51 protein-coding genes (1 of these 51 running past the window's edge) are annotated in these 57,671 nt (G+C 30.9%); 33 read left to right on the top strand and 18 right to left on the bottom strand.

The annotated features are described in order from the left end of the window. Nucleotides 1–494, bottom strand: the beginning of a protein-coding gene (gene metG, locus DPIF8902391_RS07755) for a methionine--tRNA ligase (RefSeq protein ID WP_172505492.1). It extends 1,561 nt beyond the left edge of the window; only the first 494 of its 2,055 coding nucleotides appear in the window; the start codon lies at nucleotides 492–494; the stop codon falls past the left edge of the window. Between the two features lie 455 nt (nucleotides 495–949). Between metG and DPIF8902391_RS07750 the strand changes: the two genes are divergently transcribed. The 4 genes from DPIF8902391_RS07750 to DPIF8902391_RS07735 all read left to right on the top strand — a co-directional run bounded on the left by DPIF8902391_RS07750 (nucleotide 950) and on the right by DPIF8902391_RS07735 (nucleotide 5,716). Beyond that, the gene (locus DPIF8902391_RS07750; RefSeq protein WP_172505491.1) at nucleotides 950–3,397 is read left to right on the top strand and encodes a TonB-dependent receptor; all 2,448 of its coding nucleotides are present in this window, start codon (nucleotides 950–952) and stop codon (nucleotides 3,395–3,397) included. Between the two features lie 66 nt (nucleotides 3,398–3,463). Next, nucleotides 3,464–4,243 carry a hypothetical protein gene (locus DPIF8902391_RS07745; protein WP_172505490.1) on the top strand — a complete coding sequence of 260 codons (780 nt, stop codon included), beginning with the start codon at nucleotides 3,464–3,466 and terminating at the stop codon, nucleotides 4,241–4,243. 187 nt (nucleotides 4,244–4,430) lie between these two features. Continuing rightward, nucleotides 4,431–5,357 carry a S66 peptidase family protein gene (locus tag DPIF8902391_RS07740; RefSeq protein WP_232128237.1) on the top strand — a complete coding sequence of 309 codons (927 nt, stop codon included), beginning with the start codon at nucleotides 4,431–4,433 and terminating at the stop codon, nucleotides 5,355–5,357. Next, a complete protein-coding gene (locus DPIF8902391_RS07735) occupies nucleotides 5,357–5,716 on the top strand; it encodes a YraN family protein (RefSeq protein WP_058885921.1) in 360 nt (119 codons plus the stop codon). The genes DPIF8902391_RS07740 and DPIF8902391_RS07735 overlap by 1 nt, the downstream gene beginning before the upstream one ends. 67 nt (nucleotides 5,717–5,783) lie before the next feature. On the opposite strand, the gene DPIF8902391_RS07730 is transcribed toward DPIF8902391_RS07735, so the two are convergent. Together DPIF8902391_RS07730 and DPIF8902391_RS07725 are read right to left on the bottom strand one after the other, a co-directional pair. Then, on the bottom strand, nucleotides 5,784–7,166 hold the full coding sequence (locus DPIF8902391_RS07730) for a TlpA disulfide reductase family protein (protein ID WP_058885920.1): 1,383 nt from the start codon (nucleotides 7,164–7,166) through the stop codon (nucleotides 5,784–5,786). A gap of 145 nt (nucleotides 7,167–7,311) precedes the next feature. Continuing rightward, nucleotides 7,312–7,668 carry a hypothetical protein gene (locus tag DPIF8902391_RS07725; RefSeq protein WP_058885919.1) on the bottom strand — a complete coding sequence of 119 codons (357 nt, stop codon included), beginning with the start codon at nucleotides 7,666–7,668 and terminating at the stop codon, nucleotides 7,312–7,314. Between the two features lie 126 nt (nucleotides 7,669–7,794). Between DPIF8902391_RS07725 and DPIF8902391_RS07720 the strand changes: the two genes are divergently transcribed. Further along, nucleotides 7,795–8,280, top strand: coding sequence for a CvpA family protein (locus DPIF8902391_RS07720; RefSeq protein WP_101955527.1), 486 nt, complete (start codon nucleotides 7,795–7,797; stop codon nucleotides 8,278–8,280). Nucleotides 8,281–8,295: 15 nt separating this feature from the next. Here the strand turns inward: DPIF8902391_RS07720 and DPIF8902391_RS07715 are convergent, their stop codons facing one another. Further along, nucleotides 8,296–8,652 carry a hypothetical protein gene (locus tag DPIF8902391_RS07715; RefSeq protein WP_172505489.1) on the bottom strand — a complete coding sequence of 119 codons (357 nt, stop codon included), beginning with the start codon at nucleotides 8,650–8,652 and terminating at the stop codon, nucleotides 8,296–8,298. 3 nt (nucleotides 8,653–8,655) lie between these two features. Next, nucleotides 8,656–13,029, bottom strand: coding sequence for a DNA polymerase III subunit alpha (dnaE, locus tag DPIF8902391_RS07710; RefSeq protein ID WP_172505488.1), 4,374 nt, complete (start codon nucleotides 13,027–13,029; stop codon nucleotides 8,656–8,658). 257 nt (nucleotides 13,030–13,286) lie between these two features. Here dnaE and DPIF8902391_RS07705 point away from each other — a divergent pair, with 257 nt between their 5' ends. The 4 genes from DPIF8902391_RS07705 to DPIF8902391_RS07690 all read left to right on the top strand — a co-directional run bounded on the left by DPIF8902391_RS07705 (nucleotide 13,287) and on the right by DPIF8902391_RS07690 (nucleotide 15,875). Then, nucleotides 13,287–13,478 carry a cold-shock protein gene (locus tag DPIF8902391_RS07705; protein ID WP_058885915.1) on the top strand — a complete coding sequence of 64 codons (192 nt, stop codon included), beginning with the start codon at nucleotides 13,287–13,289 and terminating at the stop codon, nucleotides 13,476–13,478. A 171-nt stretch (nucleotides 13,479–13,649) separates the two neighbouring features. Next, a complete protein-coding gene (locus tag DPIF8902391_RS07700; RefSeq protein ID WP_058885914.1) occupies nucleotides 13,650–14,147 on the top strand; it encodes a 30S ribosomal protein S16 in 498 nt (165 codons plus the stop codon). Nucleotides 14,148–14,168: 21 nt separating this feature from the next. After that, on the top strand, nucleotides 14,169–14,696 hold the full coding sequence (gene rimM, locus DPIF8902391_RS07695; RefSeq protein WP_058886315.1) for a ribosome maturation factor RimM: 528 nt from the start codon (nucleotides 14,169–14,171) through the stop codon (nucleotides 14,694–14,696). Between the two features lie 588 nt (nucleotides 14,697–15,284). Continuing rightward, nucleotides 15,285–15,875, top strand: coding sequence for a PhnA domain-containing protein (locus DPIF8902391_RS07690; protein WP_172505487.1), 591 nt, complete (start codon nucleotides 15,285–15,287; stop codon nucleotides 15,873–15,875). A gap of 91 nt (nucleotides 15,876–15,966) precedes the next feature. Here the strand turns inward: DPIF8902391_RS07690 and DPIF8902391_RS07685 are convergent, their stop codons facing one another. Together DPIF8902391_RS07685 and DPIF8902391_RS07680 are read right to left on the bottom strand one after the other, a co-directional pair. Beyond that, nucleotides 15,967–17,016 (bottom strand): nucleoid-associated protein, encoded by a 1,050-nt coding sequence (locus DPIF8902391_RS07685; protein ID WP_058885912.1) that lies wholly within the window; start codon nucleotides 17,014–17,016, stop codon nucleotides 15,967–15,969. Nucleotides 17,017–17,061: 45 nt separating this feature from the next. Further along, nucleotides 17,062–17,661, bottom strand: a complete 600-nt coding sequence (locus DPIF8902391_RS07680) for a ribonuclease HII (RefSeq protein WP_058885911.1) — start codon at nucleotides 17,659–17,661, stop codon at nucleotides 17,062–17,064. Between the two features lie 70 nt (nucleotides 17,662–17,731). On the opposite strand from DPIF8902391_RS07680, the gene DPIF8902391_RS07675 reads away from it, so the two are divergent. Together DPIF8902391_RS07675 and nhaC are read left to right on the top strand one after the other, a co-directional pair. Then, nucleotides 17,732–19,696, top strand: coding sequence for a putative porin (locus DPIF8902391_RS07675; RefSeq protein ID WP_058885910.1), 1,965 nt, complete (start codon nucleotides 17,732–17,734; stop codon nucleotides 19,694–19,696). Between the two features lie 162 nt (nucleotides 19,697–19,858). Further along, nucleotides 19,859–21,364: a Na+/H+ antiporter NhaC gene (gene nhaC, locus DPIF8902391_RS07670; RefSeq protein ID WP_172505486.1), complete on the top strand. Its 1,506-nt coding sequence runs from the start codon at nucleotides 19,859–19,861 to the stop codon at nucleotides 21,362–21,364. Nucleotides 21,365–21,447: 83 nt separating this feature from the next. Here the strand turns inward: nhaC and DPIF8902391_RS07665 are convergent, their stop codons facing one another. Then, nucleotides 21,448–21,906, bottom strand: coding sequence for an Lrp/AsnC family transcriptional regulator (locus tag DPIF8902391_RS07665; RefSeq protein WP_058885908.1), 459 nt, complete (start codon nucleotides 21,904–21,906; stop codon nucleotides 21,448–21,450). 284 nt (nucleotides 21,907–22,190) lie between these two features. Between DPIF8902391_RS07665 and DPIF8902391_RS07660 the strand changes: the two genes are divergently transcribed. From DPIF8902391_RS07660 to DPIF8902391_RS07650, 3 genes are all read left to right on the top strand, one after another. After that, nucleotides 22,191–23,321 carry a DegT/DnrJ/EryC1/StrS family aminotransferase gene (locus tag DPIF8902391_RS07660; RefSeq protein WP_058885907.1) on the top strand — a complete coding sequence of 377 codons (1,131 nt, stop codon included), beginning with the start codon at nucleotides 22,191–22,193 and terminating at the stop codon, nucleotides 23,319–23,321. 31 nt (nucleotides 23,322–23,352) lie between these two features. Continuing rightward, nucleotides 23,353–24,360 carry a UDP-glucose 4-epimerase GalE gene (galE, locus tag DPIF8902391_RS07655; protein WP_172505485.1) on the top strand — a complete coding sequence of 336 codons (1,008 nt, stop codon included), beginning with the start codon at nucleotides 23,353–23,355 and terminating at the stop codon, nucleotides 24,358–24,360. A 630-nt stretch (nucleotides 24,361–24,990) separates the two neighbouring features. Next, nucleotides 24,991–26,502 (top strand): choice-of-anchor I family protein, encoded by a 1,512-nt coding sequence (locus tag DPIF8902391_RS07650; protein WP_172505484.1) that lies wholly within the window; start codon nucleotides 24,991–24,993, stop codon nucleotides 26,500–26,502. A 109-nt stretch (nucleotides 26,503–26,611) separates the two neighbouring features. On the opposite strand, the gene fabD is transcribed toward DPIF8902391_RS07650, so the two are convergent. After that, nucleotides 26,612–27,514 (bottom strand): ACP S-malonyltransferase, encoded by a 903-nt coding sequence (gene fabD, locus DPIF8902391_RS07645; protein WP_172505483.1) that lies wholly within the window; start codon nucleotides 27,512–27,514, stop codon nucleotides 26,612–26,614. A 268-nt stretch (nucleotides 27,515–27,782) separates the two neighbouring features. On the opposite strand from fabD, the gene DPIF8902391_RS07640 reads away from it, so the two are divergent. The 7 genes from DPIF8902391_RS07640 to DPIF8902391_RS07610 all read left to right on the top strand — a co-directional run bounded on the left by DPIF8902391_RS07640 (nucleotide 27,783) and on the right by DPIF8902391_RS07610 (nucleotide 37,698). Beyond that, a complete protein-coding gene (locus DPIF8902391_RS07640; RefSeq protein ID WP_172505482.1) occupies nucleotides 27,783–29,033 on the top strand; it encodes a mechanosensitive ion channel family protein in 1,251 nt (416 codons plus the stop codon). A gap of 12 nt (nucleotides 29,034–29,045) precedes the next feature. After that, nucleotides 29,046–30,131: an ABC transporter permease gene (locus DPIF8902391_RS07635; protein WP_172505481.1), complete on the top strand. Its 1,086-nt coding sequence runs from the start codon at nucleotides 29,046–29,048 to the stop codon at nucleotides 30,129–30,131. Nucleotides 30,132–30,213: 82 nt separating this feature from the next. Then, entirely contained in the window at nucleotides 30,214–32,604 is a 2,391-nt protein-coding gene (locus DPIF8902391_RS07630) for a TonB-dependent receptor (protein WP_172505480.1), read from the top strand. 80 nt (nucleotides 32,605–32,684) lie between these two features. Further along, entirely contained in the window at nucleotides 32,685–33,758 is a 1,074-nt protein-coding gene (locus tag DPIF8902391_RS07625; RefSeq protein WP_058885900.1) for a PepSY-associated TM helix domain-containing protein, read from the top strand. 88 nt (nucleotides 33,759–33,846) lie between these two features. After that, nucleotides 33,847–34,287 (top strand): acyl-CoA thioesterase, encoded by a 441-nt coding sequence (locus DPIF8902391_RS07620; RefSeq protein WP_172505479.1) that lies wholly within the window; start codon nucleotides 33,847–33,849, stop codon nucleotides 34,285–34,287. A gap of 16 nt (nucleotides 34,288–34,303) precedes the next feature. After that, nucleotides 34,304–35,098, top strand: a complete 795-nt coding sequence (locus DPIF8902391_RS07615) for a DNA/RNA non-specific endonuclease (protein WP_172505478.1) — start codon at nucleotides 34,304–34,306, stop codon at nucleotides 35,096–35,098. A gap of 161 nt (nucleotides 35,099–35,259) precedes the next feature. Beyond that, entirely contained in the window at nucleotides 35,260–37,698 is a 2,439-nt protein-coding gene (locus tag DPIF8902391_RS07610) for a helix-turn-helix domain-containing protein (RefSeq protein WP_058885898.1), read from the top strand. Between the two features lie 123 nt (nucleotides 37,699–37,821). On the opposite strand, the gene sufD is transcribed toward DPIF8902391_RS07610, so the two are convergent. The 5 genes from sufD to DPIF8902391_RS12570 all read right to left on the bottom strand — a co-directional run bounded on the left by sufD (nucleotide 37,822) and on the right by DPIF8902391_RS12570 (nucleotide 42,517). Continuing rightward, on the bottom strand, nucleotides 37,822–39,129 hold the full coding sequence (gene sufD / locus DPIF8902391_RS07605) for a Fe-S cluster assembly protein SufD (protein WP_172505477.1): 1,308 nt from the start codon (nucleotides 39,127–39,129) through the stop codon (nucleotides 37,822–37,824). A gap of 7 nt (nucleotides 39,130–39,136) precedes the next feature. Beyond that, a complete protein-coding gene (gene sufC, locus DPIF8902391_RS07600) occupies nucleotides 39,137–39,889 on the bottom strand; it encodes a Fe-S cluster assembly ATPase SufC (RefSeq protein ID WP_058885896.1) in 753 nt (250 codons plus the stop codon). A 25-nt stretch (nucleotides 39,890–39,914) separates the two neighbouring features. Next, the gene (sufB, locus tag DPIF8902391_RS07595; RefSeq protein ID WP_058885895.1) at nucleotides 39,915–41,363 is read right to left on the bottom strand and encodes a Fe-S cluster assembly protein SufB; all 1,449 of its coding nucleotides are present in this window, start codon (nucleotides 41,361–41,363) and stop codon (nucleotides 39,915–39,917) included. 15 nt (nucleotides 41,364–41,378) lie between these two features. Further along, the gene (locus tag DPIF8902391_RS07590; RefSeq protein ID WP_058885894.1) at nucleotides 41,379–41,708 is read right to left on the bottom strand and encodes a HesB/IscA family protein; all 330 of its coding nucleotides are present in this window, start codon (nucleotides 41,706–41,708) and stop codon (nucleotides 41,379–41,381) included. A 140-nt stretch (nucleotides 41,709–41,848) separates the two neighbouring features. Next, entirely contained in the window at nucleotides 41,849–42,517 is a 669-nt protein-coding gene (locus DPIF8902391_RS12570; RefSeq protein ID WP_317165668.1) for an MbnP family protein, read from the bottom strand. Between the two features lie 183 nt (nucleotides 42,518–42,700). Between DPIF8902391_RS12570 and thiL the strand changes: the two genes are divergently transcribed. From thiL to DPIF8902391_RS07535, 10 genes are all read left to right on the top strand, one after another. Beyond that, nucleotides 42,701–43,759: a thiamine-phosphate kinase gene (gene thiL, locus DPIF8902391_RS07580; protein ID WP_172505475.1), complete on the top strand. Its 1,059-nt coding sequence runs from the start codon at nucleotides 42,701–42,703 to the stop codon at nucleotides 43,757–43,759. Nucleotides 43,760–44,156: 397 nt separating this feature from the next. Continuing rightward, nucleotides 44,157–44,645 carry a peptidoglycan-binding protein LysM gene (lysM, locus tag DPIF8902391_RS07575; protein ID WP_172505474.1) on the top strand — a complete coding sequence of 163 codons (489 nt, stop codon included), beginning with the start codon at nucleotides 44,157–44,159 and terminating at the stop codon, nucleotides 44,643–44,645. 123 nt (nucleotides 44,646–44,768) lie between these two features. Next, a complete protein-coding gene (locus DPIF8902391_RS07570; RefSeq protein WP_172505473.1) occupies nucleotides 44,769–45,671 on the top strand; it encodes a DMT family transporter in 903 nt (300 codons plus the stop codon). A gap of 32 nt (nucleotides 45,672–45,703) precedes the next feature. Further along, nucleotides 45,704–46,570, top strand: coding sequence for a YicC/YloC family endoribonuclease (locus tag DPIF8902391_RS07565; RefSeq protein ID WP_172505472.1), 867 nt, complete (start codon nucleotides 45,704–45,706; stop codon nucleotides 46,568–46,570). A gap of 1 nt (nucleotide 46,571) precedes the next feature. Further along, nucleotides 46,572–47,171, top strand: coding sequence for a guanylate kinase (gene gmk / locus DPIF8902391_RS07560; RefSeq protein ID WP_058885888.1), 600 nt, complete (start codon nucleotides 46,572–46,574; stop codon nucleotides 47,169–47,171). Between the two features lie 45 nt (nucleotides 47,172–47,216). Beyond that, the gene (gene nadD, locus DPIF8902391_RS07555; RefSeq protein ID WP_058885887.1) at nucleotides 47,217–47,813 is read left to right on the top strand and encodes a nicotinate (nicotinamide) nucleotide adenylyltransferase; all 597 of its coding nucleotides are present in this window, start codon (nucleotides 47,217–47,219) and stop codon (nucleotides 47,811–47,813) included. Between the two features lie 269 nt (nucleotides 47,814–48,082). After that, nucleotides 48,083–48,946, top strand: coding sequence for a M23 family metallopeptidase (locus DPIF8902391_RS07550; protein WP_058885886.1), 864 nt, complete (start codon nucleotides 48,083–48,085; stop codon nucleotides 48,944–48,946). Between the two features lie 15 nt (nucleotides 48,947–48,961). Then, nucleotides 48,962–50,455: a GH3 auxin-responsive promoter family protein gene (locus DPIF8902391_RS07545; RefSeq protein ID WP_172505471.1), complete on the top strand. Its 1,494-nt coding sequence runs from the start codon at nucleotides 48,962–48,964 to the stop codon at nucleotides 50,453–50,455. An 85-nt stretch (nucleotides 50,456–50,540) separates the two neighbouring features. After that, nucleotides 50,541–52,247, top strand: a complete 1,707-nt coding sequence (locus DPIF8902391_RS07540; protein WP_172505470.1) for a tetratricopeptide repeat-containing sensor histidine kinase — start codon at nucleotides 50,541–50,543, stop codon at nucleotides 52,245–52,247. Between the two features lie 90 nt (nucleotides 52,248–52,337). Further along, nucleotides 52,338–53,084: a LytR/AlgR family response regulator transcription factor gene (locus tag DPIF8902391_RS07535; protein WP_058885883.1), complete on the top strand. Its 747-nt coding sequence runs from the start codon at nucleotides 52,338–52,340 to the stop codon at nucleotides 53,082–53,084. A 399-nt stretch (nucleotides 53,085–53,483) separates the two neighbouring features. Here the strand turns inward: DPIF8902391_RS07535 and DPIF8902391_RS07530 are convergent, their stop codons facing one another. The 4 genes from DPIF8902391_RS07530 to DPIF8902391_RS07515 form a co-directional block, all read right to left on the bottom strand. Further along, complete coding sequence (locus tag DPIF8902391_RS07530) at nucleotides 53,484–55,046, bottom strand: S41 family peptidase (RefSeq protein WP_172505469.1); 1,563 nt, start codon at nucleotides 55,044–55,046, stop codon at nucleotides 53,484–53,486. Further along, entirely contained in the window at nucleotides 55,033–55,464 is a 432-nt protein-coding gene (locus tag DPIF8902391_RS07525; protein WP_083501097.1) for a deoxycytidylate deaminase, read from the bottom strand. Before DPIF8902391_RS07525 ends, DPIF8902391_RS07530 begins: the two co-directional genes overlap by 14 nt. A 70-nt stretch (nucleotides 55,465–55,534) precedes the next feature. After that, nucleotides 55,535–56,116 (bottom strand): HupE/UreJ family protein, encoded by a 582-nt coding sequence (locus DPIF8902391_RS07520; protein ID WP_058885881.1) that lies wholly within the window; start codon nucleotides 56,114–56,116, stop codon nucleotides 55,535–55,537. A 65-nt stretch (nucleotides 56,117–56,181) separates the two neighbouring features. After that, a complete protein-coding gene (locus DPIF8902391_RS07515; protein WP_058885880.1) occupies nucleotides 56,182–56,643 on the bottom strand; it encodes an Lrp/AsnC ligand binding domain-containing protein in 462 nt (153 codons plus the stop codon). Between the two features lie 98 nt (nucleotides 56,644–56,741). Here DPIF8902391_RS07515 and DPIF8902391_RS07510 point away from each other — a divergent pair, with 98 nt between their 5' ends. Together DPIF8902391_RS07510 and DPIF8902391_RS07505 are read left to right on the top strand one after the other, a co-directional pair. Then, nucleotides 56,742–57,218, top strand: coding sequence for a DUF2975 domain-containing protein (locus DPIF8902391_RS07510; RefSeq protein ID WP_058885879.1), 477 nt, complete (start codon nucleotides 56,742–56,744; stop codon nucleotides 57,216–57,218). Between the two features lie 2 nt (nucleotides 57,219–57,220). Next, on the top strand, nucleotides 57,221–57,427 hold the full coding sequence (locus tag DPIF8902391_RS07505) for a helix-turn-helix domain-containing protein (RefSeq protein WP_058885878.1): 207 nt from the start codon (nucleotides 57,221–57,223) through the stop codon (nucleotides 57,425–57,427). Nucleotides 57,428–57,671: the final 244 nt, after the last annotated feature.

Below are 57,671 nucleotides of genomic sequence, written 5' to 3'. Positions count from 1 at the left end.
CTTGTTCCACATTTTTCACATTGATCTCCGTAGCTTTCTTCGTTACCACATTTTGGGCAAGTTCCAACTACAAAACGATCTGCTAAATATTGATTTGCTTCTGCATCGTATAATTGCTCAGTAACTTCTTCAATAAATTCGCCATCATTATACATTTTAACGAAAAATTCCGAAGCTGTTTCATGATGAATCTTAGAAGAGGTACGAGAATAATTATCAAAAGAAATACCAAAATCAACAAATGATTTTTTAATAATTCCGTGGTATTTATCAATAATATGCTGCGGGGTAACGCCTTCTTTTTTTGCACGCATTGGTATTGCTACACCGTGCTCATCAGATCCGCAAATAAAAGCAACATCTTTTGCTTTTCCACGTAAAAAACGTGCGTAAATATCTCCAGGAACATAAACACCTGCTAAATGCCCAATGTGTATAGGACCGTTTGTGTAAGGTAATGCTGCTGTAATGGTATATCTTTTTGGTGTAGTCATTTTAAGAATCAATTTTGATAGGCAAAAATACTTAAAATTAAATTGCTTTTTAGAGCCTGTTTAAAAATTAAATAAACTGTCCGTTCGAGTGATTTTTTTCCTTTAAAAAAATGGTGTCCAGAACTTTTTAGCATAAAATTCATCAAGCTAAAAGAATTCAAATTTTCGATACAGTTTTAATTTCTTTTAGTCTTTAAAGTGATTTGAATTGATAAAAATCATCAAAAAAAAAGCTGAAAATTAGGGGGAATTAGGATGCGAACCTGAACTAAATTCCCTTTGATATATTCGATTTCTTATTTTTTAGTTACAAAATTTTTTTAGAGGAAGTTTAAACAGCTTTTTAAAATTTAGAAAATATCTTTTAAAATAGTTATTTTTATTTTGTCTAAATAAGAATAGTAATGTATTTTTGCCTTCGTTTAAAAAAAATATAAATAAAACATATAAATAAGATGAATAATAAAGGACTATTACTACTAATGATGTTTGTAACATCCGTCATTTTTTCTCAAGATTTAAAAACAATACAAGGGAAAATCACAGATAAAAATGGAACTCCAATTGAAAATGTAACAATCATAGTATCTGATATTAATAAAGGGGTGTATTCTAACAGTAAAGGAGCGTTTATTTTAGATAAGATAAAGTCGAATAAAATATGTTTGAAAATTTCAAAAATGGGCTATGGAAGTATTACAAAAAACATGACTTTATCGGCTGAAAATAATTTTGTAAGCCTGGTAATGTCGTCTAAAATGGAGGCGTTAAAAGAGGTTATTGTAAACTGTAGTTTAGATAAAATAAATAAATCGAAAGTATCGACCAATAGGTTAGGGGCAAAAGCGATTGACATGCCTAACTCGTCTGATGTTGTAAGTAAATCATTAATTGAGCAACAACAAGCCTTAACTTTAGGAGAGGTAATGACCAATGTTTCGGGGGTTTTTCAATTTAATAAAGGATACGGAGGAGTTTCAGAAACCTTTGGAGCAAGAGGTTTAAGTTCGCGTTATTTAGGTTTTATGTTTAGAGATGGAACTCGTTTTGGAACCAATCAATATTTAGCAACTCCTGAATTAGAATCATTTGAAAAAGTGGAGGTTTTAAAAGGTGGAGCGGCTATTAATTTTGGATATGTTTCGCCAGGGGCAACCATAAATTATGTAACTAAAAAGCCGTTTTTTGAAAATAAAGGAAGTATTTCTTTTAGATATGGAAGCTACGATTTTATCAAGCCAACCTTAGATTATAATTTTAAATTATCAGAAAAATTAGCCTTCCGATTTGTTTCAACAACCGATATGGCAAACAGTTTTAGAGAAACTGTAAAAACCAGTCGTCATTTTAATTATGGAGCTTTTAGGTATTTAGCATCAGAGAATACTACCATTGATTTGAACCTAGAATACTTACAGGACAAGCGTCCGTTTGATTTCGGATTGCCAATTTTTGAAGATAAAATTATCACAGGATATACCACCGATGCTAAGGGAGCTAAAAAACCTGTTTATCTGCAGCAAAAAGGACAGCAACGTTTGTATTCTAAAGTAACAAAAGATCTAAGAAAAAGGTTTATTGGAAGCCCTTTTAATAACAGAAATTCAAATCAATTTAATGCTAATTTAAAATTAGATTCTCAATTAGATGAGCAATGGAATTTAAGCATTGCCTTAGGAACATCAATTTCTGATTATGATTATATTAGAACAGGAAGTGGTTTTTCGAATCAGTATTTTTTAGAAGGAAATGATCTTAGAATTAGTAGAACTTTAGAAAAGCAATCTTGGATTGAAAATGGTTTTGGGGCACAAATTAATTTAACAGGTAAATATGCTGTTTTAGGAATGAAAAATCGTACTAGTTTTAGTATTGATTACGATAATAGAAATCAAAAAACAGTAAACTACAATTCGATAAGAGGTTTTGACGATGTTTATTTATTCAATAAAAACACAACTCAAAAAGCTGCCGTAGCAATGGATAAATCTTATTTAGGCGATACTAAATTTGCAGGTGTAGGTATTTCGTTTCAAAATTTATTAAGTATTACTGATTATTTAAACGTGTTAGCATCTGTAAGAATGGATGTTGTTGATGGTAGTTCAGAAAATGTTTATTTAATCGATTACAGCGGTAATAAACCAGGAGATATTGTATTCAAAGAATATGATGATGTCGCTTTTACACCGAGTATCGGTTTAACGTATAAACTTAGCCAAAACAATTCAATTTTTGCAAGTTTTACAAATACTTTTAATCCTAATAACAGATTCAGATTAAATGATGATGATGAAATTTTACCATCATTTTACACAAATCAATTTGAATTAGGAACAAAAAATAGTTTTTACGACGGAAAATTTAATGTAAATGCGACCTATTATATGATTAATAGCGATGGTTATGTAACAAGCCCTAACAGACCAGAAAGACATGCTATTGCTTCAGGAACAAAATATAAAGGACTAGAATTTGACCTTTCTGCAAAACCTTTAGAAGGAGTAACTTTAAGTGCAAATTATTCTTATATAGCTGCCGAATATGGCGAAGGCGGGTTTTTTAAAGCAGGAACCAGACCACAGCAAACCCCAGAACATCAGTTAGCATTTTGGGCTGATTATAAATTTAATAGTGGTGCTTTAAAAAATTTCTCACTTAATTTTGGCGGTCAATATACAGGTGAACGTCTTGGAAATGATTTTTATAGAGGAAATAATCCATATATCCAAAAGGCATATACCTTGTTAAATGCGGGTATTGGTTATCAGCAAAAAAACTTTGATGTAAATTTAAAAGTAACCAATATTTTAGATGAATTTACCTTTTTTGCCTATCGATATGGTAGTGTAAATCCGATAGACCCAACACAATTTAGTGTAACAACACGATACAGATTTTAATCCCCCTAGATAAACCGATACAATTTTACAGTTTTAAACATTGTATCGGTTTAAAAAAAATAGATCATGAAAAAAATAAATTTTTTACTAATTTTAATAATATTGCCAATATTCATGTCACATAGTGTTTGGATGCAAATAAAAAATAAAGGAAAAGTAGGCGATAAGGCTAAGGTAAATTTATACTTTGGTGAAATCAGAGAAAATGTTATAGAAAAAGGCTTAAAATGGTACGATGGTGAAATTTTTAAAGAATTTAAAGGCTATGTAAAACTGCCTAATTCTGATAAGAAAGAAGCATTGGTTTTAACGCCGTCTGAAGTATCGGTATCAGGAACTTTTACCCCAAAAACACCAGGAATTTATCAAATAGTAGCCTTTAATGAAACCGGTAGTATTAAAGATTATACCAAACATGGCTTGGGTTTATTAAAAGATGCCGCTTATTTACGTACCACTTTTGAAGCTACTTCATGGCGGGTAAAACAAGAAGGAATGCCTAATTTAAAGCCGATGATGAAATATGATATTGTTCCTTTTCCTGCTAAAAATGGCTACGGAAGTTACAACAGTCATAAAGCAACTTGGCGGGTAAAAGAAAAAGTATATGCACGGTTTTATATTGATGGGGAAATTGCTACTGATAAAGAAATAAAAGTATATAGCCCCGATGGTTGGACATCTATTAAAAAAACAGATAAAAATGGAATGTTCTATTTTATACCTTATAAAAAAGGAACATATCAGGCTATTTATCAATTAAAAAAGCAAGAAAATGGTGTTTATAAAGGTCAAAAATACAATACCACACGCATAAAAGTAATTAGTAATTTAAACATTGAATAATTTATGTAGTAAAAAAAAAGTTAAAAACTAGTTGCATACTATTCGTTTTATTATTTTGAGCGTAAATTAACTTAAAGCATCATTATTTATGAGATTTACGAAACAAAAAAAGCTTGTTTTTTCATTGTTATTATCGCTATTATTGTCAATATTGTTGTCAGAATCAATGAACGCTCAAAATAATTTTATGAATTTAATAACGCCGCCATCTTTACAAAAAGGCGATACTATTGTAATTCTAGCGCCTGCTGGAATTTTAAAAAACAGAAAACATATTATTGATAAAGCCAAAAAACTTGCCCAAAGTTGGGGTTTAAAAGTGGTGTATGGAAAACATATGTTTAATCAATCTGATCATTTTGCAGGAACCGATCAGCAGCGTTGTCAAGATTTTCAAGATGCTTTAGATAATAAAAATATTAAAGCTATTTGGTCGGCTCGTGGCGGGTATGGTTCTGTTAGAATATTAGATAAATTAGATTTTTCGAAATTTATAAAAAATCCTAAATGGGTAATTGGTTATTCTGATATTACCGCGTTTCATAATCATATTCATAATTTGGGCGTAGAAACGATTCACGGAATTATGGGAACAAGCATGCAAGATAAACCCGAAGTGATTGCAAAAAGTATTGCATCGCTTAAAAAAGTACTGTTTGGTGAAAAATTATCATATCAAATTACAGCATCAAAATATAATAGAAGTACTAAAAATAATCAAAAATTTTCAGGGGAATTAATCGGCGGGAATATTGCTATTTTAACATCGATGTTAGGCTCGGAAAGTCAACTATCAACAGAAAATAAAATTTTATTTATTGAAGAAATAGGCGAATACAAATATTCGATTGACAGAATGTTACAAAGCTTAAAACGTGCCAATTATTTTACAAAAGTAAATGCCGTTATTGTTGGTGATATGACCAAAATTAAAAAAAACTCAACACCTTGGGGAAGCGCTATCGAGCAATTAATTTTAGAGGTAATTCCTGAAAGTATTCCTGTGATATTTAATTTCCCGGCAGGGCATGAACCTGATAACAGGGCTTTAATAATGGGAAGAAAGATTATGATAACTACTCAAAATAGAATAGTAAGCTTAAAATTTGAATAATGGCAGAGCATAACGAACTTGGTGAAAAAGGTGAGCAATTAGCTATTGAATATTTAGAGGGAAACGGCTATAAAATCCTTGAAAAAAACTATCGATATAAAAAAGCAGAGGTAGATATTATTGCTCAAAAAGACGGCTTTTTAGTAGTTGTTGAGGTAAAAACACGGTCGAGTACTTATTTTGGAAATCCACAAGATTTTGTAAATCCGAAGAAAATAAAATTATTGGTTTTTGCGATTAATAATTATGTGAATCAAAAAGATTTAGACCTCGAGGTACGCTTTGATATTATTGCTATTGTAAAAAATAAAGAACAGTATGATATACAGCATTTAACAGATGCTTTTTTACATTTTTAAAACAGCAAACCCAACATATAATTGTTGGGTTTGTTATTTTAATCAACGTATTTATAAAATAAATGTGTTATTCTGATTGTTTTGCGAAATACTTTTTAACATCTTCTAAGTCGTTTGGTATCGCAATTATTTTTTTGTCTTTATCTAAAACAAAATAAGAAGGCGTTCCTGTTAAATTGTATTTAACGATGGTTTCGTTGTCAAATTTATAGGTAGGATGCGTTCCCATAGCATTGTGCCAATAAGGTAGGTTTTTTTGAAATTCATTCCAATCTGTTGATTTGTAGTTTTCAACAGCAAATGATACAACCGATACTTCATTGTATTTTTGCATTTCGGTATGTAATTCAGGAATGTCTCTAGTACAGTGTGGGCAAGAGGTACTCCAAAAAATTAATAAATATTTTTCACCATCAGCTAAGGTTGATAATCTAAGTTCTTTACCTGCTTCTTTCCATGAAAAATCAGGTGCTATTCTACCAACGGTAGCATTTAAAAACTGTAAGGTTTCTTTTCTAAAGACAGGATCAATTTCTTCTTCAGGTAACTCGTCATAGTAGTTTTCAAACATCCAATCTACTATTGGACCGTTGCGTTTTTCAGCTAAAGAAGTAATTAAAAATACGGTTACTGATTTTTTTAACTGAACACCAGAAAGTTTGTCCATTACCTTTGTAATAGATTCTTTAAGTAGTTTTTGTTGTAATTCTTTATTATCAGAATAATTTAAGTAAAAAACATAATCAGCAATACGATCTACTAAAAAAGAAGAGTTGTATAAGGCTTCATTATTAAAGTCAATATATTTGAAAAAATGATTAACTGTAGAAGAAAGATATTCGTCCATATTATCAATAGGACTAGACGGGTTATAACGCTGTGAGGCTTCAATAAAATTATGCACCAACATACCGTCTGATTTATTTTCATAAATATCTTGCACATCTTCTAATTCTTTTACGGCTACTTTATATGCTTTTTTAGTCTCTTTATTTCCATTTTTAATATAATCAACCTGATTTTCGTCAATTTTATTTTGGATTAAAGCATAAGATTGTAAATATTCGGTATATAGTTTATTTTCTCTAGATGCTGTAAAAACAACAGATTGCCCAGGGTATTTAGGATTGAATATAAATTCAATATTTTCTTTATTGAAATAGAAATCTACAAACCCGGCACCTTTATTTCGGTAGGTAGCTCTGTAGGCTCCAACAGGTGCATCTTCAGGTAGGGTAAATTCAAATTTACCTAAGGTTTGCTTTTCTCCACCAACAACAATGGTGTTCGATTTTATAGTTGTATTGCTGATAAATTTCGGCTTAGCTCCTTGTAATTTATGCAGGTAAACCCAGTCACTTTTTTCAGGAGGCGTCATTGTTCCTTTAATTGTATATTGGGCGCTAACCATTGAAGTAGCAAGTATTAATAGCGACAGTAATTTTTTCATTAGTATATTTTATAAGAGTTGAATTAATATTTAAAACTAGTCATTTACGAACTTCTTTCCAAGAAGTGTACCACTTTTATTTTTTTATCATTTTATTAAAATAATAGTGCTATTTATGCTTTTAAATAAACATTTAACAGTGTTTTTATTTAAAAAAGTCTACTAGTTCAAAATAATGAATAATAGCTTCCTTTATTAAAACCGCTTGTTCTCCTGGTTTTAAACTCGGTAATTCGGTGATGGTTTTATAGTGTGGCCAACCGTCAGGATCAAAGAAATCAAATTCATAATATCCGTAAGGCTCTAAAAGTTTACAAATAGCAATGTGCATTAAGTTTACCTTTTCATCTTTTTTAAACGGTCGTTGTCCTTGTCCAAGCTCTTGCACCCCAATTAAATAGATAACAGCATCGACATTTAAGGTATCACCATCGGCAAATTGTTCTGATAAATTTTTTATCAGAAAATCCCATTTTTCTTTTAAGTTAACTTCTTTTGACATCTGTGTTTTTTGAATAGACAAAGATACAACTGAGTTATGTATATTTGGTGTACAATTTAAAGGCATAACATTTTAATTGAGATGCTATTTTTTAAACGATATTTTATAACCCTTATTTTTATACTTATGAATATTTTTGATATTATAATAGCTGTTCTTTTAATTTTTGGTTTTGTACGAGGAATTCTCAAAGGATTATTTGTTGAGGTAGCCTCTTTGGTCGCTTTAATTGCAGGAGTTTATGGTGCGATGCATTTTTCTTATTTTATTTCAGATTGGTTAGCAAGCAGTGTTTCTTGGGATGAAAAATACATTTCTTTAACCGCTTTTGCAGGAACATTTATTGTTATTATTATCGTAATATCTTTACTGGGAAAAGTGCTAACTAAAGTTGCTGATTTTGCTTCTTTAGGAATTTTAAACAAAATATTGGGCGGTGTTTTTGGTGCTTTAAAAATTGGATTAATACTAAGTGTCGCTTTTATTTTCTTCGGAAAAATGAACGATACCATTCCTTTTGTAACCAAAGAAAACTTAGCAGAATCTATTTTATACAGCCCTGTTAAAAAAATTGCCCCGATGATTTTTCCATCAATAATTAAAGAAGATTAAATAATAAAAATCTAATTAACGGGAATAATTGGCGCTAAACCAGATTTTTTTCCAAACTCTTTTTAAGATTAAAAAAACAACAGTTTCGGTATAGTTATCAATATTTGAAGTGTCAATTTTATAAAGCATATTTTCAGGAACATCAACAATATATAAAAGACTTTGAAAGGTTTTTGAATCGGTTAAAATTAAGTTTTTTAGGGTGTTATTTAGTGTTTTTGTTAAAACATCAGGCGTGGTATTTTCTGGTATTTCAAAAGTAGAATTTGCCAAACTAAAATCTTTAGTAAGCTGTATAATCAGCTTACTATAAAGATTATTTTTAGTTACATTTACGAGTAAATCAGTGCTATTGTTATAAGTTGGTAGCATTTTTTAATTCAATTTATAATTAATATGTTGTTGATCTAAAGTATTTAAAAACTCGTTGGTTATTTTAACTTTGGTATTTCTACTAGGTGCTTCTAATTTTATTTTTTCTTCTTCATCCCAAATAGTAAAGTGCAGGTTCTGAGAACCTTTATTGGTGGTACATAAATGCTGTAAATTTTTAATTCGGTTTTCAGTCACTTCTTTTAAAGGCATCCTTATGGTTACTTTTTTACAGAGTTTATCCATAATATCGTGTAAAATAGAAAAATCAGTAAAGCTAATTCTTGGTTCTCCTTTTATGCCTTCTCTATTTGTCCAACCTGGTTTTACCATCGTCTTTACAAATAAAAATGAATTAATATCTAAAAAGTGTTTGAATTTTAAATACTCTTCGCCAAAAATTCTGAATTCATAATTTTCAGTATAATCTTCAATAAAAAATGTTGCCCATCCTTTTCCTGCTTTCGAAATTCGATGTTGTACATCGGTAACAATTCCGCCAAAAGTCAATGCCATTCCTTCATATTTAGGCAAATCATTGTAGTAAGAAAGCTTGGCGTTACAAAACTTCATTTCATTTTTAAAATCATCTAGCGGATGCGCAGAAATATAAATACCAACGACTTCTTTTTCTCTTCCTAATAGTTCCATAGTTCCCCAAGTATCACAAAGTGGAATAATTGGTTCTGGCATTTCTTCCTCAGAACCACCTCCAAATAATGATACCTGCGCCGAGTTTAAATTTTCTTGATGCTTGTTTCCAAAACGCAATATTTTCTCTATAAATTTTTGATTTTTTTCATCTTCTACAAAATATTGTGCTCTGTGTGCAGTTCCAAAAGAATCAAAACCACCCGCTAAAATTAAACCTTCAAATGCTTTTTTATTTGCTACACGTAAATCTACTCGTTTAGCAACATCAAAAACAGAATTAAAAGTACCATTTTCTTCTCGTTCGTTAATAATTGCTTTTACTGCAAGTCCTCCAACACCTTTAATAGCTGCCATTCCAAAACGAATAGCACCTTCTTTATTTACTGAAAATTTAGAAAATGATTCATTAACATCAGGCCCTAAAACGGTAATTCCTGCACGTTTACATTCCTCCATAAAAAATGAAACAGATTTAATATCATTCATGTTATTTGAAAGCACTGCTGCCATATATTCGGCAGGATAATGTGCTTTTAAATAAGCTGTTTGATACGCAATCCAAGCATAACAAGTAGAGTGTGATTTGTTAAAGGCATACGATGCGAAGGCTTCCCAATCCGTCCAAATTTTTTCTAATTTTTTAGCATCATGCCCGTTTGCTATGGATTGTTTTACAAATTTAGGTTTCATTTTATCGAGTACCGCAATTTGTTTTTTACCCATTGCCTTACGTAAAACATCGGCTTCACCTTTTGTAAAATCGGCTAATTTTTGTGATAATAACATTACTTGCTCTTGATAAACCGTAATTCCGTAGGTTTCCGATAAATATTCTTCCATTGCTGGTAAATCATATTCGATTTCTTCATCTCCGTGTTTTCTTCGGATAAAAGAAGGAATATATTCCATCGGACCTGGACGATACAAGGCATTCATGGCAATTAAATCTTCAAAAACAGTCGGCTTTAAAGAACGCATATGTTTTTGCATTCCTGGAGATTCATATTGAAAAATACCAACAGTTTCTCCTCTTTGGAAAAGTTCGTAGGTTTTTACATCATCTAAAGGAAAAGTTTCGGGGTCTAAAAGTACATCGTGACGTGCTTTTACAATTTTAACGGTATCCTTAATTAAGGTTAGCGTTTTTAATCCCAAGAAATCCATTTTTAATAAACCAGCATCTTCTACAACCGAGTTATCAAACTGGGTTACATACATGTCGGAATCTTTTGCCAAGGCAACAGGTACGAATTTTGTAATATCGTCAGGCGTAATAATAACACCACAGGCATGGATTCCTGTATTTCGAACAGAACCTTCTAAAATTCGCGCTTTATTAATGGTTTCCGACATTAAATCAGAACCATTAGAAAGTCTTTTTAGTTCGTTTACTAATTCAATTTCTTCGGTTCTAAGTTTTTCACTTAGTTGTTTATCATCTAAAGAAAATATTTTCTTCAGCTTCATTCCCGGAATTAACTTGGCAATTCTATCTGCTTCAAAAAGCGGTAAATCTAAAACACGAGCGGTATCTCTAATAGAAGATTTTGCCGCCATAGTTCCGTAAGTAATAATTTGCGCTACCTGATTTGCACCATATTTATCAATTACATAATCCATTACACGTCCACGTCCTTCATCATCAAAATCAATATCAATATCGGGCATTGATACACGTTCAGGATTTAAGAAACGCTCAAAAAGTAAATCGTATTTAATTGGGTCAATATTTGTAATCCATAAGCAAAAAGCAACTACCGAACCTGCCGCAGAACCACGCCCAGGACCTACAGCAACATCCATATTTCTTGCTTCTCGAATAAAATCTTCAACAATTAAAAAGTATCCTGGATACCCTGTTTTTTCAATTACTTCCAATTCAAAATCTAAACGTTCACGAATACTTTCTGTAATTTCTCCGTATCGTTTTTTTGCACCTACATAGGTTAAATGACGTAAAAAATTATTTTCACCACGTTTTCCTTTGTCTTCATTATCTTTTTCATCTTTAAATTCATCAGGAATATCGAAGGCAGGTAATAAAACGTCACGAGCTAGGGTGTAGGGCGTTATTTTATCAACAATTTCTTGAATATTTATAATTGCTTCAGGAAGATCTGCAAACAATTTTTTCATTTCTTCGGATGATTTGAAGTAATATTCATCGTTTGGTAAACCGTAGCGATAACCTCGTCCTCGTCCTTTTGGAGTAGCTTGTTTTTCTCCGTCTTTTACACACAATAAAATATCATGAGCATTGGCATCTTTTTTATCTAAATAAAAAGTATTGTTAGAGGCAACTGTTTTTACATTGTGTTTTTTTGAAAATTTTAAAAGTGTTTCGTTAACAACTCTTTCATCGTCTTGATTATGACGCATTAATTCGATGTATAAATCATCACCAAATTGTGCTTTCCACCAAAGAAGTGCTTCTTCGGCTTGTGCCTCACCAACATTTAATATTTTACTAGGAACTTCACCATAGATACTACCTGTAAGCACAATGATGTCTTCTTTATATTGTTCAACTACTTTTCTGTCGATTCTTGGGATATAATAAAATCCATCGACAAAAGCGATAGATGACATTTTTGCTAAATTGTGATATCCTTTTTTATTTTTTGCTAATAAAACAACTTGATAACCGTTGTCTTTTTGACTTTTATTGGTATGATCTCCACAAATATTAAATTCACAACCAACAATAGGTTTCAACGGTTTTTGCGTTGGCGTTTCTCCTTTTTCAATGGCTTCAATATTTGCTGTTTCTACGGATTTATTATGATTTAAAACCGCTTGTACAAAATGAAAAGCCGCCATCATATTACCAGTATCGGTCATTGCTACTGCCGACATATTATCTTTAGCAGCTGCTTTTACAAGGTTTCCTATTTGAATAGTCGATTGTAAAACAGAATATTGTGTATGATTGTGTAAGTGTGCAAAGCTGGCGTTTTCTAATTTTGCTAAACCTTCATTAGTACTGATGGTTTTTGTAACACCTTTTGCTTTTTCAATTCTTGCACGAATTTTTTCACTTTCTTTCTTTAAGTTTAAGTGATTTAATCCGATTACTTGAATAGGAGTAGGGTTGGTCTTGTTGAAATTATCAAAGAAATCATCAGAAACATCTAATTGTTCTTTGGTAAATTGACGCAAACGAACCAATTCTAAAAAACAACGTGTTGTTGCTTCTACATCGGCAGTTGCGTTGTGAGCATCACCAAAACCAAAACCAAATAAATGTTTGTGTAATTCTGTTAGCGTAGGTAATTTAAATTTACCGCCACGACCACCAGGAATTTGACACATTTTAGCGGTTTGCTCTGTACAAGTATCTAAAATAGGGAGGTCATTTAAAATGGTATCGACACCTAAACGATGAAATTCACAACCCATAATATTTAAATCAAAACCTACATTCTGACCTACCACAAATTTGGTTTTACTTAATGCTTCGTTAAATAAAGCCAAACCTTCAGGAAGTTCAATTCCTTGTTCTTGGGCTAAATCAGTAGAAATACCATGAATTTGCTCCGCATCATAAGGAATATTAAATCCTTCAGGTTTGATAAGGAAATCATGATGTTCAATTAAGTTTCCTAATTCATCATGCAATTGCCATGCAATTTGGGTTGCTCTTGGCCAATTATCAGTATCTGTAAAAGGTGCGTTCCAGTTTTTTGGTAATCCGGTAGTTTCAGTATCAAAAATTAAATACATCGAGAGTGGTGTGAGGTGTTTAGATAAAAGTAAAATGTAAAAATACAAAGAATTTGCGGTGTTTACCACACAAGTTATTAACCTGCTTTTACGATACAAGCTATTTTACCAAAGGAATTAAAATGATAACTAATTGATAACTAATTGATAATTAATTGTTATGTAGGTGTTAATTTTTGTTTTTTTGATAGAAAAATCAATTTATAGTAAATTATTAAAGGTATATTTGTTTCATATTTAATATAATATTTTTTACAATGAAAGAAGGAACAATTAAGTTCTTTAACGAATCTAAAGGTTTTGGATTTGTTACTGAAACAGGAACAAACACAGAATATTTTGTACACGTATCAGGTTTAATCGATGAGGTTAGAGAAGGTGATACTGTAGAGTTTGATCTTAAAGAAGGAAAAAAAGGTTTAAACGCTGTTGATGTTAGAGTTTTATAATATTTAACCGTTACTTATTTTCTTAAGAGCTTGTTTATCAGGCTCTTTTTTGTTGCAATAAAGTTAAATTTTTATTTTTTAGTAAAAAAATAATGATACCTTTGCAGCCGCTTATCACGAGATGATAAGATTTATTAATACTAAAGGTCGAGAACCTTAAAAATTAAAATTATGCCTGTAAAAATTAGATTACAAAGACACGGAAAGAAAGGAAAACCTTTTTATTGGGTAGTAGCTGCTGATTCAAGAGCTAAAAGAGATGGACGTTTCTTAGAAAAAATTGGAACTTATAACCCTAACACTAATCCTGCAACTACTGACTTAAACGTTGATGTAGCTGTATCATGGTTAGAAAAAGGAGCACAACCAACTGATACTGCTAGAACTATTTTATCTGATAAAGGAGTTTTATTAAAAAAGCATTTAGCTGGTGGAGTTAAAAAAGGCGCTTTAACACAAGAACAAGCAGATGCTAAATTTGCAGCTTGGTTAGAAGAAAAAACTGGTATTGTTGCTAGTAAAGTTGATGGTTTAGCAAAAGCTGAAGCAGATGCAAAAGCAAAAGCTTTAGAAGCTGAAAAAGCAGTAAACGCTGCACGTATCGCTGCTAACACTCCTGTTGCAGATACTGAAGAAGTTGTTGCTGAAAATGCAGATAGCGAAGAATAAAAAAACGGTACTATAATGATGATGCAAAAAGAAGATTGCTTTTATCTTGGCAAAATCGTTAAAAAACATAGTTTTAAGGGAGAGGTAGTAATCAAGTTAGATACTGATGAACCCGATCTTTACGAAAATTTGGAATCAGTTTTTGTCGATTTAGGCAATAATCTGGTTCCTTTTTTTATTGAAAAATCTTCTTTAACTAGAAGTACTATGTTTCGCGTAAAATTTGAAGATGTAGATACTGAAGCAGATGCAGATGCCATTATGCGAGCAGGAATTTATTTGCCTTTAAATTTATTGCCAAAACTTTCAGGGAACAAGTTTTATTATCATGAGGTGATCGGTTTTACTATTGTTGATAAAAACTTTGGTGAAGTAGGTACTTTAGCATACATAAATGATAAAGCTGCGCAACCGCTTTTTGAAATCGAAAATGGTGATAGAGAAATTTTTATTCCTATGATTGATGATTTTATTAAGAAAGTAGATAGAGCTAATAAAGTTATTGAAGTAGAAACTCCTAAAGGATTGATTGATATTTATTTTGAATAAAATAAAGTGATGTTTCTTTATTTATGAGTTTTTATAATATAGTTAAATAAGACCTATTTTTTAAAAATAAAAACCTTGATGCTTACGTATCAAGGTTTTTGTTTTTTCGGGGGATTTCTTACACTTGCAATATATCTGTATTACTAATATATAGAGTCCTAAATCATGCAAAATGGATGATTTGGAACAAATTTTAGGTTTATTATCGATTATTTGGCTTTAAAACCTACTTATAACACTTTATTAATTTGTTTTTGATAAAAATATAGCTTGAAATTTTATCAACATATTGATTATTAGCTTGTTGTTATTTTAGTAATAGTTGAATTATATTTTAATAAACGAGCTTTTTTTTGATAAACTACTGGTAATTTTTTCTGATGCACTACTATGAAATTAGCACAAATTCCTAGCCCCGATTGTAGCAATTGTTTGAGCTCTTTTTTGATTTTTCTTCAAAAAAAGCGAGTGCGAAAAGCGGGAAACAGCTTCAAATAATTTATCTGTAACCTATTTTAAATTCATTTTAGATTCATTTCTGATAAAATAATAATGTACTTTTACAGTCCATAATTTATAGTAAAAAAAATGAGTTTATTACAAGAGTTAGAAGATAGAAGTGCAAAGCAATGCGAACTGTGTGCTTCAAAAGATAATTTATCAATTTATGAAGTAAAACCAATGCAAACTGGTGGTGTTGACGGAAGTTTATTAGCGTGTAATACTTGTGTTGACCAAATTGATAATCCTGAAAATACCGTAGCTAATCATTGGCGTTGTTTAAATGATAGTATGTGGAGTGAGTATAGAGCTGTAAAGGTGGTTGCTTGGAGAATGTTATCAAGACTTCGTAACGAAGGTTGGCCTCAAGATTTACTAGATATGTTGTATTTAGAAGATGCTGATTTACGTTTTGCTAAAGAAAGTGGTGATCATTTAGAGGAAAGTGAAAAAATTATTCACAGAGATGCAAACGGTGCTATTTTACAAGCGGGTGATTCTGTTGTTTTAATTAAAGATTTAAAAGTAAAGGGATCTAGCATGGTGGCTAAACAAGGAACTGCGGTTCGTAGAATTTCTTTAGATCATGAAAATGCTAATTTTATTGAAGGAAAAGTTGGTCCTACGCAGATTGTAATTATTACCGATTATGTAAAGAAAATGGCTGAAAAAGAGTAGTTTTTATTCTTTTTTAAGGTGTTTTACTTTTTAAAATATAAAAAAAGCTGAAGATTTAATCTTCAGCTTTTTTGTTTATATAACTATTTTTTTACTTTTCAGTATTGTAAAAAACCTTGTAATATTTCATTTTTTTGTCTTCATCGTAGCCTTGTTCTAAATAATCAGAAGAAGCATCGGGCGCATCAATATCAATTTTAATTTGGATGTTGGTGTCTAACTTAATTTCGGTTTTAAACTTGCTTTTTTCTTTCTTTAAAACAACGTCTGAAACTTCAAAATTATTACGGATTAAAACGTCGTTCAGCTTTTCAAAATGTTTTTTGTAGTCTTCAAACATTCCTTGATGTTTTTCATCTTCAAAAACTTCTTCTTTAAAACCGTGGTAATCTACATTTTCATTTTCTTTGAAATAATCAACCGTGCTTGCTAAGAAATTACTTTGTTCTTTTTTACCAAATTCAGGCTTTATAATTTCTTCAGAAAAATCTTTACACATCTCTAAATAATTTTGAGTATGTAAATTTCTATCATCTGCAAATTTTGCGTTTAAGAAATTCTTAATCCAATATTGGGCATCGTAATTATTATTATCAACAGATAAAATTACGGTTCCTTCGGCATCGGTAGAGTTTACAATTAAACAGCCTTTGTCTAGTTTTTTGGTTGAAATTCCTTTTTGAACTACGACATCAAAACTTTCATCATCTAAATAGGTTTGTAAAAAATCAACCTTACTTTCAATTTTAAAAATTCCAACGGCATTGGTTAAAATATCTTTATATTCAATGTTTTCAAAGTAAACTACTAGCACATCGCCCGTTTTTATATTTGCCGAATTGGACTGCTCATATAAGTGGTTTACAATATTTTTTGAATGCTCAATAAAGGTAGCATTGTCATCAAAAATATCAGAAGTGTATTTGTTAATTTCGTTTAAACGAACGTCTGCATGATGGTTAAAACGGTAACTTTGGGTTACTGTTCCAAAGTTTTTTAATAAAAAAGGCATTAATAATTCATAGCTTTCTTCATCAAAACGAACTAAACTTTCTGAGAATTCATTTTTCCCACTATTATATTTATTCGCTACTTTATGAATAATACATTTGCTAATTTCTGCGCGTGTTCTTTTAATCATTTTCTTAAGTTATTGTAAGTTATTTGGATGACAAAAATAGAAAAACTAAAGGGTTAATTTTAGTTGTTCGGGTAGTAATTTAAAAGTCTTGCGATGATAAGGGGTAATCCCAAACTCACGAATTGCATTTCGATGTTCTTTTGTTGGGTAGCCTTTGTTTTTTTTCCACTTATACTGCGGATATTCTTTATCGATTTTTTCCATATAATCGTCTCGATAGGTTTTTGCCAAAATAGAGGCGGCAGCAATACTCATAAATTTGGCATCGCCTTTTACAATGGTTTGGTGCGGAATATCTTTATAAGGTTTAAATTTATTTCCATCGACAATTATAAATTCGGGTTGTGGCGAAAGCTTGGCAATAGCGCGTTGCATTGCTGTTATTGATGCTTGTAAAACATTAATTTGATCAACTTCTTGATGGCTTACAAATGCCACGGCATACGCTAGGGCATGTTTTTCAATATATGGGCGTAATTCTTGGCGTTTTTTTTCTGAAAGTTGTTTGGAATCGTTTAATAATTCATGTTTAAAGTTTTCAGGTAAAATAACAGCAGCAGCGACTACAGGGCCGCTTAAGCAGCCTCTACCAGCTTCGTCTGTTCCTGTTTCTAATGTGTATTGACTATAATTTAATTTCAGCATGCTACAAATTAACAGTTTTCAAAGAAATTATTCACATTTTTTGTCGTTTAATTATTTTACTTTTGTGCTTATGAAGAGAATTTTTATAGTGTTTTTTTGTTTACTAAGTGTTCAGTTGTTTTATGCTCAAATAAGGCAGTTAGATGGTGGGATGGCTAATTTTAATGGCGGTGGTTTGAATCAAAACTTAGATTCAATTTCTGATACTGAAATTAACGTAAAACTTAGTGGGAAAACCAAATATACCGATTATAAAATTATATCATTTAAAAACGATACCACCATTGTTGACACCACTTTAACCATTCAAAAACATTATAAATTCAATTTTTTAAGAAAAGATAATTTTGAGTTATTAGGTTTTCATAATCAGGGGCAAACGTTTACCAATTTAGGCTATGATTTTACCGATATTTCATCATTTCCTGACATTGGTTTTCGTGCCAAACAATTTAATTTTTTTGAAAAGGAAGATGTAAATTATTACCACGTACCAACGCCCACTACAGAGGCAATGTACAAAACAGGTTTGCAACAAGGGCAGGTGTTAGATATTTTATTTACAAGTAATTTTTCAAAGCGATTTAACGTAGGGGTTGCCTACAAAGGGCTTCGATCGTTAGGCGCTTACAGGCGTTCGTTGGTGAGTTCGGGTAATTTTAGGGTTAGTTTTAGCTATGAAAGCCCAAAACAGCAGTATGCGATTCGAGGTCATGCGGTAAATCAAGATATTTTAAACCAAGAAAATGGCGGTTTAACAGACGATTCATTAACTGCTTTTTTTAATGATGATCCTAATTTTAGTAAAGATAGAGGTAGGTTAGATACCAAATTAATCGATGCTCAAAATAAGCTAGATGCAAAACGCTTGTATTTTGAACATACCTTTAAATTATTAGCCTCTAAAGATAGTTTGCATCAAAAAGATTTTTCAAATTTAAAAATAGGACATTCATTTACTAGAAGTTCAAAACATTATACTTTTAATCAAATTACAGCAACGCCCCTTATTTTTGGAAAAACAATTTTAGCAAATAATATTAACGATAAAACCTCTTATTTACGTTATAATAATTCGGTTTTTTTAGATTTTAATTCAAAATATATTTTAGGGAAATTCAGTGTAAAAACAGGCTATACAACCTATAAATATGGCTACGATAATTTGCAAAATAATGTGGTAGGCATCACTAAAAATAAATTAATAGGAAAAGCGGTTTCTTTTGGTGCAAGTTGGAACGGAAAAATTAAAAACTTTCATGTAAACGCCCTTGCAAATATAACACCAGGCAATGCTAGGCTTTCAGGGAACAACTTAAAAGCCGAAGCTTTTTACAAAAAAGACAGTATTATTACTTTAAAAGCGCATTTAGAAATTAGCAATAAACGCCCAAATTTTAATTTTTTACTACATCAAAGTACTTATAACGATTATAATTGGGAACATAATTTTGAATTGGTAGGGACTAGAAATTTAGGAGGTGTTTTATCTTCAAAATGGATAAACGGATCTTTAGATATTACCAATATTGACAACTACACCTATTTTGATCAAAATAATTTGCCAAAACAATTTTCAGGAAGTGTTAATTATTTAAAAGCGAAAGTTTCCAAAGAATTTACCCTAGGTAAATTTGCTTTAGACAACACACTGATGTATCAAAAAGTTGCCAGCGGAAATCAAGTTTTTAGAGTGCCCGAATTGGTAACACGAAACACCTTTTATTATTCCGATAGTTGGTTTAAAGGAAAACCATTATTTGTGCAAATAGGCGCAACCTTTAAATACTTTTCTAAGTATAAAATGAATGCTTATAATCCGTTATTGGCTGAATTTACCTTGCAAAATGATACCGAAATAGGATATCCAACAGTTGATTTATTTTTCAATGCAAGAGTGCGCCGAACTCGTATTTATTTTAAGGCAGACAACATCAGTTCTTTTGTGTTAGATAAAAATTATTTATCGGCACCAAATACCCCATATCGAGATTTTACCATTCGTTTTGGTGTGGTTTGGAATTGGTTTATTTAATAAAATAACGTTTTTTAAAAGTGATTTTATCTGATAATTTTCTAGTAAAATTAATCAATTTAAGCAAATTAGTGTAATTTAACTACTAATTATGTTACAAACTGATTCTATTTGCGTACTTCTTAGTAATATCGTAACATTACATATCTAAAAAAACTATAAATGCAAGACGGTAAAAACATCTCTGAGATTAAAACAGGCGACCAAAAAATAATTGAAAATAAAGAGTTAAATATCTGGGAAGCTTTAATTCCCGTGTTTGCTTTAATAGCAATGTTGGCGTATAATGTTTTTGTTTATGGAGATGATGCTTTGGGTGGAAGTAATCAATTTATTTTATTATTAGGAGGCGCTGTAGCCGCAATTGTAGGTTTTAAGAACCAGGTTTCTTATAAAAGAATGATGGAAGAAGTCGCCGAAAACATCAAATCAACCGCAGGAGCTATTTTAATTTTGCTGATGGTAGGTTCATTGGCAGGAACTTGGCTAATTAGCGGGATAATTCCTTCGATGATTTACTACGGATTACAAATTTTAAACCCCACCATATTTTTAGTAGCATGTTTAATAATTAGTGCTGTAATATCAATAGCGACAGGTAGCTCATGGACAACATCGGCAACCGTTGGTATCGCATTGGTAGGGATTGGTGATGCCTTAGGAATTTCATTAGGAATGACCGCAGGAGCTGTTTTATCGGGTGCTTATTTTGGTGATAAAATGTCGCCAATGTCCGACACTACAAATTTAGCGCCCGCAATGGCAGGAACCGATTTGTTTACCCATATCCGCTATATGACCTACACGACCATTCCGACTTTTATAATAACGATGATCTTTTTTATCATTTTAGGATTTACTCAAACAGCTACAGGCGAAGCTGACACACAAGGAATGCTTGCTGATATTGACAAAGCGTTTAATATTACACCTTGGTTATTTTTAGTACCCGTATTTGTAATTGTTTTAATAACCAAAAAAACACCACCTTTAATTGCTTTATTAGGAGGAACACTTTTAGGCGGAATTTTTGCTTTAATATTTCAACCAGATGTGGTGGCGCAAATTGCAGGGGTAAAAAGTTTAGATTTTAAATCGGCATATAAAGGTGTGATGCAGGCAATTACCGTAGAAACTTCAGTAGCTACCGATAACGAGGTTTTAAAAGATTTATTTACCGCAGGCGGGATGAAAAAAATGCTAGGAACGGTTTGGTTAATTTTATTAGCGATGGTTTTCGGAGGTATTATGGATGCCATTGGCGCATTGGCAAGAATAAGCAGTTTTATGCTTGGTTTATTTGATTCTGTTTTTGGATTATTTGCCAGTACAGTTGCAACCTGTATCGGTTTAAATTTTACAGCTTCGGATCAGTATTTAGCCATTGTGGTACCAGGAAAAATGTATGCAAAAGCCTATAAAAATAAAGGATTAGCCCCTGAAAATTTAAGTAGAACTTTAGAAGATTCAGGAACAGTAACCTCGGTTTTAATACCTTGGAATACTTGTGGAGCGTATCATTCAGGTGTGTTAGGCGTACCAGTAGTTGATTACGCTTTCTTTGCCATGTTTAACTGGTTAAGCCCATTTATGACCTTATTATTTGCAGCTTTCAGAATAAAAATTAGAGAACTTGCAAAACCATCAAAAGAAGGTAGTAAAAAATAACATAAATCATCAAAAATAGTTAGATAAACACCAAAGCCTTACTTTAAATAGTGAGGCTTTTTTAGCGGTATCAACAAAAAACATTACAAAACAATAGTGTTTGAATTTTTAACCTGCCCAATAGTAAAAGTACTGTGAGTACTACCAATATGCTTTAAAGCAGTTAATTTGTGTACCATAAATTCACGATATTCATCCATATCTTTCACATAAATTTTAAGAATATAATCATAATCGCCACTTACATGAAAACACTCGGTTACTTCCTGTAATTTATTAATTTCTCGTTCAAAAACTAGAATATATTCCTTGGTGTGTTTCTCTAATTTTATATGACAAAAAACTAAAAAATCCTTTTCAATTTTATTTTTATTTAGCAAGGCAACATACTGGGTTATTACGCCTTCTCTTTCTAGTTTTTTAATTCGTTCATAAACCGCGGTTACCGATAAACCTAAATGCAAAGACAGCTGTTTGGTAGTTTGTTTGCTATCTTTTTGGAGTAATACTAAAAGTTTTTTATCAATTGTATCTAATTTCATTTGAAAATTTTTGCAGTTTAAAACATAAAGAAATAAAAAAACACTTTAAAATAAAGAAGACTCAAAATTAAATAAAATTAGCTTTAAACCTATAAATAACTTTCAATATTTCTATTGTTTTAAAGCAATTAAGCAGTGTTAACATCTTAAAATGATGCCTGTTAAAAAAAGTTTTTAACAGGAGTATAAAAACGAACTCCCTTCGCTTAATTTATGAGTTAATTTGATGAAAGATAACAGAAATTTAATTCGTATTTTTGAAGCTCAACAAATTCATTTTCCTGATGAAAAAAATTCAAATGGTTGACCTACAAGGTCAATATGCAAAAATAAAACCACAAGTAACCAAAGCTTTTGAAAACGTTTTAGACACCGCCTATTATATTGGAGGTCCTGAAGTTAAAGGGTTTGCTTCTGATTTAGAAAAATACTTAAACGTAAAACATGTAATTCCATGTGCCAACGGAACCGATGCTTTACAAATAGCGATGATGGGCTTAGGCTTAGAGCAAGGAGATGAGGTAATTACTGCCGATTTCACCTTTGCTGCAACTGTTGAGGTTATTGCTTTATTAAAATTAACCCCTGTTTTAGTTGATGTTGATGCAGCTACTTTTAACATGGATATTGAGGCTTTAAAAAAGGCAATTACGCCAAAAACAAAAGCCATTGTACCTGTTCATTTATTTGGGCAATGTGCCAATATGGAAGCGGTAATGCAAGTTGCCAAAGAACACAATTTATTTGTAATTGAAGACAACGCCCAAGCAATTGGTGCCGATTACACCTTTACCGACGGAACAAAGAAGAAATCCGGAACTATCGGAAACGTAGGAACAACCTCATTTTTTCCTTCTAAAAACTTAGGATGTTATGGCGATGGTGGTGCTATTTTCACCAATGATGACGACTTAGCACATACTATTAGAGGAATTGTAAACCACGGAATGTACAAACGTTATTACCACGATGTTGTAGGTGTAAATTCTCGTTTAGACAGTTTGCAAGCCGCTGTTTTAGAAATAAAACTTCCTTTATTAGACGGTTTTTGTGATGCTCGTAGAAAAGCAGCTACTTACTATTCGAATGCTTTTGCTAGCAATCCGAATATTATTACGCCAACAATTAGCGATTTTTCAACACATGTTTTTCATCAGTATACTTTAAAAATTACCAACGGAAAACGCAACGAATTACACCAGCATTTATTAGATAATAATATTCCAAATGCGATTTATTACCCTGTGCCATTACACGCTCAAAAAGCTTACAAAGACGAACGCTATAATGAGGCTGATTTTAAAGTTACAAATCAACTAATTGAACAAGTAATTTCATTGCCAATGCACACTGAATTAGATCAAGAGCAGTTGGTATTTATCACCAAAACTATTTTAGAATTTGTAGGCGAATAAAGCTGTAAATTAAATTATCAATAAAAAAATCATGAAAAAGATATTAGTAACTGGCGGATTAGGTTTTATAGGATCACACACCGTTGTAGAATTACAAAACAAAGGTTTTGAAGTAGTTATTATTGATGATTTATCAAACTCTAAAATAACTGTTCTAGATAAAATTACCGAAATAACAGGCGTAAAACCCGATTTTCATCAATTAGATTTGCGTATTAAACAAAACGTTACTAATTTTTTCAACAATAATACTGTTGATGGAATTATTCATTTTGCAGCCTTTAAAGCTGTTGGTGAAAGCGTTGAAAATCCGTTAGATTATTACGAAAATAATATCGGGAGTTTAGTGTATTTATTGCAAGAAATTAGAAACAGAAAACTAGATAATTTTATTTTCAGTTCATCTTGTACCGTTTACGGGCAAGCCGATGAATTGCCAATTACCGAAAATGCGCCTACAAAACCTGCTGAATCTCCTTATGGAAACACCAAGCAAATTGGTGAAGAAATTATAAAGGATAGCTGTAAGGCTTATAATATAAATGCCATTGCACTGCGTTATTTTAATCCGACAGGCGCGCACGACAGTCTTAAAATTGGTGAATTACCTTTAGGTGTTCCTCAAAATTTAATTCCGTATGTAACACAAACAGCCGCAGGGATTAGAAAAGAATTAGCTGTTTTTGGTGATGATTACAATACACCTGACGGAACAGCAATTCGTGATTATATTCACGTAGTCGATTTAGCAAAAGCACATATTGCGGCGTTAAATCGTTTATTAGAAAAGAAAAATAAAACTAATTTTGAATTTTTCAATGTAGGTACAGGAACAGGAAGTTCTGTTTTAGAAGTGATTAATACTTTTGAAAAAGTTACTCATAAAAAACTAAATTATAAAATTGTGGCGAAACGAGCAGGTGATATTACCGCCGCATATGCCGACACTACAATTGCCAATAAAGAGTTGAATTGGAAAACTGAAAAAACCTTAGAAGATGCGTTATTATCTTCTTGGAAATGGCAAAAAAAACAGTAATATAATTTATTTTTTTATAACAATTAAAAACAGGATTCAATATTTTTTATTGAGTTCTGTTTTTTTTATTAGAAGCAATTTCCCGCTTTCCGCACTCGCTTTTTTTGTTTTTTAAAAGAAAAACAAAAAAGAGCTCAAACAAAGCTTCAATCGGGGCTAGGCATTTGTACACTGTTTTAAATTTTTAGAGTCAGTTCGAGTGATTTTTTCCTTCAAAAAAATGCTATTGAGAACTTTTTTATCATCAAAATAAATGAAGATAAAAGAATTCAAATTCTCGATACAATTTTAATTCCTTTTAGTCATTAAAATCACTCGAATTGACAAGAATTGACAAGAATCATCAAAAAAAAGAGAATAACGACGGAAAATCAGGATGCGAACCTGAAATAAATTCAGGTTGACAGATGCTATTCCTTATTTTTCTGTCATATTTTTTTAAAAAATAAAATTTAAAGCAGCTTTTAGGTTAACAGACTAAAAACAAACTACTGCTAACATAAATCATTCATTTTAAACATATTTAAGCCGAAATAAGGCAGTGTTTTAATTATTCCTTATCTTTTTACTAACATTAACATCAAAGAAATAGCTCAGTTTTGTAGCAACAAAAATTAACAAAAACATCTAATGAAAACATTTCAAAAAATTATTTTAAGCACTTTAAGTGTTTTAGCAATCGGTTGTCAAAATGAAGATGAACCTGTAAAAAAAATAATAAATACAAACGTAAATTTTAGTTATAAAACAAGTATCAAAATTGGTGGTGAAGGCGCTTCAGAAATTTCGGCATTCGATAAGATATCGAAAAAATTATTTACGGTTAATGTGGAATCTCAAGAAATTTCTATAAATGATATTTCTGATTTAAATAATCCTAAAAAAGAAAAAATAAATTTAACTGCTTACGGTTCGCCAAACAGTGTTGCCGTTCTTGATGGAAAATTAGCCGTTGCCGTAGAAGCAACAATCAAACAAAATGCAGGGAAAATTTTACTATACAATACTGCCGATAATAAACTAATAAGTCAATTTACTGTAGGCGCATTGCCCGATATGCTGGCATTTTCACCCGATGGAAAAACAATTGTTTCTGCTAACGAAGGCGAGCCAAACGATGATTATACAAACGACCCAAAAGGAACTATAAGTATTATTAATATCGAAAATAAAGAGGTTACTACTTTAAATTTTGATGCTTTTAATTCAGATGAAAGTGCGTTAGAAAAAAATGGATTTCGAGTTTTTGGACCAAATGCTTCTTTATCGCAAGATGTAGAACCTGAATATGTTGCTATTTCTGATGATTCTAAAACTGCTTGGATTTCTTTACAAGAAAACAATGGAATCGCAAAAGTAAACTTAGCTACCAAAACAATTGAAGCAATTTATCCTTTAGGTTTTAAAGACTACAACCTTGCTAAAAACAGCATTGATGCTAGTGATAAAGACGATAAAAAAGAATTAAAAAATTGGCCAGTAAAAGGAATGTATCAGCCAGATGCTATTAAATATGCAAATATTGGCGGCGTTGATTATATTTTTTCTGCAAACGAAGGAGATTCTAGAGATTATAAAGGTTTTAGCGAAGAAGTTAGAATGGATGAATTAACCTTAGATGAAACTGTTTTCGATGCTTCATTAAATTATTTAGACAAAGCAAATTTAGGAAGATTAAAAACCACTACCACTTTAGGTGATGTCAATAATGATGGAAAAGTAGAAACACTTTACAGTTACGGAGCTCGTTCATTTAGTGTATGGTCGGGCGATAATGGCTCGCTTTTATACGACAGCGCAAACAGTATTGCTACCCAAACTTTAAAAGCTACACAAAGCCGTTTTAATGACGATGACAAAAGAAGCGATGACAAAGGAGCAGAGCCTGAAAGTGTTGAAATTTTAAATATCGGTAATGAGCGTTATATTTTATTTGTTGGTTTAGAAAGAAACGATCAAGTTATGGTCTATGATATAACCAACCCAACGGCTCCTGTATTTTTAGATATTTTATCTCATACTGGCGATGAAGGTCCTGAAGGTTTATTGGCAATATCAGCAGCAGATAGCCCAACAGGAAAAGCCTTATTAGTGGTTTCTAATGAAGACAGCGGAACGGTTACTTTTTACGAAAACAACTAATATTTATTTTCTTTAAATAGTAATAAACATAGTATTAAACACAAAACAAAACCTCCAGCTAAGTAAATAGTTGGAGGTTTTTTATTGAATAATTAGGTGTAAAATAATCTTAAATTTCAGTTGACTCTACAGGTAAAACAGCTGCGCTTGCGGCAACGCTTTTATCTATTTTACGCATTAATCCTTGTAACACTTTACCAGGACCAACTTCAATAAACTCAGTTCCTCCATCGGCAACCATTGCCTGAATACACTGCGTCCATTTTACAGGAGCAGTTAATTGGGCTATTAAATTTTCTTTAATTTCCTCAGGACTAGTTACTGCTTTTGCCACTACATTCTGATATACAGGGCAAGTTGGCTCACTAAAAGTAGTTTCTTGAATTGCTTTTGCTAATTCCTCACGAGCAGGTTCCATCATTGGAGAATGAAATGCACCTCCAACAGGTAAAACTAAAGCTCTACGTGCGCCTTTTTCTGTTAATATTTCACAGGCTTTTTCAATAGCTGTTACTTCTCCTGAAATTACTAATTGTCCAGGGCAGTTATAATTTGCCGCCACTACAATTCCATCAATTTCGGCACAAGTATCTTCAACAATTTTATCTTCTAAACCTAAAACAGCTGCCATGGTTGATGGCTTTATTTCACAGGCTTTTTGCATTGCCAAAGCTCTTTTTGAAACTAAGGTTAAGCCATCTTTAAACGATAAAACACCGTTTGCTACCAATGCTGATAATTCTCCTAAGGAGTGTCCTGCAACCATTTCTGGTTTAAAATTATCGCCTAAAACCTTTGCTAAAATTACCGAATGTAAAAAAATAGCTGGCTGAGTTACCTTTGTTTGTTTTAATTGTTCGGCTGTACCTTCAAACATTACGTCTGTAATACTAAAACCTAATATATCGTTTGCGCTTTCAAATAGCTCTTGGGCTAAAGGATATTTTTCATATAAATCTAATCCCATTCCTGTAAATTGTGCTCCTTGACCTGGAAAAATATATGCTTTCATCTGTTTATTTGTTGTTTGTTATGCTATGCAAACATACACATTTTAAAAATTTATCGTTAATGAGTTAATGTATTAAGTTCGGTTTTATAAAATGATGCACAAATACCTAGCCCCGATTGTAGCAATTGTTTGAGCTCCTTTTTTTTCTTTTAAAAAAAGAGCGAGTGCGAAAAGCGGGAAATAGCTCCAAATAAATAGTTATAGTGTTTTGAAAAAAATAAGTAACAATTGCCCTAGAAATTCCTACTTTTGATACTCAAATAAAATTATGATAAGTAAATCTTTTTATCGGTTAATTAAAAATTATTTTTCAACCTCAGAAGCATTAGCAATTAACTTAAATTTGATAGCAAACTTACTTGTTATTGGAATTTTAGGCTATATTTTTTTTAAATTATTCCGTCATTATGGAACGCGATTTGTAAAAAAACTAGTATCAAAAACAAGCACTAATTTTGATGATTTTTTATTGAATAATCGGGTGTTTTTAAATGCTTCTCGAATTGTAGTTTTTTTATTCTTATATTCTTTACTAGCTCCTCTTTTAATTGATTTTCCTAATGTTTTAAACTATGGACAACGTTTTATTAATTTAGCTATTTTACTTTCAATCATCTGGTTTGTTCGAAGTATTTTATTAACAATTAAAGATTTTTTAAGAACTTTAACCGCCTTTAAAGACAAGCCTTTAGAGAGTTATGTTCAAATTTTTATGATTGTTTTATGGATTATCGGTTTTGTTATTTCGTTTTCGATAATAACAGGAAAACCATTGATTCGTTTTTTAACGGCTTTAGGAGCTTTTTCGGCTGTTTTATTACTTATTTTTAAGGATACAATTTTAGGTTTTGTAGCAAGTATTCAAATAACGGTAAACGATACGGTGCGTTTAAATGATTGGATTACCATTGATAAATACAATGCCGATGGAAATGTAACAGCAATTAATTTAGCCTCGGTAATTGTGCAAAATTTTGACAATACCGTAACGAGTATTCCTACGTATTCGTTGATTTCTGAATCGTTTAAAAACTGGCGTGCCATGGATAATTCTGGCGGACGTAGAATAAAACGCTCGGTATTAATTAAAATAAATAGCATTGAATTTTTAACAGATGCCGATGTTGCTCATTATAAAAAAATAGCGCTAATTTCTGATTATGTAAGCGAAGCTTATAGCGATGTGCAAGCTTATAATACTACAAATAATATTGATAAATCGATTTTAATTAACGGTAGAAACTTAACTAATTTTGGGATGTTTCGTAAATATTTAGACGAATATTTAAAACAACATCCGAAGATAAATCAAGAATTATTGTTTATGTCTCGTCAATTACAGCCTACCCAAAATGGTATTCCGTTAGAAATATATGCGTTTTGTAAAAATAAATCGTGGGTTGCTTATGAACGAGATATGGCAGATATTTTTGACCATATTTTGGCAAGTGTATCGTATTTTAATTTAGAAGTTTTTGAAAGCCCTACAGGAACGGATATTTCAACTCTTAAACAATAATCATTTATTTTGATGCTAAATTTTAAAAAAAACGGTTCTTTATGGCAGTTAGCTACCCGAAAATTCCTCGAAAGTAAAACAGGGGTTTTTAGTTTCTTATTTATCGTTTTCTGCGGATGTATGGCTGTTTTCTGTTATCTAATTGCGCCTGATAATAGCAATTCTGCAAATCAGATGCACTTAGAAATTCATTCAAAATCACCAGGTTTTTCAGTACAAATGCTTAGTATTCCATCAAAATCAAAAGAAAAACAATCGTGGTTTTCGGTTTTTATCGATGGAAAAAAAAATGTTGCTACGGAAATTCCTATAAAATCGTATGTAATAAAAGGGCATCAATTAGAAATTGTAAAATATTCGGATGGTTTATCAAAAGCATATCCACTGTCTTTATTTAAAAATGAACCTGAAAAATATATTCAACAAAAAACATTTTGGTTTGGAACAGATAAATATGGGCGCGATTTATTAAGTAGGCTGTTAATTGGAGCACGAATTTCATTTTTCATCGGATTTATAGCTGTTTTTATATCGCTTTTAATCGGTATTCCTGTTGGAGCAATTGCAGGTTATTTTGGTGGGAAAACAGATGCTTTTATTATGTGGATTATTAATATTACTTGGTCTATTCCTACATTATTATTGGTAATCGCTATTACTTTAGCTTTAGGAAAAGGTTTTTGGCAGGTGTTTATCGCCGTAGGCTTAACCATGTGGGTAGAAGTTGCTCGTGTAGTACGTGGGCAGGTAATTACCACCAAACAGCAACAGTATGTGGTGGCGGCAAAAGCTTTAGGTTTTTCTGATTTTAGAATTATTTTCAAACACATTTTACCCAATATTTTAGCGCCGATTATTGTGATATCAGCTGCTAATTTTGCCGCAGCTATTTTAATTGAAAGTGGCTTGAGTTTTTTAGGAATCGGTGCGCAACCTCCAACACCATCGTGGGGCGCGATGATTAAAAATCATTATAATTACATCATTTTAGGAAAGCCTTTTTTAGCCTTAATCCCAGGGTTGGCAATTATGAGTTTGGTAATGGCTTTTATGCTAATAGGAAATACACTTCGTGATGCTTTGGATGTAAAGGGGTAGTTTTTTTGGGGTTTAAAATACATTTATATTTATTTACTCTAAATAAGAATAAGTTGTATTTTTGCATCCAAAAATAACTAAAATGAAAATATATAAAATTTTATTAATAACATTATTCTCGGTATTTAGTGCGTATTCACAAAATGTACTAACAGGAACTATTACTGATACGCATGGAGAGGGAATTGTAGGGGCTGCTATTTTTATAAAAAAAATAGAAAAAGGAACAACAGCAAATATTGAAGGAAAATACGAACTTAAAAATTTAGAAAAAGCAACGTATTTAATAACGTTTCAATCTTTAGGATACAAAACAGAAGTTAAAAATATCATTATCAATAAAAATACTACAATCCTAAACATAACCTTAGAAGAGGATTCTAGTAAATTAGATGAAATTGTTGTTTCTGCAGGAAGAACTTCAGAAAAAATTTCAGAAATACCTGCTTCTATTACAATTGTAGGAACAAGGGAGTTGGAAAAATTAGGTACAACGACTACGAATATTAATGATATTTTAGAGTTTTCTGTCCCTGGTTTAGCTTCTAGTACAGGAACTTATTCTAATTGGGGGCAAACACTTCGTGGTAGACAACTGCTAGTAATGGTAGATGGAATACCGCAATCTACACCTCTTAGAAATGCTAAAGTGGGTTTAAAATCTTTAAATCCAAATGATATTGCTAGAGTTGAAGTTATAAAAGGAGCTACTGCTATTTATGGTAATGGTGGAGATGGTGGTATTATAAACTATATTACAAAAAAGCCAAATAAATATAAAAAATTAAGCGGTAAAACGAATTTGTGGCAAACAGCAAACTTAAAAAGAGTTAAGGATGCTTTAGGTTGGGGAGCATACCAATCTTTATCAGGAAATATGAATGACTTTTCATATTATGCCTCTGGAAGTTACGAGCAAACTGGTAATAAATATGATGCCAATGGCGAAGTATTACTACCTACTTATGGTTTAGATAACACAAAAATATTTAGTGGTTTATTAAAATTAGGCTATCAACTTAATGACAATCAAAAATTAAGTTTAATGGCGAATCATTATCAAACTCGTCAAAACACTCCTTTTGTCGCTACATTAGGTTCAATAACGGTATTAAATAAAGAAGGAGATTACAAAATAACTCCAGGAAAAGGAATATTACCAACATCAACAAATCCGATACTAGGTAGTGAAACAGGAGTTACCACTACAAATGCACAATTAAAGTATCAATTATCTGATATTTTTAACGGTACAACAAATTTAGATACTGATGTATTTTATCAAAAAAGTAAAAATATATTTTTCTATTCTCCTAGGTTTGTTGGTGGTGGACAGTCTGTTGTAAATTCAGAAAAAATAGGTTTTAGACCTAATTTTCATACTGTTTTAAACATCGATTCTCCCGTAAATACGTCTTTTACTTATGGTGTTGATATTTTAAAAGATAAAACAAACCAAGGGTTATTAGATGGACGCTTATGGGTTCCTAATTTAAATTTATTTAGCTACGCACCATATTTGCAAGCTAAATTTAAATATAATCAAGATTGGGTTTTTAAAGCAGGTGTACGTTACGATGCGATGAATCTTAAAATTGAAAATTTTACTACATTACCTTACTCATCTAAGTCAGATAATAATTTTACAGATCCTGTTAATGTTATTGGTGGTGATTTAGATTTTAAAAATACCGCGATAAACTTAGGGCTTAGATATATTAAAAATGATGAATTTATACCTTATGCAAGTTATTCTCAAGGGTTTTCTCTACCTGATTTAGGTAGAACATTAAGAACTGCAATGGCTGATAATGTAAATCATTTAGATATTAACGCGATCAAAACAAACAATTACGAATTTGGATTTTTATCAAAATTTAAGCACGTACGTTTCGAAGCTGTAGGTTTTTATAGTACTTCAAACTTCGGGTTGGGGCTTATTTTTAACGATGATATTAATCGGTTTGAACAATCTAAAAATCCTCAAAAAATATATGGAGCCGAAGTTTCTACTGATTTTACTTTCTTAAATGATAAATTACAATTTGGTGGTTCGTATTCTTTTGTTGAAGGATTAAAACATACTCCAGGAAATCCAAATGACTTAAGCTACATTGGTGGTGATGTTGTTTCTCCTCCTAAAACGACTGCATATATTAATATTCAACCAATAAAAAACTTAACATCATCAGTGCGTTTAATTTATACGGGTAATCGTAATCGATTTAATCCGAAGGAAAAAGAAGGTATATATTCTTATAATTATAGAGAAGTACCTGTAAAAGGATACACAATGCTTAATTTTTCAAGTACATATACTGTAAAAAATAATATAAAATTATCGGTTGCGGTAAATAACTTATTAAATGAGTTCTTTTTACCTGCAAGAGCACAATGGGCAGCCCCATTAAGAAGTCAAACTAGCGCAGGTGAAGGAATAAATGCTAAACTAGGAGTGGTTTATGAATTTTAGAAGAAAATAATTAAATAAATAATTTTATCAAAAAAAGCGAATGATTTTCATTCGCTTTTTTTTAATATGTAACGAAGTAAATGAAACCCTATAAAATAATTAAAATACTTCATTTATGGCTTGGTTTAACTGTTGGACTTATTGTTTCTTTTTCAGGAATAACAGGCTCTTTATATCTTTGGCAACCTGAAATTGCTGCTTATTTAACAGCTAAAGAATTAAATATTGATACTTTTAATAAAACAAAGATACCTTATCAAAAAAATATTCAGACAGTCGCTAAACTAACAGAAATACATGGTGATTCTATCAAAAAAATACAACTTCCTTATCGAAAAAATAATTACATTATTTTAACTTTTTTAAACGGAACAACTTCTTATTATCATCCTGAAAAGGGTGTTTATTTAGGAAGTAATTTAAAAACAAACTCCTTTTTTGAAACACTGTTACAACTTCATAGAAACTTATGTTTTAAACCTTATGGAAGTTATATTATAGGAGTGTCATCTCTTATTTTTTGCTTTTTGATATTAATTTCAGGGTTTTTATTGTGGCGTAGGAGCTATAAAAAAAGATGGAAAAAAGGGTTTACGATAAATTGGTATTCTTCTAAAAAGAAATTTAATTATAATTTGCATAAAGTAGCAGGAATTTATTTTATAATTCCATTAATAATGCTTTCTTTTTCAGGAGCATATTTTACTTTTTATAAAGAATATAGAATATTATTATCGGCATTACCAGCGTATAAAATAGCAGAAAATTCTAGTATTCATAAAACCAAAATAGGCGGTTTTTTCGATATTGAAAAGCAAACAAAAAGGTTATTTCCTGATGATAAACTTTGGTCAATATATTATCCTTCAAAAAAAGATGAATATTATCGATTTAGGTTTATAAACACGCTTAAAATTGAAAGTGGACTTAGAAAATCAACAGATATTTTTACAGATAAAAATTTAACAATAGTTAAAATAAATTCTTTTTATAAAAATCCATTATCTTTGAGAATAACAGCACAAATGTATCCAATTCATATTGGCGAATCATTCGGCTTTTTTCATCGTATTTTAGTTTTTATTACAGGGTTTATTCCACTGATTCTTTACATAACAGGAATTCGTTTTTATTTATATAAAAAACGTAGATAATCCATTATTAAAAATGATTTTTGAAAACAGTTTGACTGAATTTCAATATTATAAATTATGATGTACTTTTGTTATTAAAAAAGAACAGATGAGTTTTAGCGTACAATTTAAAACACGATGGGCCGATTTTGATGCCAATATTCATATGCGTCATACCGCATACAACGATTATGCTGCCGAAGTTAGATTGCGTTTTTTTAAAGAACACAATATTTTTATTCAAGATTTTACTAAAGAAAAAACAGGTCCTATTTTATTTGAAGAAAACACCAAATTTTTACGTGAAGTTCACATGGGAACTGATATTTCGGTAAATCTTAAAATTATTGGATTATCAAACAAAGGCGAGCGTTGGAAAATTCAACATGAAGTTTTTAATGAAAAAGGCGATTTATCGGCAGTAATTACCGTTTATGGAGCTTGGTTAGATTTGGTAAAAAGAAAATTAACGGTTCCGTCTGAAAAATTTCAAACAATTTTCAATAAAGTAGAAAAAACAGCCGATTTTCAAGAAATTATCTTAAAATAATAGTAAATAATATTTAATGAGTATATCTAAAAAAATAAAATTAATTGTAGCAATTATTGTCCTTATTACTGGGTGTTTATTAAAACAAACTCCTGGCGATACTACCACAGATGTTACACGAAATCCTAGTGGATTTAATTATTTACCAACTTCAACAACGGGCGTTATTGTAAAGCATGATGGGTATCAATTATCGTATAACGAAAAACATGAACAGGCAGAATGGGTGGCGTATTCTTTAAGTAAAAATGATATTAAGACCACTAAAATTAAGCGTCCTTATTTTATTAATGATCCGAAGGTAAAAACACGGTCGGCAAATTATAAAAGTTATAAAAAATCAGGGTATGATAGAGGTCATTTATGCCCTGCTGCCGATAAAAAATATTCGGTAGAGGCGTATAATGAAACTTTTTATACCTCTAATGTTACGCCACAAAGACATAGTTTTAATGCAGGAATTTGGCTTCGATTAGAAGAAAAAACGCGTTATTGGGCTAAGAAATATCAAAATATATATGTGGTAACAGGTGGTATTTTACAAGATGATTTAAGAACTATCGGACGCGATAAAGTTTCTATTCCTAAAGAGTTTTATAAAATAATTGTAGATTATACAAATCCAAGCCAAGCAAAAGCGATTGCTTTTTTAATACCTCATAAAAAAAGTAAAAAACCGTTGTATGAATTTGTGGTTTCTATTGATGCTTTAGAAGCAAAAACAGGAATCGATTTTTTCCCTGAATTACCAGATAATATTGAAGATGAATTAGAGCGTTCTACTAATTATAAAGCGTGGGTTTTTAGATAATTTAAACGTGGTTGCCTATACTATTATAGAATACGAAATGAAATCCTACGCAAAATGTGTAGGATTTTTTATTAGTGAGTATTCTATTCAAATTAAAATAAAAGAGTATTTTAAAAAAAGTACTTTTACAGCTCCAATAAATAGCGTAGAATAATTTTGTGATGATAGAAAATAAAGAATTAGACCTTGCCGTTCAGTTTATAGAAAAAACAGATAGAAACCTTTTTATCACAGGAAAAGCAGGAACAGGAAAAACTACTTTTTTACATAAAATAAAAAATGAATCTTTAAAAAGAATGGTTATTGTAGCGCCCACTGGTGTTGCGGCAATTAACGCAAAAGGGGCAACGATTCATTCTTTTTTTCAGATGCCTTTTGGTCCTATTTTACCAAATCAAATTGAAAATACCTCGAGTCAGCAACGAAAGTTTAATAAAACAAAAATAGATATTATCCGATCGTTAGATTTAGTAATAATCGATGAAATTAGTATGGTGCGAGCCGATTTATTAGACGGAATTGACCAAGTTTTAAGAAAATATAAAAATCGTCATAAAGTTTTTGGCGGTGCACAGGTTTTAATGATTGGCGATTTACAGCAATTATCGCCTGTGGTACGCCCAAATGATTGGAGTATTTTACAAGAGCATTATAAATCGGTTTATTTTTTTAGTAGCAAGGCTTTTCAAGAGTCGAATACAATAGCTATCGAACTAAAGAAAATCTATAGACAGAAGAATGATGCTTTTATAAAAATATTAAATGAAATCAGAAATGACTCTTTGTCTTATGATTCTGAAAAAATATTAAATGAAAGATATGACCCTAATTTTCAGCCTAAAAAACAAGATGGTTATATTACATTAACCACGCATAATAAAAGGGCAGAGGCAATTAATACGCTAGAATTAGAAAAAATAAAGAAGAAAAGTTTCTTTTTTAAAGCAGAAGTATCTGGTAAATTTAATGAAAACTCCTATCCAAATAGTGATGATTTAGAATTAAAAGTAGGCGCTCAGGTGATGTTTATTAAAAATGATAGCTCACCTGAAAAAAGATACTTCAATGGTAAAATTGGCGAAATAAAAAGTATTGATGATGATACTATTTACGTAAAATGCCCTAATGATGATTTTGAAATTGAAACAAAGAAAGAAATTTGGGAGAATATCAGCTATTCAATCGATGATCAAACTAAAGAAATAAAAGAAGATGTTGCGGGTTCTTTTACGCAAATTCCGTTGCGATTGGCTTGGGCAATTACCATTCATAAAAGTCAAGGGCTAACTTTTGAAAAAGCAATTATTGATGCCGAAGCTTCTTTTGCACACGGTCAAACTTATGTGGCTCTTAGTAGATGTACGAGTTTAGAAGGCATTGTTTTGAAAACAAGGATTGGAAGTAGTTCAATTATTAACGATAGAACCGTAGATTCTTTTAATAAAAATGTAAGCCAGAATATTCCTGATAAAACTGTTTTAGATGATTCAGAAAAAAAATATCAGCTTAATTTAATTGCCGAATTATTTGATTTCCGCCCGCTTTTATATCCAACCACAAGGGCTATTGATATTTTTTATAAAAATCAAACCAGTTTAAACGGTATTATGATTTCTCATTTAGAAACTATTAAAGATGACGGAATTATTCCATTATTAAAAATTGCAAATGGTTTTAAAAATCAACTAGAAGTGCTTTCTAAAGAAACAGAATTAGCTGAAAATAGCACTGTAATTAATGATAGATTTGCAAAGGCAATTACTTATTTTAAAACGCAAACGCAAGAGTTTATAAAAAAACCATTAAGCGGAATTTCTTTTTCTACCGATAATAAAGCAGTTCAAAAAGACTTAGAAACTCAAATTTATACCTTAAAAAATTTACTATCGATTAAATTATATTGCTTCTTAAAATTAAAAGATACTTTTAAGGTAAAAGATTATTTGCAAATTCGTGCCGATGCAGTTTTACTAAATACCGAAAAGCCTGTTAAAAAAGCCTTTGTCTCAGCAAAAGATCCTGCTTTGGCGGTAAGTTTACGTATGTTAAGGGATGAAATTTCTAAAAAACAAAATACGGCTCCTTTTCAAATTTTTAGTCAAAAAACATTGTATGCAATTTGCGATATGCTTCCTAAAACCGCTCAAGAGTTGTTAAAAGTAGAAGGGATGGGAAAGGTTAGGGTGCAAAAATATGGTGGTCAAATTTTAGACGCCGTTAGTCTTTATTGTAAGAAAAATAAATTAAAAGAGTCGGTTAAAACGGTTTCAAAAACAGGAAAATTAGCTGTAAAAAAAAGAACTGAAATAAAAATACCTACCAGAGAAATTAGCTATTCTTTTTTTAAACAAGGACTATCAGCAAAAGAAATAGCAACTAAAAGAGGGCTAACTTTAAATACAATTGAAACACATTTAATGAGTTATATTAGTTCAGGAGATATTGATGTATTAGATGTTATACCTTTAAAAAAGTATAAAGAGTTGGTGCAAACTATTGAAGAAACTGAGTTTAAAAGTCTGAGCGAATTAAGAAAAAAAACGGAAAATAAATTTTCTTTTTCAGAATTGAAAATGGTGTTGCTTTCATTGAAATTATAAAAAAGACTGTGGTAAATTAGAATCTGAAATTTAAACAAACTCTAACTAATAAATACAAAAAAGACCATTCAAAATAATTGAATGGTCTTTTTTATATAATATGTTTAGAATGATTTTTACAAATTAAAAACCAATATCAACACCTAATTTAGTAGCTATTAATTTATTAATTCGCTTTTTAACTTCTGGTATTTTTACACTTTCTAAAACCGTGTTGGCAAAGGCATACATTAATAATGCTTTTCCTTCTTTTTTAGGAATCCCACGTTGTTGCATGTAAAATAATGCATCTTCGTCTAATTGACCAATAGTACAACCGTGTGAACATTTTACATCATCAGCAAAAATTTCTAATTGTGGTTTTGCATTGATTGTTGCTTTATCACTAATTAAAACATTGTTGTTTTGCTGATACGCATTTGTTTTTTGAGCTTCTTTTTCAACAATTACTTTACCGTTGAAAACTGCTGTAGAACGTCCGCCGTAAATCCCTTTATAATCTTGATGCGATTCGCAATTTGGTTCAATATGATGCACCAAGGTATGATGATCGATATGTTGTTTTCCTTCAGAAATCGTAATTCCTTTTAAAATAGAATCGATATGTTCGCCTCTTTGATAAAAGTTTAAGTTATTACGTGTAATATTTCCTCCAAAAGAAAAAGTATGTACCGAAACAATACTGTTCGATTTCTGCTCTATATAAGCATTGTCAACCAATGACGCATTTTCATGGTCATTTTGAATTTTATACATATCAACCGTAGCATCTTTAGCAGCATAAACTTCGGTAACCGCATTTGTTAAAACAGGGTTCGAAGTTAAACTTTGATGACGCTCAATAATTTGAACATGTGCGTTTTGCTCGGCAATAATTAAATTACGAGGCTGTGTCATAACAGCTTCTTGATTACCGGTTGTAAAATAGATAATTTGTATTGGCTTTTGAACCTCTACATTTTTAGGAATATAAATATACGCTCCTTCGTTTGCAAAGGCGGTATTTAATGCTGTTAAATTATCTTGCTTAGCTATTTTATTGAAGTGTTTTTCAATAATAGCTTTATATTTAGGCTTGGTTAATGCTGATGACATTAAGCAAACATCAATAGTGTCGTGTGTTGTTTCTGATAAAAAAGAGCTGTATTTTCCATTGATAAAAACTACTTTATAAGTATCTATATCGTGGATAAAATATTTCTTTACATCTGCCAATTCTATAGCATCTTCCGAATTTGGAAAAATATTATAATCGTGCTTTAACACTGAGTTTAAAGAAGTGTATTTCCAAGCTTCTAATTTCTTAGTAGGAAATCCTAATTCTTCAAAATTTTGTAGTGCTTTACTTCTAATATCGTGCAGATCAGAATTAATATCTTCGCCATTTTCAAAGGCAACGTACGAGGCGGTTATTTTGTCTTTTAATTCCATCTATCTTTTAAGAATTAACTTCATCTTTAATCCAATCATATCCTTTTTCTTCAAGCTCTAGGGCTAAAGAAGCATCGCCAGATTTTACAATTTGACCATTGTATAAAACGTGAACAAAATCAGGAACGATATAATCTAATAAACGTTGGTAATGTGTAATAACAATTACTGCATTATCTTTCGATTTTAATTTATTAACTCCGTTTGCTACAATACGCAAGGCATCAATATCTAAACCAGAATCGGTTTCATCTAAAATGGCTAATTTAGGTTCAAGCATTGCCATTTGAAAAATTTCATTACGTTTCTTTTCTCCTCCAGAAAACCCTTGGTTTAAAGAACGTGATAAAAATTTACGGTCAATTTCTAACAATTCTGATTTCTCACGAATCATTTTTAACATATCTTTTGCAGGCATGTCTTCTAAACCTTTGGCTTTACGATTTTCGTTAATTGCCGTTTTTATAAAGTTTGTTACAGAAACTCCAGGGATTTCAACAGGATATTGAAATGATAAAAAGATACCTTTATGTGCTCTTTCTTCAGGAGCTAATTCACCAATATCTTCACCATTTAAGGTTATTAATCCGTCGGTTACTTCGTATTCTTCTTTTCCTGAAATTACAGAAGCTAAGGTACTTTTACCAGCTCCGTTAGGACCCATAATAGCATGAACTTCTCCTGCTTTAATTTCTAAATTCAATCCCTTTAAGATTGATTTATCTTCTATGTTAGCGTGTAAATTTTCTATTTTTAACATGGTAATATATCTTTGTTATTGGCTATTAACCAACGCTTCCTTCTAAACTGATTTCTAATAATTTTTGTGCTTCTACAGCAAATTCCATTGGTAATTTATTTAGTACTTCTTTACTAAAACCATTTACGATTAATGCAATTGCTTTTTCGGTATCTATTCCACGTTGGTTACAGTAAAATAATTGGTCTTCACCAATTTTACTTGTCGTTGCTTCGTGTTCTATCTGTGCCGATTTATTTTTTGTTTCAATATAAGGAAAGGTGTGTGCACCACACTGATTACCCATTAGTAAAGAATCACATTGCGAGAAGTTACGCGCATTATCGGCACGAGGGCCAATTTGAACTAATCCTCTATAAGAGTTTTGTGATTTTCCTGCGGATATTCCTTTTGATATAATGGTTGACTTGGTATTTTTACCTAAGTGAATCATTTTAGTACCAGTATCAGCTTGCTGATAATTATTGGTAACTGCTATTGAATAAAATTCTCCAACAGAATTATCTCCTTTTAAAATACAACTAGGGTATTTCCAAGTAACTGCCGAACCTGTTTCTACCTGTGTCCAAGAAACTTTGGCGTTGGTTTCACAAATGGCTCTTTTAGTTACAAAATTGTAAACCCCACCTTTTCCTTCTTTATTTCCAGGATACCAGTTTTGCACAGTAGAATACTTAATTTCAGCATCATCCATGGCAATTAATTCAACAACTGCGGCATGTAACTGATTTTCATCTCTACTAGGAGCGGTACAACCTTCAAGGTAAGAAACATAACTTCCTTTATCAGCAACAACTAAAGTTCTTTCGAATTGTCCTGTTCCTCCTTCATTAATTCTGAAGTAAGTTGATAATTCCATTGGGCAACGAACACCTTTTGGAATATAACAGAAAGATCCATCAGAAAAAACGGCTGAATTTAACGCTGAGTAAAAATTATCGGTAGTTGGAACAACAGTTCCTAAATATTTTCTTACTAATTCAGGATGTTCTTGAATAGCTTCAGAAATAGGCATAAAAATAATACCTTTTTTACCTAAAGTTTCTCTAAAAGTTGTTGCAACAGAAACAGAATCTACTACAATATCAACAGCTACATTAGCTAATTTTTTTTGTTCATCTAAAGAAATTCCTAAACGTTTAAAAGTGTCCAATAATTCAGGGTCAACTTCATCTAAACTGTTTAATTTTGGCTTTTCTTTTGGTGCTGAATAATAGGCAATGTCTTGAAATTTTGGTTTTTCGTAATGAACATTTGCCCATTCAGGTTCTTCCATTTCTTTCCAGACTCTAAAGGCTTCTAAACGCCAATCAGTCATCCATTGCGGCTCGTTTTTCTTTTTAGAAATAGCACGAACTACATCTTCATTTAACCCTTTTGCAAAGGTTTCACTTTCTATATCAGTATAAAAACCATATTCATATTCTTTGGTTTCTAACTCTTCTCTTAAATCGTCTTCGGTGTACTTGCTCATAAGTGAGTTGTAATTTTATAAAGAAAAACTTTCGCCACAACCGCAGGTGCGATTGGCATTTGGGTTGTTGAAAACAAAGCCCTTACCATTTAAACCTCCAGAATACTCTAAGGTGGTTCCTACAAGGTATAAAAAACTTTTTTTATCAACAACAATTTTTATATTGTTTTCTTCAAATATTTTGTCGTTTTCTTGGGTGTTTTTATCAAAAGTTAAGTCATACGATAATCCTGAACAACCTCCACTTTTTACACCAACTCGTACAAAATCTACTAAAGCGTCAAAACCGTCATCAGTCATTAACTCGATAACTTTTTTTTTCGCTTTTTCTGATACTTTTATCATTATTTTAGTGGTTTAACTCTAAATAGGTTGCAAAGATACTTACAAAATATGATTTTTATCAGTTTTTTAACCAATAAACGGTTCAATATTTATTAGTCTTTGTGTTAAAAATCAAATCAATAAAAAATACTAGATATTAATTATTGTAAAATACTTCCTAAACTAAAAACGCCTTTTTTACCATTTTCAAACATCTTTTTTTGGGCGTCATAGTTTTTTGTTAAATCAGTGTTTAGTTCATTTAAGTTCCAATTTTTAGGGTCTTTAAACCATTGGGCAACATTCATTTTTAGTTCGATAGTTGCATCATTTTTAATAGGAATTACACCTAGATCAACTAAAAAAGACGTGTTTTCTATTTTGTTAGTAGTGCTATTAAAAGGACTAATGGTATGGTATTTAAAAGGAGTATAAACTGTCGTAGAATCTAAATAAGTACCGTCCATTTTCATAAAATGATAACCTTTTCCTAATTTTTCTGACACATTAAAATTTTCTAAACCTTTTAAATTTTTAGTAGAATTTTCTTCTTTATTTAAGCCAAAAGTAACAGAAACTTTATAAATCCCTTCCGATATTTTTTCAGGTAAAACAGTTGTTAAACTTTTTGAATCTTTTAAATTTACTAAATAATGTGTTTTGAAAATGCTAGAATCTCCAGCGCCATCGGTAAAAATAACATTCGAAATTACATAACGTAAACTATCAATTGTAAGTTTTGTTCCTAATTTATTGGTGAATTTTGTACGGCTTAAATCATCAGCAATTATAGGTGTTTTATCCCAATTATGAGTGAAATTAAGCTTGATAGTAGCGTGTTTAATTAATTCGTCTTCGTCGGAACTACAAGAAAAAAATACGGCACTTACAATAAATAAAAAAAATATTTCATTCGGATATTATTTAGGTTTTAAAAATCAATAAAAAAATCAATAAAAAAATCAATAAAAGAGCATCAAAGATAATTAAATACTTGTTGTTATCTTTGCCAGATGTTAGAAGATAAAAATCAAGAGAGAACATCATTAGCCGAACTAGGAGAGTTTGGATTAATAAACCATTTAACCGAGCATTTTAAGCTGTACAATTCATCAACAGCAAAAGGAATTGGCGATGATGCTGCCGTCATTAGCGCATCAGAAAAAGAACGCTTAATAACTACCGATTTATTGGTTGAAGGCGTGCATTTTGATTTAAGCTACATGCCTTTAAAACACTTAGGATATAAAGCCGTTATGGTAAATTTATCAGACGTGTATGCAATGAATGGCGTTGCCGAGCAAATTACGGTTTCCATAGCGGTTTCAAACCGTTTTCCGTTAGAAGCTTTAGAAGAATTATACGCAGGAATTCAACTTGCTTGTGATACGTATAAAGTTGATTTAATTGGCGGTGACACCACATCATCAACCAAAGGAATGTTACTTTCGATAACTGCAATAGGAACGGCAGAAAAAGAAGAAATTGTATATAGAGATGGCGCAAAAGACACCGATTTAATCGTTGTTTCAGGCGATTTAGGCGCGGCATATTTAGGATTACAAGTTTTAGAAAGAGAGAAACAAGTATTTCAAGTAAACCCACAAAATCAGCCCGATTTAGATGCTTATACCTATTTAATTGAACGTCAATTAAAGCCTGAAGCACGTAAAGATGTTGTTGCCTTATTAAAAGATTTAGAGGTAAAACCAACATCTATGATTGATATTTCTGACGGATTATCATCAGAAATAATGCACATTTGTACCCAAAGTAAAACGGGATGTAAAATTTATGAAGATAAATTACCGCTAGATCCGCAAGTAATTTCAACATCCGAAGAATTTAAAATGGACAGCACCATGATTGCTTTAAGTGGTGGCGAAGATTACGAATTGTTATTTACTGTACCGCTTGCCGATTTTGATAAAATAAAATCGAATCCGAATTTATCAATTATCGGGCATGTTGTTGCGCAAAGTGAAGGAATGAATTTAGTAACCCGTGCCAATCAAGAAATTGAATTAAAAGCACAAGGGTGGAATACTTTTAAACAAGGCGATCAAGAATAATTCGATAATAAATACAAGACTTATTATTATATCAAAAAACCATACTTTTTAAAAGTGTGGTTTTTTTTAGTCATTTTATTAAAGGATGATATAAAAATAATTATTTGAAGCAATTTCCCGCTTTCCGCACTCGCTCTTTTTATTTTTAAAAGAAAAAATAAAAAGGAGCTCAAACAAATGCGTCAATCGGGGCTAGGCATTTGTGCTAATATTGATTATTTTAACTTCAAAAAATAATCGATTTTAAAAGATAGCTAATCAGTGTTTTATCTTATGAACATTGATGATAGTTTATAAATGTAAAAATTTTTATAAAAAAAATCGAAAATGGCGTAAAAATTGTATATTAGTAATCAGAAAGTAACACTATTAATTAACTAAAAAAATCTAAAAGAAAATGGGAATTTTTTCATTTATTAAAAACGCTGGAGCTAAAGTATTTGGTGTAGGAAAAACAACAGAAGAGGAAGCTGCCGAAAAATCTATCAAATTAATAGATGCAGTAAACGGATTAGAATTATCTGTTGAAAATTTAGCAATTGCTATAGAAGAAGACAAAGCAATTATTTCTGGTGAAGCTGCCGATTTAGCAACCAAAGAAAAAGTAATTTTAGTAGTAGGAAACACTAACGGAATTGGTTCAGTTGAAGACAATATGAGCGTTGCACCTGTTGAGGTTGTAGCAGAACAGGTTGAAGTTGTAGAAGAAATAATGGCGCAATTTCATACTGTAGGAAGTGGAGATACTTTAGGTAAAATAGCAAAAGAATTTTATGGTGACCCAATGAAGTACACCGTAATTTTTGAAGCAAACAAGCCAATGTTATCGCACCCTGATAAAATTTACCCAGGGCAAGTATTAAGAGTACCTGCTTTAGTAGATTAATTACAGAGGTGAGGTAATCAAAGTACCAAATAAAATTAAGAAAAGCACTGCAGTAGCAGTGCTTTTTTTGTGACTAAAATTAAACAATAATTTGCATCTTTGCATTTTTTAAAGCATAAAATAATGAACCAAAGAACCCTTGCATTAATAGCTGCATCAATAGCTACGCTTATTTACGGAGTTACTTTTACAGTAGCCAAAGAAGTAATGCCAATGTATATAAAACCCTTTGCATTTATAGTACTTCGAGTAGCAGGAGCTACTACTGTTTTTTGGGCTTTAGGTTTTTTTGTAAACGCAAAATCAATAGAAAAATCAGACTATAAAAAAATTCTAATTACCGCTTTTTTTGGTGTCGGGCTAAACATGCTTACTTTTTTTAAAGGATTAAGCTACACTACGCCAATTAGTGCTTCGGTAATGATGGTTACTGCACCGATTTTAGTATTAATATTCGCCAGTATTTTATTAAAAGAGCGTTTAATGCCTCGCAAAATAATAGGCGTAATTGTAGGCTTAGTAGGCGCAATTATTTTAATAGCCTACGGAAGTTCGGCTAATGCAGCAGCTAAAAATATTATGTTGGGTAACTTTTTAGTGTTTGTAAACGCCGCTTCGTACGCAATGTATTTAGTACAAGCTAAAAAGTTAATCGCAAAATACCATCCGATTGTTTTTGTAAAATGGCTGTATTTATTTGGGTTATTATTTGTGTTGCCCTTCGGATTATCAGAATTAATGGAAGTACAATGGCAAATAATGCCAATATCTATTTATTTAAAAGCAGGTTTTGTCGTATTATTTACCACTTGTATCACTTATTTATGCAATTTATTTGCGCTAGCACGCTTAAAACCCACAACAGTAAGTGTTTTTATTTATTTGCAACCTGTAATTGCCTCTATTTATGCGTTAATGGTAGGAAGCGATAGTTTTAATACTGTAAAAATAGTAGCCACATTATTTATCTTTTTAGGTGTTTTTCTAGTAACCAAGCAAGCAGAAGTAGTAGTTAAAAATAAATAACTGTATATTTGCGTCTTATTTAAATTGATGATATGATACAATCTATGACGGGTTATGGTAAATCCGTATTGCATTTACCTTCTAAGAAAGTAACTATTGAAATTAAGTCGCTTAACAGTAAAAACTTAGACTTAAACACAAGAATTCCATCTTATTACAGAGAAAAAGAATTAGCAGTTCGTAAAAAATTAGCTAGTAATTTAGTCAGAGGAAAAATTGATTTCTCAATTTATGTAGAAATGACTGCCGAGCAAACATCAACAGTTGTAAATAAAGCAGTGGTTGAAAATTATGTAGCGCAGTTAAAAAATACGTTAGAGTCTTCTGAAAATCAAGAGATTGAGTTGTTAAAGATGGCAGTTAGAATGCCTGATGCTTTAAAAACCGAACGTGAAGAATTAGACGAAAACGAATGGGCTCAAATTGATATACATATTGATGAAGCTTTAAAAGAAATTATCGCTTATAGAACCGATGAAGCAAAATCATTAGAAGATGATTTTCAAGTAAGAATTTCAAATATTCAATCGGCATTAGAAGAGGTTAAAAAATTAGACGCTGAAAGAATTACCAATGTAAAAGAACGTTTGCAAAAAGCGTTAACCGATTTAAAGGTTGAGGTTGATGAAAATCGTTTTGAGCAAGAATTAATTTACTACCTAGAAAAATTAGATATCAACGAAGAAAAAGTTCGTTTAGAAAATCACTTATTGTATTTCTTAGACCAATTAGCAACCGATGATTCTAATGGAAAAAAATTAGGATTTATCGTTCAAGAAATTGGGAGAGAAGTAAACACAATGGGCTCGAAAGCTAATTTTGCGGTAATGCAAAAAATAGTAATCCAAATGAAAGACGAGTTAGAAAAAATAAAAGAACAAATTTTAAACGTTTTATAAGATGTCAGAAAATTCTAAAAAAGATTTTAAAGGAAAATTATTCGTGTTTTCAGCACCTTCAGGATCAGGTAAAACAACGATTGTTCGTCACTTATTAAAACAAGAAAAACTTAACTTAGCTTTTTCAATTTCAGCAGCATCAAGAGCACCTAGAGGCGAAGAAGTTGACGGGCAAGATTATTATTTTATATCCACCAAAGATTTTAAAAACAAAATTAAAGCAGACGAGTTTTTAGAATGGGAAGAAGTATATCGCGATAACTTTTACGGAACCTTAAAAACCGAAGTTGAACGAATTTGGGCATTAAAAAAACACGTTATTTTTGACATCGATGTTGCAGGAGGATTGCGTATCAAAAAGAAATATCCCGATAAAACTTTATCTGTTTTTGTAAAACCCCCAAGTGTTGATGAGCTTAAAATCCGCTTAAAAAAGCGTAGTACAGAAAGCGAAGACAAAATAAATATGCGTATTGCCAAAGCATCTGTTGAATTGGCAACCGCACCACAATTTGATAAAATTATCAAAAATTACGAATTAGAGGTAGCTTTAAAAGATGCTGAAAATTTAGTAGCTGATTTTTTAGGAACAGATAAATAAAAGTTAAATAATATAAGCGTAGCAATACGTATTTTTAAGCGGGTTATGAAAAACTTCAAAAAAAATATAGGACTGTATTTTGGAACTTTTAATCCTATTCATATGGGTCATTTAATTATCGCCAATCACCTGGTTGAAAATTCTGATTTAGATGAAATATGGATGGTGGTAACGCCACATAACCCATTTAAAAATAAAAATTCGTTGTTAAATAACCACCACCGCCTAGACATGGTGTATTTTGCGACCGAAAATTACGAGAAAATTAAACCTTCCGATATTGAGTTTAATTTACCACAACCCAACTACACCATTACAACCTTAACCCATATTTCTGAAAAACATCCGAGCTATAATTTTAGCTTAATTATGGGCGAAGACAATTTAAAAAGCTTTCATAAATGGAAAAACTATGAAGCAATTTTAGACGACTATAATTTGTATGTATATCCTCGAATATCCGAAGGAATTGTAGAAAATCAATTTATAAAAAATGCTAAAATTCACAGAGTTGAAGCGCCGATAGTACAAATTTCATCGACCATGATTCGCAATGGTATTAAAGACGGAAAAAATATTCAACCCTTAGTATCGGCAAAAGTTTGGAAATATATTGATGATATGAACTTCTATAAAAAATAGTAATTTTAATACAATACAAATTTTTTGAAGCAATTTCCCGCTTTCACTACTCGCTCTTTTTTTGAAAAAAAATCAAAAAAAGGAGCTCAAACAAGCCGTTCAATCGGGGCTAGGGATTTCAATAAGCAAGTAAAATACTACAAAGCTATTTTAATTTTGCTTAAAAAATTGTCAAAACGTTAAAGATATCTTATATTGTATGTGTGTCTAATTTGCTTAAAATAGTTTCATAAAATTTTCGTTGTATCTTTGAACCAAACAACAAAAACGTGGCTAAAAATAAAAAACGACAAAAACTAAAACAAAAACTAGTTGCTAAATACCGATTGGTTATTTTAAACGAAGACACATTTCAAGAAAAATTCTCTTTAAAATTATCCCGCTTAAATGTCTTTGTTTTTGGAGGTGTTTTTTCAATACTATTAATTGCCTTTACAAGTGTATTAATTGCTTTTACAGGTTTACGAGAATATATTCCAGGCTATTCATCTACCTCTTTAAAAAGAAAAGCCACCCGATTAATATATCAAACCGACTCTTTAAAAACCCGATTGGCAATTATTGAGCGTTTTACAACAGCATTACAACCTGTTTTAACAGGCGAAATAAGCCCCGATAAAATAGACTCTATAAAAACAACCGTTCAAGATATTGTTCTTGACACCCGAAACTTAGCCGCTACCAAAGAAGATTCGTTATTTAGAGAGAAAATTGAAAAAAAAGACCGTTTTCCTTTATCCGAAGGAGCAGAAGGACGGGCTAAAATTGTTTTCTTTTCACCTTTAACTGGTAGTGTTTCGCAAGTTTTTAACAGAAATGACAAACACTATGCTATTGATATTGTAGCCAAAAAAGGCACACCAGTAAAAGTAGTTGCCGACGGAACGGTAATTTTAGCAGAATGGACGGCAGAAACAGGGTATGTAATAACCATACAACATGCCGATGAATTTATCTCCGTTTATAAGCATAACGGAACATTACTAAAGCAACAAGGCGATTTAGTAAAATCAGGAGAAGCAATTGCAAGCGTTGGAGCAACTGGCGAATTATCTACAGGCCCGCACTTACATTTTGAATTATGGCATAGCGGATTTCCTGTAAACCCAACCGATTATATCGATTTTCAATAGTTAAAATAGTTAAAGATGAGCATCAAATCAAAATTAGCAATACCTTTTGCAAAGCAAGTACGAAAGAGCGTTTATAGATGGGCAAATAAACCCCATAAAACGCAAGAAAAAATGTTTCAGTATTTGGTTAGTGAAGGTTGTAAAACAGCTTTTGGAAAAGATCATGATTTTATTTCTATTAATAGCTATGCCGATTTTAAAAAACGTGTTCCGGTAACCGATTACGAAGGTTTACGTACCTATGTTGACAGGATGGTTGCTGGCGAACAAAACGTATTATGGAAAGGTAAACCCTTGTATTTTGCAAAAACTTCAGGAACAACTTCAGGCGCAAAATATATCCCGATTACTAAAGAATCAATGCCAACGCATATAAAAGCGGCACGTAATGCCTTGTTATTTTATATTGCCGAAACAAAGGATGCTAGTTTTGTAGATGGGAAAATGATTTTCTTACAAGGAAGCCCTGTTTTAGAAAACATGAACGGCATAAAATTAGGGCGTTTAAGCGGTATTGCAGCACATTATGTACCGAATTATTTATTAAAAAATCGCCTGCCAAGTTGGAAAACCAATTGTATTGAAGACTGGGATACCAAAGTTGATAAAATAGTAGAAGAAACCATTAATCAAGATATGTCTGTAATTAGTGGGATTCCGTCTTGGGTGCAAATGTATTTTGAAAAATTAATCGCGAAAACAGGAAAACCGATTTCAGAAACATTTCCAAACTTTAATTTTTTCGTGTATGGAGGCGTAAATTTTGAACCGTATAAAAATAAGTTTGAAGCTTTAATAGGAAAGAAAGTAGATTATATTGAATTATATCCTGCATCCGAAGGATTTATTGCCTATCAAGATACGCAAACCGAAAAAGGAATGTTATTGCAATTAAATTCAGGTATTTTTTATGAATTTATTCCCGCAGCTGAATTTTATGATGAAAATCCCACCCGAATTTGTTTAAAAGATGTCAAATTAGGCGTTAATTATGTCATCATTTTAAATACTTCGGCAGGGCTTTGGGGATATAATATTGGCGATACTGTTGAATTTACATCGCTTAAACCATACAGAATAAAAGTTACAGGACGCATCAAACATTTTATTTCTGCCTTTGGCGAACATGTAATTGGGAAAGAAGTTGAAAAAGCATTAAACGATGCAATTATCGGCACAAAAACCAATATAAGTGAGTTTACCGTAGCGCCACAAGTGAATCCTGAAAGTGGTTTACCATATCATGAATGGTTTATCGAATTTGAAAATGAACCTGAAAATTTAGCAGAATTAGCTATTAAAATAGATGCTTCTATGCAACATCAAAATGTATATTATTTCGATTTAATTGCAGGAAAAATATTACAACCACTCATCATTAGAAAAGTAAAAAAAGGTGGTTTTCATGAATATATGAAATCTATAGGAAAGTTTGGTGGTCAAAATAAAATTCCACAATTGTCGGACAACCGAAAAATTGCCGATGTTTTAAAAGACTTTTTAGTGTAAATTATTTGAATGAATTTATAAAACTTAATACAGCTGTTTTGAAGATTCAAAACAGCTGAAAACACGATGATTATCGCTATAAAAAATGAATAGTAAAGGTTTATTTGTTCTCTTATTTTTTTTATCAATAACTGTTTTTTCTCAAAAATCATTAGACGATTTGAGAAATAAAACAGATTCTATTTGTAATAAAGTTCAAATAAAATCATTTTGTAAGGTTCTTGAGTTTTATAAATTAAAACAATATGATTCTTGTTATGTTTATTCAAATAAAGCATTATTAGAAGTTAGGAACACTGATCAAAAAGATATTATATCTTACATACAAAGTATCAGCCCAACGGAAAAAGGTTTTTTTAAAAAAGCACTTATTAGTCTTCATAAAATATCAGAAACAGGGCGTTTTGCTTCTTTAAAAAATTTAAGACTCGGTTATATTTACTTAAATCAGCAGAAATACGATCAATCAATTTCAAGCTTAGAGAAGTGTTTATCATCTAAAGAGATAATGAAAGATATTGAGCAAAAATCAGTAATCTATCATAATTTAGCAGTATGTTATTTCTCTAAAAATAATTTTAAAAAATCCACTTTTTTTTTTGAGAAACAGCTTTCTTTAATAAAGAAAACAGATACTTCTTCAATACTTTTAGCAAAAACAGGAATGGCTAATATATATTATGAACAATATATGGATAGTCAAGCAATTCCTTTATTTAAAGAATGCTACGATTTGTCGCTATTATATCGTGATGTGAAATTTAAGGAAAGCACAGCTTTTAATATGGGGGTGATAGAAGAAAATAGAAAACGCTATAAAAAAAGTGTCGCTTACTATAAACAAAGTAATCGCTGGAAAGATTCTATTTGGAATAAAGAGAAAATTTGGGAAATTACCGAAAGAGATAAAAAAATTGCAGTTGCTTATAAACAGCAAGAAATTGGAATTAAAAATGAAGAAATAAAACGTCAAAAAATAGTTCAAAAAGGATTGATTTTTGGCGGAAGTTTATTGTTATTTCTTTTAGGGGTTTTGGGTTTTGTCTATAAAAAACTACGAAGCAAGAATAAATTAATTGTAGCGCAAAAGGAGGCTTTAAGTGTGGCTAATAAAACAAAAGATTATTTGTTTTCGGTGGTTTCACACGATTTACGATCGCCTATAAATACGATAAAAAGACAGCATAAAAAACTAGAAAAACACATTGAAAATAACGATTTACCTGCAATTAAACAAGCAACTAAAGTGGCTATTTCGGTTACGCAAAGTACGAGTCGTTTATTAGATAATATATTGTATTGGTCGTTAGATCAAAGTAATATTTTAAGTTTTACTCCCGAAAAAAATGCCCTACGCCCAATAATAGAACATCTTTTGTTTGATTATGAAAATTTAGGAAGTGTTAAAGATATTTCTATTTCAAGCGATTTAGAAACAGGGGTATTTGTTTTAATAGATAAAGAATCTTTAAAAATTGTACTGCGAAACTTAATCGATAATTCGATGAAATACATGAAAGATTCAGGAAGTATTTCGATTAAAATGAAAATATATTCCAAAAATCAAGCATCCATTGAAATTAAAGATACTGGAATTGGAATTTCACCAGAAAAACTCCAAGAAATTAACGGGTTAAAAGATGTATCTGTAACTAAAATAGACCACTCAAAAGGAGTTGGTTTGGGCTTGTTGTTGTGTCAAACATTGGTTAAAAAAAATAACGGAACCTTATTTTTTGAAAGCGAGCTAGGAAGGTATACAACGGCTGTTGTTTTAGTGCCTTTAGTGTAGTTATTGGTCTAGTAATTAGTTTGTTTACTTATTTTTAAACATGATTTAACGTATAAAATAAGTATCTTCGTTAGTTAAAAAGCTATAAAAATGAATAACTTACGACTGCTTCTATTAGAAGATTTAGACGAAGAAGCGACAGAAACAATAAGTTTATTAGAGGCACATGATTATGAAGTTATTCATGTAAAAAATACTAAAGACGCTGAAAAAGAACTAAAAAACCGTTTTTTTGACATCATCCTTTTAGATATTATGATTAACGGACAGCCAGATGGTATTTCGTTAGCGCATCGCTTAAATAAAGAGCAGATTGAAACGCCTTTTTTATTTTTAACAAGTATGCAAAGTAGGGTTGTATTTAATGATGCAAAACTTACAAAACCATATACTTATTTATTAAAACCATTTAATAAATTAGAATTACTGTATTCTTTAGAATTGGCTTTAGAAAAATTTTATGAACAGGAAAATAACAGCAGTTTAAGTGATGAAAAAGCGATTATTACACCTTCCTTTTTATTTGTTAAAAAAAACCAAGGTATTGTAAAGGTTGATATAAAATCAATTTTTTATGTAGAAGTTAAAGAAAAATACTGCCGACTTGTTTGTGATCAAGATCAGGAGTATATGATTCGATTATCGTTAACAAAAATAAAAGAATTGCTTGGCGATACTTATTTTGTTCAAACTCATCGAAATTATTTGGTCAATCTTAAAAAAATACAAGCGCTTTATTTTGAAGATAACTTATTGATTTTAAATAATAATCATAAAATATTATTTAGTGATCGTTTTAAGAAGCAGTTTTTGAAAAATAATAAAGTTTTTAGATAAAAAAACACAAATTATGAGCTTGTTTAAATTTCATTTTTTGTAAAAAAAAAGCTAATACATTCTTTATAATATCATTTAGATATTTTAAAGTATAAAAAAAAGTAGTAATAAACAGAATATTTTCACCCCCCCCAGAATTCGAATATATGTTAATTACCACTTTTTTGTAGTTAAAAAACCCCTTATTTATTTTTAACCCGCTGCAAATATAAAAGGTAATTCAAAGTAATTTTTTTAAAAATCCCTTAGTGCTTAAAAATAGGAGCTAAGCGTTTCTTATATTGGTATAAGTGTTTTTGTAGTTGATAAAAATTATTGTAAAAATAAATTGAATAGGTAAAATATAAAAAACCAGCTATTATAGCTGGTTTTTTATATAGATATATGTAAGAAAATAATTTATTTAGCCTCTAGTTCAAATACTTTTTGAAGCATTTTATCATCAATTTGATTTACTCTGTATAAACCTTGATCACTAAAAAGCTCTCTAGCAATGATTGTTTTTAGGTTTCTTTTTAATTGTTTTTTAATTTTTGATGAAAGCTTATAGCCCTTAATTTTTGATGAAAAATCTTTGAAAATTTTGTTATCGGTATCAAAATTTTTAATAAAGTCATCTACATTACTGTTTTGTAACTCTTTGCGATTACGGTCTACGTAATTAAATGCAAAATTATTTAAAGGCATAAAAAAGATAGTAGGAATATAAGTGGCTGTATCTACCCCTACAAAATAATCAGGAATAATTCCGCCGCCGCCATACACAACTTTGCCTTTTGGAGTGGTAAATTTTAAACTATCAATAGTTTTAATACTGTCTTTAGTAAATAATTCACCTGTTGAATATCGACTTTCTATATCGTGCTTATAGGCTTTGTCACCCTTATTTTTGTTATACGGTTTTTGAATAGATCGCCCTGTTGGCGTGTAGTAACGAGCTGTTGTTAAACGAACCGCAGAACCATCGCCTAAATCCATTTCTTGTTGTACCAATCCTTTACCAAACGAACGACGACCTATAATAATTCCTTTGTCGTTATCTTGTAAAGCACCCGCAACAATTTCAGAAGCCGAAGCCGAATTTTCATCAATTAAAACATATAAACCGCCTTTTTCAAAACTACCTTTTTCGGTAGCAAATGATTTATGAATGCTCCCTTTGTTGTTTTTGGTAAAAACCATCAGTTTGTCATCTTCTAAAAATTCATCAATAATACTATTAGCAATGTCAACAAAACCACCACCATTTCCACGAAGGTCAAGCACTAAATCGGTCATGTTCTGTTTTATAAGTGTGTCTAAAGAAGTTTTAAATTCTTTATAAGAACTACGTGCAAACCTGTTTAGTTTTATGTAACCAATGCTGTCATTTAACATATAAGCAATATCAACACTTTTAATATTTACCTTGCCTCTTTTAATATTTAGCGTGAAAAGACTATCGGTTGTTTTTCGGTAAATTTGTAAAGCAACGTTGGTATTTGGTTTCCCTTTTAAGGATTTCATTATTTTTTTTGTCGATAATTTTTTTCCGAATAAAGTATCTTTATTTGCTTGTAAAATTCGATCGCCCGCTTTAATACCTGCTTTTATACTAGGGCCTCCTTTTATAGGGGAAACGACCATAATTGTATCGGAAATCATGCGATATTGCACTCCGATTCCCACGAAATTACCTTGCATATTTTCGGTAACTAATTGCAGGTTTTCCTTTGGGATATACACCGAATGTGGGTCTAATTTACCAAGCATTTGGGTAATAGCGCCGTCTAATAAATCATCGGTATTTACAGTATCTACATAATCTTGTTGTATGTAGTCTATTAGTCGTTTTATCTTTTTTTGAGAAGCAGAATTTGTTCCGATAAAATTACGACTACTTCCTGTGCTGAAAAAAGTTCCGATAAAAATACCTAAAACTACAGCAATTGCTAAATAAATAGGAAAATTATTCTTGTTCATAAGGTAAATGTAAGAGTTCAATGCCTGCTTTTTTTAAGAAATCAACACCAGAAGTGTCTTTATAATCTTCGGCATAAACCACGCGTTTAATACCTGCTTGATGTATTAATTTACTGCATTGTTGGCAAGGAGAAAGTGTAATATATAAGGTAGCGCCTTTACACGATTGTGTGGAAGCGGCAACTTTTAAAATAGCATTTGCTTCGGCATGTAAAACATACCATTTTGTATAGCCCTCTTCATCTTCACAATAATTTTCAAAACCAGAGGGTGTTCCGTTATAACCGTCAGAGATAATCATCCGATCTTTAACCATAATAGCGCCTACTTGCTTTCGTTTACAATGCGATAATTTACCCCATTCTTGCGCCATCTTTAAATAGGCTTTGTCGTATTTTAATTGTTTTTTATTCAAAATAATAAATTATGTGATATGCTTTTTTAAGAAGCTAAGATAGTTAGATTTAAAAAAATATTTTCTTAATTTGTTACCAAAAGATACGGTTAATCATCATTTGAAAAGCAACCCCCATAACAATGGAAGAAATGACTAAAATCCAATCACGACGCTGTACCTTAAATACTGATTTTGTTAGTATTCCGATGCCTAAAATTGCTAAAACAATAATAATTTGAGCCATTTCTACACCGCCTGCAAATTCTAATAACGGAATCAATTTATCGGAAGTTTTACCAATCATTATTTTAAAATAATTTGAAAAACCAAGCCCGTGAATTAATCCGAAGAAAACAGCGAAAAATAAATTCTGATTTTCTTTTCCTACGGATGCTTTTTTAGCCGTTAATACATTTAATAAACCTGTGATAAAAATGCTTAACGGAATTAAAAATTCGACCAAATCGGCATTTACTTTTAATATTCCGTACGCCGATAACGCTAAGGTAATAGAGTGCCCAACGGTAAATAAAGTGATTAACCACAGCACTTTTTTCCATTGCTTAAATTGATAGACAATAGCCAAGACGATTAAAAATAGAATATGGTCGTATGCTTTGATATCAAGCACGTGAAATAAGCCCATTTTAAAGTAAAAAATAAAGTCGTTCATTGATTTGAGTAAGTATTAATGAAAAATAAAAAATTAAAATGATACATAATTAACAAATAAAACGTTTAAATTTTTATTTGTCGGTCTATTTGTTGGTCTAAAGAAATAAAGGTTTCGGTTCGTGAAACACCTTTAATATTCTGAATATCTTTATTTAACAAATGCATTAAATCTTCATTATTTTTACAAAGTATTTTGATGAAAATAGCATAATTACCTGTTGTATAATGGCTTTCAACCACTTCAGGAATTTCTTTTAATCTTTTTATAGCCGACGAATATAAGCTAGAAGAATCTAAAAATACCCCCACAAAAGCGGTCGTATTATAGCCTAAAGCCTTCGGATTTAAGACCATTTTGTAGCCGTCTATTAAATCGGAAGCATCTAATTTTCGTAATCGCTGATGAATTGCCGCTCCTGAAATTCCTACTTCTCTAGCAATACTTAAAATAGGCGTACGAGCATCAGAAACCAATCGTTTGATGATAATTTTATCAATTCCATCAATTTTTAATTTTTTAATCATCTTACAAAAATAAGAAAACTTTAATTATCAATAAAAGATAGTTAATTATTGTTTTTCGATAATTTAATGTATTTTTGAAGAAATTTAAAAATATTAAAATGAAAAAATTAAATATTTTAAGACAAATCTTAGATGCTCTGTGGATTCTTTCTATAGTTTTAGGATTTATGTTATTTATTGATATGTTGTTTCTTAAAGGAACTATAGCGATAGATTTAAATACTTATTATAAAATAAGCACCATTGACTTTTTCTTGGCTACTGTAAAATATCTTTTTTATTTATCAGTTTTGTATTTGTTTAAAAAAATAATTAAAGAATTTCAACAGTTAAATATTTTTACAATAGGTATCGTAAAATTATTTAATCAAATAGGTATAGTTTTAGTTCTTTCAAGTGCAATCTTTATTGCTTTTGAATTTTTACATCAGTTATATTCTCATGGGAAATTTCAAATAGAATTAGATATAGGATACAATCTAATTAGGTTGTGTTTAGGGCTTTTTTTTATGGTTTTAAGTGAAGTTTTTAATATTTCAAAGAATTTAAAAGTTGAAAATGATTTAACAATATAAATATGTCAATAATTGTAAATTTAGATGTAATGCTTGCTAAACGAAAGATGAAAAGTAAAGATTTAGCAGAAATTGTAGGTATTACTACAGCAAATTTATCTATTTTAAAGTCAGGAAAAGCAAAAGCAATTCGGTTTTCAACCTTAGAGGCTATTTGTAAAGCATTAGACTGCCAACCAGCAGATATTTTAGAGTTTGTAGTAGATTAACATTTTTCTCCTTTTTTTGATACACTTCAATTAAAGTATTAAAAATTAATGTATTAAATTAGCAGTCCTCCAAAAAAGATTGCTAATGTATTTAGGGAACTCAATAAAAATAGTTAAAACCAAAGTACTGTAGTAATAGTAATGACATTGTATTATACTGATATAGGTTGACCTTTTTTTAGGTTAATTTATATCGTTCAAACTATTTTTTTAGCCGTTTATAATGCAAAAAATAATTTGAACT

The organism is Tenacibaculum finnmarkense genomovar ulcerans (genome assembly GCF_900239495.1).
In the GTDB taxonomy this organism is placed as follows: Bacteria; Bacteroidota; Bacteroidia; order Flavobacteriales; family Flavobacteriaceae; genus Polaribacter; species Polaribacter ulcerans.
This window is presented reverse-complemented; position numbering and strand designations above follow the sequence as displayed.

Excerpts from the sequence above, each read along its gene's own strand:
- DPIF8902391_RS07750 (WP_172505491.1), top strand. The coding sequence starts at position 950 with ATGAATAATAAAGGACTATTACTACTAATGATGTTTGTAACATCCGTC.
- DPIF8902391_RS07745 (WP_172505490.1), top strand. The coding sequence starts at position 3,464 with ATGAAAAAAATAAATTTTTTACTAATTTTAATAATATTGCCAATATTC.
- DPIF8902391_RS07740 (WP_232128237.1), top strand. The coding sequence starts at position 4,431 with ATGAATTTAATAACGCCGCCATCTTTACAAAAAGGCGATACTATTGTA.
- DPIF8902391_RS07735 (WP_058885921.1), top strand. The coding sequence starts at position 5,357 with ATGGCAGAGCATAACGAACTTGGTGAAAAAGGTGAGCAATTAGCTATT.
- DPIF8902391_RS07730 (WP_058885920.1), bottom strand. The coding sequence starts at position 7,166 with ATGAAAAAATTACTGTCGCTATTAATACTTGCTACTTCAATGGTTAGC.
- DPIF8902391_RS07725 (WP_058885919.1), bottom strand. The coding sequence starts at position 7,668 with ATGTCAAAAGAAGTTAACTTAAAAGAAAAATGGGATTTTCTGATAAAA.
- DPIF8902391_RS07720 (WP_101955527.1), top strand. The coding sequence starts at position 7,795 with ATGAATATTTTTGATATTATAATAGCTGTTCTTTTAATTTTTGGTTTT.
- DPIF8902391_RS07715 (WP_172505489.1), bottom strand. The coding sequence starts at position 8,652 with ATGCTACCAACTTATAACAATAGCACTGATTTACTCGTAAATGTAACT.
- dnaE (WP_172505488.1), bottom strand. The coding sequence starts at position 13,029 with ATGTATTTAATTTTTGATACTGAAACTACCGGATTACCAAAAAACTGG.
- DPIF8902391_RS07705 (WP_058885915.1), top strand. The coding sequence starts at position 13,287 with ATGAAAGAAGGAACAATTAAGTTCTTTAACGAATCTAAAGGTTTTGGA.
- DPIF8902391_RS07700 (WP_058885914.1), top strand. The coding sequence starts at position 13,650 with ATGCCTGTAAAAATTAGATTACAAAGACACGGAAAGAAAGGAAAACCT.
- rimM (WP_058886315.1), top strand. The coding sequence starts at position 14,169 with ATGCAAAAAGAAGATTGCTTTTATCTTGGCAAAATCGTTAAAAAACAT.
- DPIF8902391_RS07690 (WP_172505487.1), top strand. The coding sequence starts at position 15,285 with ATGAGTTTATTACAAGAGTTAGAAGATAGAAGTGCAAAGCAATGCGAA.
- DPIF8902391_RS07685 (WP_058885912.1), bottom strand. The coding sequence starts at position 17,016 with ATGATTAAAAGAACACGCGCAGAAATTAGCAAATGTATTATTCATAAA.
- DPIF8902391_RS07680 (WP_058885911.1), bottom strand. The coding sequence starts at position 17,661 with ATGCTGAAATTAAATTATAGTCAATACACATTAGAAACAGGAACAGAC.
- DPIF8902391_RS07675 (WP_058885910.1), top strand. The coding sequence starts at position 17,732 with ATGAAGAGAATTTTTATAGTGTTTTTTTGTTTACTAAGTGTTCAGTTG.
- nhaC (WP_172505486.1), top strand. The coding sequence starts at position 19,859 with ATGCAAGACGGTAAAAACATCTCTGAGATTAAAACAGGCGACCAAAAA.
- DPIF8902391_RS07665 (WP_058885908.1), bottom strand. The coding sequence starts at position 21,906 with ATGAAATTAGATACAATTGATAAAAAACTTTTAGTATTACTCCAAAAA.
- DPIF8902391_RS07660 (WP_058885907.1), top strand. The coding sequence starts at position 22,191 with ATGAAAAAAATTCAAATGGTTGACCTACAAGGTCAATATGCAAAAATA.
- galE (WP_172505485.1), top strand. The coding sequence starts at position 23,353 with ATGAAAAAGATATTAGTAACTGGCGGATTAGGTTTTATAGGATCACAC.
- DPIF8902391_RS07650 (WP_172505484.1), top strand. The coding sequence starts at position 24,991 with ATGAAAACATTTCAAAAAATTATTTTAAGCACTTTAAGTGTTTTAGCA.
- fabD (WP_172505483.1), bottom strand. The coding sequence starts at position 27,514 with ATGAAAGCATATATTTTTCCAGGTCAAGGAGCACAATTTACAGGAATG.
- DPIF8902391_RS07640 (WP_172505482.1), top strand. The coding sequence starts at position 27,783 with ATGATAAGTAAATCTTTTTATCGGTTAATTAAAAATTATTTTTCAACC.
- DPIF8902391_RS07635 (WP_172505481.1), top strand. The coding sequence starts at position 29,046 with ATGCTAAATTTTAAAAAAAACGGTTCTTTATGGCAGTTAGCTACCCGA.
- DPIF8902391_RS07630 (WP_172505480.1), top strand. The coding sequence starts at position 30,214 with ATGAAAATATATAAAATTTTATTAATAACATTATTCTCGGTATTTAGT.
- DPIF8902391_RS07625 (WP_058885900.1), top strand. The coding sequence starts at position 32,685 with ATGAAACCCTATAAAATAATTAAAATACTTCATTTATGGCTTGGTTTA.
- DPIF8902391_RS07620 (WP_172505479.1), top strand. The coding sequence starts at position 33,847 with ATGAGTTTTAGCGTACAATTTAAAACACGATGGGCCGATTTTGATGCC.
- DPIF8902391_RS07615 (WP_172505478.1), top strand. The coding sequence starts at position 34,304 with ATGAGTATATCTAAAAAAATAAAATTAATTGTAGCAATTATTGTCCTT.
- DPIF8902391_RS07610 (WP_058885898.1), top strand. The coding sequence starts at position 35,260 with ATGATAGAAAATAAAGAATTAGACCTTGCCGTTCAGTTTATAGAAAAA.
- sufD (WP_172505477.1), bottom strand. The coding sequence starts at position 39,129 with ATGGAATTAAAAGACAAAATAACCGCCTCGTACGTTGCCTTTGAAAAT.
- sufC (WP_058885896.1), bottom strand. The coding sequence starts at position 39,889 with ATGTTAAAAATAGAAAATTTACACGCTAACATAGAAGATAAATCAATC.
- sufB (WP_058885895.1), bottom strand. The coding sequence starts at position 41,363 with ATGAGCAAGTACACCGAAGACGATTTAAGAGAAGAGTTAGAAACCAAA.
- DPIF8902391_RS07590 (WP_058885894.1), bottom strand. The coding sequence starts at position 41,708 with ATGATAAAAGTATCAGAAAAAGCGAAAAAAAAAGTTATCGAGTTAATG.
- thiL (WP_172505475.1), top strand. The coding sequence starts at position 42,701 with ATGTTAGAAGATAAAAATCAAGAGAGAACATCATTAGCCGAACTAGGA.
- lysM (WP_172505474.1), top strand. The coding sequence starts at position 44,157 with ATGGGAATTTTTTCATTTATTAAAAACGCTGGAGCTAAAGTATTTGGT.
- DPIF8902391_RS07570 (WP_172505473.1), top strand. The coding sequence starts at position 44,769 with ATGAACCAAAGAACCCTTGCATTAATAGCTGCATCAATAGCTACGCTT.
- DPIF8902391_RS07565 (WP_172505472.1), top strand. The coding sequence starts at position 45,704 with ATGATACAATCTATGACGGGTTATGGTAAATCCGTATTGCATTTACCT.
- gmk (WP_058885888.1), top strand. The coding sequence starts at position 46,572 with ATGTCAGAAAATTCTAAAAAAGATTTTAAAGGAAAATTATTCGTGTTT.
- nadD (WP_058885887.1), top strand. The coding sequence starts at position 47,217 with ATGAAAAACTTCAAAAAAAATATAGGACTGTATTTTGGAACTTTTAAT.
- DPIF8902391_RS07545 (WP_172505471.1), top strand. The coding sequence starts at position 48,962 with ATGAGCATCAAATCAAAATTAGCAATACCTTTTGCAAAGCAAGTACGA.
- DPIF8902391_RS07540 (WP_172505470.1), top strand. The coding sequence starts at position 50,541 with ATGAATAGTAAAGGTTTATTTGTTCTCTTATTTTTTTTATCAATAACT.
- DPIF8902391_RS07535 (WP_058885883.1), top strand. The coding sequence starts at position 52,338 with ATGAATAACTTACGACTGCTTCTATTAGAAGATTTAGACGAAGAAGCG.
- DPIF8902391_RS07530 (WP_172505469.1), bottom strand. The coding sequence starts at position 55,046 with ATGAACAAGAATAATTTTCCTATTTATTTAGCAATTGCTGTAGTTTTA.
- DPIF8902391_RS07520 (WP_058885881.1), bottom strand. The coding sequence starts at position 56,116 with ATGAACGACTTTATTTTTTACTTTAAAATGGGCTTATTTCACGTGCTT.
- DPIF8902391_RS07515 (WP_058885880.1), bottom strand. The coding sequence starts at position 56,643 with ATGATTAAAAAATTAAAAATTGATGGAATTGATAAAATTATCATCAAA.
- DPIF8902391_RS07510 (WP_058885879.1), top strand. The coding sequence starts at position 56,742 with ATGAAAAAATTAAATATTTTAAGACAAATCTTAGATGCTCTGTGGATT.
- DPIF8902391_RS07505 (WP_058885878.1), top strand. The coding sequence starts at position 57,221 with ATGTCAATAATTGTAAATTTAGATGTAATGCTTGCTAAACGAAAGATG.